Below are 42077 nucleotides of genomic sequence, written 5' to 3' on the forward strand. Positions count from 1 at the left end.
ACGGCGCGTGGTAGTACGGGTAGGCGGGATAGCCGTAGGCCGGGTAACGCCCGCCGTAGTAGTAATGCACCCCCAGCGAGACGCCCGGGGTGTAGCGGTAATAGGGGTAGCCGTAACCGTACTCGTGGTAGTGGTACTCGGTGACCGGCGCACCGCTGTAATAGTCGCCACCGTAGCCGGTGCCCACGTAGTCGTAGGTCGCGCAACCGGACAGCGCCAGGGCGCAGGCCAGTCCGCTCAGCATCCTCAGTTTCATGGGCCACCCCCTGTACGGTATGCCGGCAGCTTCGGTGCCGCGCTTTGAATCCGTGCTTAACCCTTGCCGCTCCCGCGCCCCAATGCAGCCTTGGGCAGGGGTCGGCGGCGGGGCCGTTCAGTTAACCTGTGTCGCATGATCCCCCAGTTGCCCGCCGCCGACGAGGTGTTCGCCGCCGCCGCGCGCATCGCAGGCCGGGCAGCCACCACCCCGGTGCTGCGCTCGCGCACGCTCGACGCACTGGCCGGCTGCACCCTGTTCCTGAAGGCCGAACACCTGCAGCGCAGCGGCGCGTTCAAGTTCCGCGGCGCCTGCAACGCGGTGGCGGCGCTGGATGCCGAAGCCGCCGCCCGCGGCGTGGTCACCCACTCCTCCGGCAACCACGGCGCCGCCCTGGCGCTGGCCGCGCGCGAGCGCGGCATTCCCTGCCACGTGGTCGTCCCGGAGGGCGCGGTCGGGGCCAAGCTGGCCAACATCAGCCGCCACGGCGCCGTGCTGTGGCGCTGCGCGCCCACCCAGGCCGCGCGCGAGGCCACCTGCGCGGACGTCGCCGCGCAAACCGGCGCCAGCATCGTGCATCCCTACGAGAACCGGCTGGTGATCGCCGGCCAGGGCACGGCCGCGCTGGAACTGCTGGACCAGGCCGGCGGCCTGGACGTGCTGGTGGCGCCGGTCGGCGGCGGCGGCCTGGCGGCCGGCTGCGCGCTGGCGCTGGAAGTCGCCGGGCGCGGCTGCCGCCTGCTGCTGGCCGAACCGGCCGGCGCCGCGGATGCCGCGCATGCCCTGGCGCATGGCGCGCCGCCGCAGGACTTCGTCCCGGACACCGTGTGCGACGGCCTGCGCGCGCGCATCGGCGCACCCAACCTGGCGGTGCTGCGCGCGGCCGGCGCCGAGGTCGCAGTGGTCGATGACGCGGCCACCCTGGAGGCCATGCGCCTGGCCTGGCAGGTGCTCAAGCAGACCATCGAACCGTCCTCGGCGCTGGCCCTGGCCGCGGTGCTGGCGCGTGCGCCGCAGCTGGCCGGCAAGCGCGTGGGCGTGATCCTCACCGGAGGCAACGTGGACCTGGAGGCATTGCCTTGGCGCGCCTGAGATCGCGGCGCCGGCGCGGCGGCGGATTCGGCCGCTGGATGGCACGGCTGATGCTGCTGGTCCTGGCCTGGCTGGCCGGCGTGGCCGGCTGGATCGTATGGGTCGGGCACCGCGACGATGCGCGCCCGGCCGACGCGATCATCGTGCTCGGCGCCGCCGCCTACGACGCGCGGCCTTCGCCGGTGTTCGAGGAACGCATCCGCCACGGCCTGAACCTGTACCGCGCCGGCTACGCCCCGGTGCTGCTGTTCACCGGCGGCTACGGCACCGGCGCGCGCTTCGCCGAATCCCAGGTGGCGCGGCGCTACGCCGTGCGCCAGGGCATCCCGGAAGAGGCGATCCTGATCGAGACCTCCTCGCGCACCACCCTGCAGAACCTGCTGCAGGCGCGCGAACTGATGCGGCAGCGCGACCTGCACAGCGCGATCATCGTCAGCGACCCGCTGCACATGTCCCGCGCCTTGCGCCTGTGCCGGCACCTGGGCATCGAGGCGGCCGGCTCGCCCACGCCCAGCACCCGCTTCCGCAGCTTCCAGACCCAGTGGCGCTTCCTGCTGCAGGAGGTCTACTTCTTCCACCGCGACCTGGTGGCGCGCGTGGCCTGAAGCGCGCCGTATCATGCGCGGCCTTCCCTCCACCGGAACCAAGATGAGCAACGACACCACCCCGCAGGCCCGGGCCATTGTCCTGGTCACCGCCTACTACGACGCGTTCAACCGCGGCGACCGCCAGGCCATGCTCGCGCTGCTGGCCGAGGACGTGGTCCACGACCTCAACCAGGGCCCGCGCGAGACCGGCCGCGAGGCCTTCGCCGCCTTCATGCAGCGCATGGACGCCAGCTACCGCGAGCGGCTGGAGGACATCGTGGTCCTGGCCACGGCCGACGGCACCCGCGCGGCGGCCGAGTACGTGGTCCACGGCCAGTACCTGAAGGACGACGAGGGCCTGCCGCCGGCCAAGGGCCAGGCCTACGTGCTGCCCGGCGGCGCGTTCTTCGACATCCGCGACGGCAAGATCGCGCGGGTGACGAACTACTACAACCTGCAGGACTGGATTGCCCAGGTGGGGTGAGAGCGGGAATTCGTGATTTGTGATTTGTGATTCGTAATCGCGCGTAGCCCGGATAAGCGAAGCGCATCCGGGGCTTTGCGCACGGCGGAGTGCTGGTCGCGCAGGCGTGCCGACCTTCTCCCCGGCGCCTCCCCGGTGGGGGAGGCGCGCCACGCGCCTCAGGGATTGCGGCGGCGGATGGGGATGGAGGAGACGGGGACGGCGGCGATCTCGTGGCCGCCGTGGCGGATCGGGGCGCCGGGGTCCGGGGCCCAGGCCTGGGCGTAGATCACTTCCCAGGTGCTGGGCAGGCGCCCGTCGGCGTCGCGCAGCGGTTCGTAGGCGGCTTCGGCGGCGGCGAAGCGGGCACGGCCGGTCAGGCTGCGGCGGCGGCTGGCCAGCGCATTGGTCGCACCGATCGCGCGCAGTTCGCGCATCAGCGCCGGCAGGCCGGTGTAGGTCAGGGTGAACAGGTCGCGGTCCAGCACCGGGTCGCGGAAACCGGCCTGCACCAGGGCGTCGCCAAAGCCGGCGATCGAGACGAACGGGCTCACGTGCGGCGCCTCGTCGGCCACGGAGAAGGCCTCGCGCAGTTCGACCAGGGTTTCCGGGCCGAAGCTGGAGCACAGCAGCAGGCCGCCCGGCCTGAGCACGCGGCGGAAGCCGGCGAACACCGCCGGCAGGTCCTCCACCCACTGCAGGCAGAGGTTGGAGAAGATCACGTCCACGCTGTTGTCCGCCAGCGGCAGCGCGCGCGCATCGGCGCACACGCGCGCGAACGGCTTCCACCAGCCGGCCTGGCGGCGCGCCTGGCGCAGCATCGGCAGGGCCAGGTCCACGGCGACCACCTGCGCCTTCGGCCAGCGCTTGCGCATGGCCGCGGCGGCATGGCCGGTGCCGCTGCCGAGGTCCAGCACCACCTGCGGCACCTTGTCGTCGAGGTAGACCAGCGACTCGAGCAGGCGCGTGCGCACTTCCGCCTGCAGGGCGGCGGCATCGTCGTAGCCGGCGGCGGCGCGGGAAAAGGCGCGGCGCACCTGGCGGGGGTCGAATACGGGATCCATGGCGGAGGGCGGCTCAGGGCCCGGTATTGTCGACGAAAGCCAGCAGCTGCGCTGCGACCGCATCGACATGCCCGAGGAACGGTGCGTGCCCGGCGCCGGGCAGTTCCACGAAGCGCGATCCCGGCGCGCGCCCGGCGGCGGCGGCCATGCCGCGCGGATTGACCAGGCGGTCGCGGCGCCCGGCCAGCCACAGGCTGGGCACCGCCAGCGAGGGCAGGCTGCGGCGCAGGTCGGTGGATTCCAGCAGCTGCAGGCCGGCGTGCAGTGCTTCCGGCTGCGGGCGCCCGCGCGCGTGCAGCAGGGTGCGCAGCGACTTCAGCTCGGCGCGGCCATGCTCGGAGCCGAGCGTGTCCAGGGCGATGAAGCGCTCGAGGGTGCCGTCGTAGTCCTGCTCCAGGTCGCGCGCGAACTGTTCGAACACCGCCGGTTCCACCGCGTGCGGCCAGTCCGGTGCGCGCACGAAGCGCGGCGTGGCCGCGACCATCACCAGGCCGCGCACGGTGGGCAGCGAGGCGGCGGCGCGCAGCGCGAACAGGCCGCCCAGCGACCAGCCCAGCCACAGCGCCGGCGGCACGCGCGAGGCGATCTCGCTGGCGACCGCGGCCGGCTGCAGCGGCACCTGCGAGTCGCGGCTGTGGCCATGCCCGGGCAGGTCGACCAGGTGCAGGCGGAAGCGCGGGGCAAGGCGTTCGGCCAGCGGCGCGAACACGCCGCCGTGCAGCGCCCAGCCATGGATCAGGACCAGGTCCGGTCCGCTGCCGAGGGTTTCGATGTGCATGCGTGCATTGTCGCCCATGGCGGGCGACGTACGCCGCTCAATGGTGGCGGCGCCGGGCCGAGGCGATGCGCCGGATCAGGCGGTGCCAGAGGATGATGGCGTGGCTGCGCATCACCCGCGCGCGCCACCAGCGCACCGGCCACGGCCGCCGCAGGTGGGCGCCGATCTTTGCGGCCAGCCATTCCGGGTCGAAGCCGTCCCACACCGGCGCCACGCTGCACAGGTTGGGCACCAGCACCGGGTGGACCTCGTTGCGCAGGATCTTCTGCAGCTCGTCCAGCGAGTACGGCGATTGCGCCAGCACCCCGGCGACGCGGGTCAGCACTTCGGCGTCGACGTCCGTGTCGAGGTACAACTCGGACATCGCTTCCCACACCTGCCGGCGTTCCGGCGTTGGCGCGGTGGTACTCACGCCACGGCTTCGCGTCCGTTGTCGACGCGCTCGCGCGCATCGGCGATCGCAGCCAGCAGCGCCTGCACCTGCTGCGGGGTGTGCAGGGCCGAGAGGGTCACGCGCAGGCGCGAACTGCCCTCGGGGACGGTGGGCGGCCGGATCGCGGTGACCAGGAAGCCGGCCCGCTCGATCGCCGCGGACATGGCCAGCGCGCTGGCCTCGCTACCGCACACGATCGGCTGGATCGGCGTGTTCGAGGGCATCAGTTCCAGGCCGAAGCGGCTGGCGCCCTCGCGGAACAGGCCCACCAGCTCGCGCAGGCGCTCGCGGCGCCAGTCGTCGCGGCGGGCCAGCTTCAGCGCTGCCAGCGAAGCGGCGGCCAGGGCCGGCGGCAGCGCGGTGGTGTACAGGTACGGGCGCGCGGTGCCAGCCAGGTGTTCGATCAGGTCGGCGTCGCCGGCCACCACCGCGCCGTAGCCGCCCAGGGCCTTGCCCAGGGTGACCAGCTGCAGCGGCACGTCGGCCACGCCCAGTCCGGCCTCGGCCACGCTGCCGCGGCCCTGCGGGCCGAGCACACCAGCGCCGTGGGCATCGTCCACGTACAGCAGGGCCTCGCCGGTGCGCGCCACCAGCGCCAGCGAGCGCAGCGGGGCCACGTCGCCATCCATGCTGAAGACGCCGTCGGTGGCCAGCATCGCCGCACCCTCGCCGGTGCCGCGCAGCTGGCGCATCGCGCCTTCGGCGTCCAGGTGCGGGTAGCGGCGCAGGCGCGCGCCGGCCAGGCGGGTGGCGTCGATCAGGCTGGCGTGGTTGAGGCGGTCCTGCACGCAGACGTCGCCGTCCTCCAGCAGCGCCTGCTGCACCGCCAGGTTGGCGGCGAAGCCGCTGCCGAACAGCAGCGCGCGCGGCACGCCCAGCCATTCGGCGACCTCGCGCTCCAGCTGCTGGTGCAGCGCGTGGTGGCCGCACACCAGGTGCGAGGCGGTGGCGCCCACGCCTTCGCGCGCGGCGGCGTCCTGCAGCGCGGCGCCGACCTCGAACTGCGCGGCCAGGCCCAGGTAGTCGTTGCCGCAGAAGCCGGTCAGCCACTGCCCGTCGACCTCCAGGCGCACGCCGTCGCGGCGGGTGATGGTGCGCCGCTGGCGCAGCCGGCCCTGCGCGGCGCGGAGGCGGTGGTCGGACTGGATGCGTTCGCGGATGTCGATGCGGCCCATGATTCCCTGCACTTCCCTGGGCGTAAGCCCTACCTGCGGGAGCCGCATCCCAGCTCAGGCGGATGCCGGCTCGATGATCTGCGCATGCACGGTAGCGCCTGCAACCGTGCCCGTTCCGTGATGATCATCACATACGACGAGGGGCATCGCACGTAGTCCGAGACGCGCGAACAGGGCCTGGTCGCGCCCGGTGGCCGGATTGGGGGTGGTCAGCAGCTGCTCGCCGTAGAAGATCGAGTTGGCCCCGGCCATGAAACACAGCGCCTGCAGTTCGTCGGACATGGACTCGCGCCCGGCCGACAGCCGCACCATCGAGCGCGGCATCGCGATCCGGGCCACGGCGATGGTGCGCACGAACTCGAACGGGTCCAGCTCGGCGGTTTCCGCCAGCGGCGTGCCGGGCACCCGCACCAGGCGGTTGATCGGCACCGAGTCCGGATGCGCCGGCAGGTTGGCCAGGGCCTGCAGCAGGCCGGCGCGCTGCTCGCGGCTCTCGCCCATGCCGACGATGCCGCCGCAGCAGGTCTTCAGCCCGGCCTCGCGCACGTGGGCCAGGGTGTCCAGGCGGTCCTGGTATTCGCGGGTGTGGATGATGTCGCCGTAGAACTCCGGCGCGGTGTCGAGGTTGTGGTTGTAGTAGTCCAGGCCGGCCTCGCGCAGCGCGCGCGCCTGGTCCGGCGAGAGCATCCCCAGGGTGGCGCAGGTTTCCAGGCCCAGGGCCTTCACCCCGGCGATCATCGCCGCCACCTTGGGGATGTCGCGGTCCCTGGGGCTGCGCCAGGCCGCGCCCATGCAGAAGCGCGAGGCACCGGCGGCCTTGGCCTGGCGTGCCTTCTCCAGCACCTGTTCGGTGTCCATCAGCTTCGTGGCCTGCACCCCGGTGTGGTAGCGCTGGGCCTGCGGGCAATAGGCGCAGTCCTCCGGGCAGCCGCCGGTCTTGACCGACAACAGGGTCGAGACCTGGACCTCGGCGGGGTCGAAGTGCTCGCGGTGCACGCGGGCGGCGCGGTACAGCAGTTCCGGCAGCGGCAGGTCGAACAGGGCGAGCAGTTCGTCGCGGCGCCAGTCGTGGCGGATTTCCGAGGCCATGGGAGGGAGTTTCCTGACTGCGGGGGCAAGAAGAGGCGGGCAGTCTGGAAATACCTCCGGAAGCTGTCAACCTTGACATGGACGCACTGGTTTACAAGGTCGCCGCGAACTGGCGGCAATGGCTGCGCGGACTGCCGGCCCGGATCGGCACCACCCTCCTGCCCCCGCGCTGCCTGCTGTGCGGCGAGCCCGGCGACGACGGCCGCGACATGTGCGCGGCCTGCCACTGGTGGCTGCCGCGCAACCACTGCGCTTGCCCGCGCTGCGCGATCCCGCTGGCGGTGCCCGGCACCTGCGGCCGCTGCCTGCGGCGCGAGCCGCTGCTGCACTTCGCCCACGCCGCCTTCGTCTACGCCCCGCCGGTGGATGGCCTGCTGGCGCGCTACAAGTTCCATGGCGACCTGGCCGCCGGACGCCTGCTGGCCGGCCTGCTGGCCGAGACCCTGGACGGCGTCGAGCGCCCGCAGGCGCTGGTGCCGGTGCCGCTGCACCGCAGCCGCCTGCGCCAGCGCGGCTACGACCAGGCGCTGGAACTGGCGCGGCCGCTGGCGCGGGCCACCGGGGTGCCGCTGGCGACCGGGCTGCTGCAGCGGCACCGGCGCACCGCGGCGCAGTCCGAGCTGGGCGCGATGGCGCGGCGGCGCAACCTGCGCGGCGCGTTCCGGGTGGCGGCGCGGGGGCGGCTGCCGGCGCACGTGGCCCTGGTGGACGACGTCATGACCACCGGCGCCACCCTGCAGGCCGCGGCCCTGGCGCTGCGCCGGGCCGGGGTGGAACGGGTCGACGCCTGGGTATGCGCGCGTACGCCCTGACGGGCGGTGCCGCGGCGCCGGCGCCAGCGGGTACCCTAGGCGGTCGGCCGCGCGCGGCGGCCCCGCGGACCTCCAGCATGCCCGAGCGCAAGCGCAAGACTCCCGCTACCGTGACCATCCTCGACGTGGCGCGCCACGCCGGGGTCTCGGCGATGACCGCCTCGCGCGTGATCAACGGCAACACCCGGGTCGGCGCCGAACTGCGCGAGCGGGTGCTGGCCTCGGTGCAGGCGCTGGGCTACTGCCCCAACCTGGCCGGACGCTCGCTGCGCACCCGCGGCAGCGCGCGCATCGGCGTGCTGTACAGCAATCCCTCGGCCGCCTACCTCAACGAGCTGATGCTGGGCATGCTCGAGCAGAGCAGCCTGTCCGGCACCCAGGTGCTGGTGGAGAAGTGCGCCGGCCTGCAGAGCCAGCGCGCGGCGGTGCAGCGCCTGGTCGAGGCCGGGGTGGACGGGGTGATCGTGCCGCCGCCGCTGTGCGATTCGCCGCAGACCATCGGCGAGCTGGACGCGCGCGGCATCCCGGTGGTGGCGGTGGCCACGGCCACGCCGCTGCCGCAGGTGGCCTCGGTGCGGATCGACGACTACGCCGGCGCGCGCGCCATGACCCGGCACCTGCTGGAGCTGGGGCATAGCCGGATCGGCTTCATCGAGGGCGATCCCCGGCACACCCCGGCGCAGCTGCGCAGGCAGGCCTTCCTCGACACCATGGCCGAGGCCGGGATCGAGGTGCCGGCCGAACTGCTGGCCGAGGGCATGTTCACCTACCGCTCCGGACTGGCCGCGGCGCGCCAGCTGCTGGCGCTGCGGCCGCGGCCGAGCGCGATCTTCTGCTGCAACGACGACATGGCCGCCGCGGCGATGGCCATGGCCCACGGCATGGGCCTGCGCATCCCCGGCGAGCTGAGCATCGTCGGCTTCGACGACACGCCGATGGCCACCACCCTGTGGCCGGAGCTGACCACCATCCGCCAGCCGGTGACGGCAATGGGCAAGGCGGCGGTATCGCTGGTGCTGGAACGGATCCGCGACCGCCGCGAAGGCCGCGAGCATGCGCCGCGCCACCAGGTGATGAAGTTCACCCTGGTCAAACGCCAGTCCGCGGCCGCCCTCGCGCCCTGACATCCCGGCGCTTGCGCGTTGCGGCATGCCAGGCCGCCGGCGCCGAGGTAACCTTACCTCGCCGGTGCGGGGAGGAGTCGGTCGACGCCCACTGCGCCACGCCCTTGCCCTTTCCCGGAGCACCCACGCATGACGGCAGCCCAGCCCGGGCCTGGTCCGGTACCGGACTTCCGCTCCCGCGAGTTCCTGCTCGGCCACGTGCGCGACACGATGGCCTTCTACCACCCGCGCTGCATCGACCCGGACGGCGGCTTCTTCCAGTTCTTCCGCGACGACGGCGAGGTCTACGACCGCCACACCCGGCACCTGGTCAGCAGCACCCGCTTCGTCTTCAACTACTCGATGGCCTGGCAGGCCTTCGGCGACCCTGCCTACCGCGACGCCGTGAAGCATGGCGTGGACTTCCTGCGGTCCGCGCACCGCGATCCGGCCACCGGTGGCTACGCCTGGCTGCTGCACCGCGGACGCGTAGCCGACGCGACCAACCACTGCTATGGCCTGGCCTTCGTGGTACTGGCCTACGCCAAGGCCCTGGAGGCCGGCTTCGACGAGGCGCGCGGCTGGATCGCGGAGACCTGGGACCTGATGGAGCGCCACTTCTGGGAACCGGCGCACGACCTGTACGCGGACGAGGCCGACGCGGCGTGGAACGTCTCGCCCTACCGTGGCCAGAACGCCAACATGCACGCCTGCGAAGCCTGGCTGGCGGCGTACGAGGCCACCGGCGAGGCACGCTACCTGGAACGCGCCGCCACCCTGGCGGCCAACATGACCCGGCGCCAGGCCGCGTTGGCCGGCGGCCTGGTGTGGGAGCACTACCACGCCGACTGGAGCGTGGACTGGGACTACAACCGCGGCGACCGCAGCAACATCTTCCGGCCGTGGGGCTTCCAGCCCGGGCACCAGACCGAGTGGGCCAAGCTGCTGCTGATCCTGGACCGGCACGCGCCCGCCGACTGGCGCCTGCCACGCGCCCGCGAGCTGTTCGACCGCGCGGTGGCCATGGCCTGGGATCCGGTGCACGGGGGCCTGGTCTACGGCAACGATCCGGATGGTGCGGTGTACGACGCCGACAAGTACTTCTGGGTGCAGGCCGAGTCCCTGGCTACCGCCGCCCTGTTGGCGGCGCGCACCGGGGAAGCGGGGTACTGGGACTGGTACGACCGGCTGTGGGACTACAGCTGGACCCATTTCGTCGACCACCGGCACGGGGCCTGGTACCGCATCCTCGGTCCTGACAACACCAAGCTCAGCGACGAGAAGAGCCCGGCCGGCAAGACCGACTACCACACCATGGGCGCGTGCTACGAGGTGCTGCGGGTACTGTGACCGGCCGCTGGCCCGGCTAGCCGCGCGCCAGCAGCGCCTCGACTTCCGCTTTGGCGGGCGCATGCGCGCCGGCGCGGGTGCAGGCGGCGGCGGCGGCGGCCGCGGCGAAGCGCGCATGCTCGCGCAGCGATGCGTCCGGCCGCAGCAGGCGGCTTGCGAGGAATCCGCCGATGCAGGCGTCGCCCGCCCCCACCGTATCAACCACCGCCACGGCGAATGCCGGCTGGAAGAACTGCCCGGCGGCGGAGTACACGTCCATGCCCGCACCGCCGCGGGTGTAGAGCAGCACCGCCTCCGGCGCCAGCGTGCGCACGCGCGCCAGCGCCGCCTCCGTTTCCAGATCCGGGTAGATGTGGCGCAGATCCTCGTCCGAGACCTTCAGCACCGCGGCGCGCGCGGCGAGGCGCTCGAACAGTTCCGGATAGTCCCCGCCCATCAGGTTGCGGCAGTTGGGATCGAAGCTGACCGGTACGCCCGCATCGGCGAGGCGCAGGGCCAGCGACACCAGGCGCCCGCCGAGCGGCTGCCGCACCAGGCTGATGCAGCCGAAGTGGGCGAAGCCGCAGGCCGTGTCCCAGCCTGGCGGCAACGCAGCCTCGTCGAACGCGAGATCGGCGGCGTTCTCGCCCAGGAAGAAGTAGCGGGGCGGATCGAGCTGGTGGACGACGGCCAGCAGCGGCGGCCGCGACACCACCTGCAGGAAGCGCGGATCCAGTCCGGCCTCGCGCGACAGCTCGACGATGCGCGCGCCGAACAGGTCGTCGCTGACCGCGCCGCCCCAGCCCGTCGGCACGCCGAGCGTCGCCGCCACCCGGGCCACGTTCCAGCAGGCGCCGCCGGCAATGCTGCGCCAGCCGTCCTCGCCGGTGCGGACCAGGTCGGTGAGGGCTTCGCCGAACACGGCGAGGCGGGGCATGTCGGGCACGGTCATCGGGTTTCCGTAGGGTGCTGGTCAAAAAAAGGGACCGGCGGGCGTGCAGCATGCCCGGCCGGCCGAGAGAGGGCCACCACCGTGGCGGTGGCCGCGGGAGATCCTCAGAAGCGGAAGCGCACGCCGGCGTAGTAGCGGCGCTCGAATATGTTCTGGTCGTAGTAGTGGTTGCTCCACTGCGCGTAGCGGCGCTCGCTCTCGCCGGTAAGGTTGGTGCCCTGCACGTAGACCGTGAAGCGTGGAGTGATGTCGTAGCTGAGCGAGGCATCGAGGTAGCCCACCGACTCGTTCCAGATCGCCAGCGCGTCGCCCCAGGCGGCAGTGTTGAGCTCGCTGTAGCGACGGCTGCGCCAGTTGTAGGCCAGCCGCGCCTGCAGGCGGTCCTTCTGGTACCAGAGCACCGCGTTGTACTGGTGCTTGGAGTTGTCGCCCACCGGCAGGGTGTTGCCGTCGATGTCCTGGCCGTTGGTGTCGGCGTCGGAGTAGGTGTAGTTGAGGTTCACGCCGAAGCCGGACAGCCAGCCCGGCAGGAAGTCGAAGGCCTGCTGGTAGCCGGCCTCGAAGCCCTTGATGGTGCCGCTGCCGCCATTGACCACGCGCTGCACCGGCCCGCCGTCGCGGACCACGCCGTCGGCGTCGGGCATCGGCTCGACCCGGGTCACGCTGGCCGGCGAGTTGGCCACGTCGATCAGGAACACGCCGATGTTCAGCAGCGAGGCATCGGCGAAGTACCACTCCCACGAAGTGTTGTAGTAGTCCGCCTCGAACGGCTCCAGGTCGGGGTTGCCGGCGCGGCCATTGAGGAACAGCGCCGCGTCCGGCGGCAGGTCCGGGTTGCGCGGCGGCGTGCCATTGGCGGCGTAGAACACCACCAGGCCGCGGCCGAGGTCCGGCAGGCTCTGGCGGGCGATCGCCTTGTTGTAGCCGAAGCGCAGCTTCTGCTCGTCGGACAGGTCGAAGGCCAGGTTCAGCGCCGGCAGTACGTCGGTGCGGGTCTTGTCGATCCGGTTCACGCCGCTGGCGGGATTGACGCCGTTCCAGTCGTGGCTGCCGATGTAGTCGCCGCCGTCGACCTGGTACTGGTCGATGCCGGTCTCGGTCCGCAGCACGCGCACGCCGACGTTGGCCTGCCAGGGGATGCCGTTGGCGCCGGTGGTGCCCTCGAGGTTGGCCATGACGTAGCCGGAGAGCGTCCTCTCCTCGACCCGGAACGAATCCGGTGCATGCATGTAGGCCACGTTGCCCGGGTACAGGCTGTCGAGGTAGGCGACCGGATCCTTCATCGCCTGGGGATCGACCGCGGGCAGGCCGGCGCCTATACCGGTGATCCGGATCGGATCGAAGTCGTTGAACCGGGCCCAGTACCCCGGGATCGACTCGAACGGCAGCAGCCGCGCTTCGGCGAAGCCGGTGCAGGCGTCGACGATCAGCGGGTCCTTGAAGTAGTACAGCGCGCGGTCGGCCGGATCGCAGGGCCCGGGCGAGACCGGCGACAGGTAGCGGTAGGCGGTGTAGTCGTAGTCACGCTCGCCATGGCGCAGGCCGAACTGCAGCGAGCGCACCACGCCGTCCTCGAACTCGAACACGCCGTCGCCGCGGAACGCATCCAGGGTGGCCTTGATCCGGTTGCCCTGGGCCCAGGTCGACATCAGCTGCCAGTTGGCCGGGTCGGAGACGTCGGTGAGCATCTCCAGCTGCGGATGGCGGCCGCGGAAGTCGATCGCCGCGCTTACCGACTCCAGGCCGTTGGCGTTGGCCCACACCGTGCTGCCGTCGGGCAAAGTGATCTCGCTGCCGCGGGTCACCAGCGAGTCTGCGCGGGCCTCGGTGTAGCGACGCTCCGAGTCGCCATGGACCCAGCGCAGGGTGCCGCGGAACGGCCCGCCGTTGTCGAAGCGCAGCTCCAGGTTGGTGTTGAGCGACTCCGACTCGCTGGGCGCGGCCAGCGAATGGGCCTGGAAACGGCTGTAGTCGAACACGCCGTACTCCAGCACGCCATTGGGATCGACGATGGAACCGGGCTGCAGCTGGTTGGTGGCCCATCCGGTGTGCAGCTGCGCCGCGACCGAGGTGTTGAGGTCCTCGAGCTTCGTGTACGCGGCATCGGCTACCAGGGTCAGCGCGTCGTTGACCAGGAACTGGAAGGAGCCGTTGACGCCGGTGCGCTGGCGCTCGGTGCGGCGGTTCTCCAGCTCGGTGGCCACCCAGTTGTAGAAGTAGTCCCGCGGCAACCCTTCCGGATCGAAGTCGCCGCCGATGGCTCCGTCGCCGTTGAAGTCGAAGCCCACGTCGGCCTCGCTGGCCTTCTGCGCTCCGTTGCTCCAGACGCTGGGGCGCTTGTTCTCCAGCGTGGCATCGGAATACGACACCGACAGCAGCGCGCCCCAGCGCTGGTTGCGGTAGCTGAAAAGCCCGGAGTACAGCTCGTTGACCTCCTCCACCGCGTCGCCGTATGAGGCCTCGACCTGGCCGGACGCGGTCACGCCCTCGGGCAGGTCGAACGGGCGCCGCGTGCGCAGCGAGATGGTGCCGCTGATGCCGCCCTCCAGGTCGGCGGCGGTCTGCGACTTGATCACGTCGACGCCGTCGAACAAAGTCGGCGGAATGTCGACGAAGTCGGCCTGTGCGGTGCCAAGGTTGGGCTGGCCGTACTGGTCGCCGCCGCCGGCACCGAGGAACAGCTCGCCATTGAGCGTGGTCTGCACCTGAGGCATGCCACGGATGTTGACCTGCGCACCCTCGCCTGCCGAGCGGCGGATCTGCACGCCGGTCACGCGCTGCAGCGAGTCGGTGATGGTCACGTCCGGCAGCTTGCCGATGTCCTCGGCCGAGACCGAGTCCATCACCTGCACGGCATCGCGCTTGATGTTGATCGCGCTGGCCTGGGCACCGCGCACGCCGCGCACGACGACGCCATCCAGTTCGACCGCATCCTGCGAAGGCGCGGATTCCTGCGCGGCGACTGGCGCCGCGGCGGCCAGCCAGACCATGCCGGCCGCGATCGCGGCGGCCAGCGCATTGTGACGGTGCTTCGGGGTATCCATCGTGTCCTCCGGAGGTTGGAACGCTGGGACCCTGCGGCAGGGGAACCGCAAGGTAACGATATCTCGGGCGCGCAGCACGGAGCCGGGGGCTCCAGGATCCTCCTGGGTTTCAGGTTTTGGCGGGGACGGCCGCGTCCATGGGGCGCGCGGCAAGGACACCGGCGCGCACCAGCAGGCCGTAGGCGGCGATGCACGCGTAGCAGGCCACCGGCACCAGCAGCGCCGGCGCCAGGCCGAAGCGGTCGGCGGCCAGGCCCATCAGCAGCGGCACGATGGCGCCGCCGACGATGGCCAGGCACAGCAGGCCCGAACCGCCGGCGGTGTCCTCGCCCAGTCCGTCGATCGACAGGGTGAAGATGGTCGGGAACATCACCGAGTTGAACAGGCCGATCGACAGGATCGCCACCGCTGCCGGGGTACCTTCCAGCACCGTGGCCGCCAGCAGGCCCAGGGTGGCCGCGCCCAGCGCGCAGGCCGCCAGCACCAGTCCCGCCGGGACGAAGCGCAGCACCCACGAGCCGATGAAGCGGCCGACCATGGCCAGGCCCCAGTACACCGCGATCAGGTTGCCGGCGGCGTGCTCGCTGGTGGTGGCGCCGACCATGATCAGGTAATTGACCAGGGCGCTGCCGACCGCGACCTCGGCGCCGACATAGAGGAAGATCGACAGCGCGCCCAGGCTCAGGCGCGGGATCCCCAGCAGGCGCAGGTAATCGCCCTGGCGCATGGCATGCACGGCCGGCACCGGCGAGCGGCGCAGCAACCAGCACAGCCCGGCCAGCGCCACCAGCACCGCGGCGATGATCATGTACGGCAGGCGCACGTGGCTGGCCTGCTCGACCCGGAACGCGGCCAGCGCCGCCTCGTCCATGCCGGGGGTCGGCTCGGCCACGCCGGCGGCCAGGATCAGGGCCGAGCCGAACAGCGGGCCAAGCATGGTGCCGAAGGAGTTGAAGGCCTGGGCCAGGGTCAGGCGGCTGTGCGCGCGCGCCGGATCGCCCAGGCCCGCGGCCAGCGGGTTGGCCGCGACCTGGACCACGGTGATGCCCGCAGCCAGCACGAACAGCGCGCCCAGGAACGCCGGGTACCAGCCCAGCGAGGCGGCCGGCGAGAACATCAGGCAGCCGCCGGCCATCACCACCAGGCCCAGCACGATGCCGCGCATGTAGCCGATGCGGCTGACCAGCAGCGCCGCGGGGATGGAGACGATGAAGTAGGCCAGGAAGAAGCAGAACTGGGTCAGCATCGCCTCGGCATAGCCGAGCGCGAAGGTGGCTTTGAGCTTGGGGATCAGCACGTCCACCAGGACGGTGCAGAAACCCCAGGCGAAGAACAGCGCGATCACCAGCGGCAGCAGCCGCCGGCCATGGATCGCGCCGCCGGCGCCTGTGGGATTCGGGGCGGGTGCGTGCATCAGGGTCGGTCTCCTTGGATGGCGGTGCTGGTATGAGCGGATGCGGGAACGGGGACCTGCCCCGCGGCGACGTTCCAGCCGCGCACGCGCACGGAAGCGCCGTCGAGCGGTGCGTCCGCCGGCAGCTCGATCCGGATCCCGCGTGCCTGGCCCGGCGCCAGGTTGAGGTAGTTGTCGCTGTAGTAGGCCGGAAGGATGCGTGCGCCGCCCGCATCGACCAGGGTCAGCTTCGCGCCCAGAACCGGCGTCGACGAGGGGTTGCGTACCTGCAGCGTGAGCTGGCCGTCGCCGCGCTTCGCCTCCACCTGCAGCGCCACCTGCGGCATGCCGTCGAGGCGCCGCAGCTCATCCGCCGTGGCCGCGCTCCAGTAGACGTTGTCGGTCAGCAGGCCGCCGTCGCTGCCCAGCAGCTGCAGCACGATGATCGCCACCTGCTCGCGCCACAGCAGCGCGGCCAGGTCCAGCGCGGTGGAAGCGGGCACGACCTGTCCCGCCGGTGCGTCGACGATGGCCTCGCCCTGTCCCAGCGGGCGGCCATCCAGGGCCCACGCCTGTACCTGCACGCGCAGGCCGCGATGGTCCTCGCGGCTGGCATTGACCACGGCCAGGCCACGGTCCGGCAGGTTCATCTGCACGTGCAGCGGCTCGGCGGCCTTGCGCGCGCCGTAGTAGGCAGCGTGGGTGTCGTAGTCGTGGCTGTAGATCTGCCACATCAGGCTCGGCCACGCCGGGTGGCTCATCCACAGCAGGCGGCCGCTGTTGGCTGTCCACAGGTGGGCGTTGAAGCCTTCGAAGATCGCGCGGTGGGTCTCGTAGTTGAGCAGCTGCGCCTTGCGCTCGAAGTCGGCGAGGTCGCGGGCCGGTCCCAGCTTGCGCTCCAGCGCGCGCATGAAACTGCCGGTGTCGCCGTTACCGGACTGGTGCCAGTCGTGGTACGCCCAGGCGTCGCTGATGGGCCAGCGGTCGGCTTCCGGCAGCATCGCCTCCAGCGCCTCCAGCGTGGCGAAGGACGGCGTGCCCACCTCCACCGAGAATCCTCGTGCCAGCGAGGTGAAGTACGCCTCCGGCTCGCGGTAGTCGTAGGGGCCGCTGCCGGCCAGGTTCACCTCGTTGGAGCTGCCCATGTACAGGCGGCTGCCGTCGAGGGAATGCACCAGCTCGTCCAGCCCCTGGTTGAGCAACGGCTGCGGCACGCCCTCGTTGCGGCCGAACCACAGCACGATCGAGGGATGGTGGCGGTAGCGGCGGATGACGTCGGCGGCATTGCGCAGGAACAGCGCCTCGTCCTCCGGCTGCTGGTTGTAGTCCTGGGTCGATGCCCAGAAGTCGTTGAACACCAGCATGCCGTACTCGTCGGCCAGCTCGTACAGGCTCTCCTGGGTGCTCTGCCCGACCCAGTTGCGGACCACGTTCATGTGCGCATCGCGCTGCAGCCGGAAGTACGGCTCGAGGCGCTGCCGCGAACTGCGCTTGCGCCAGTCGTCCATGCCCCAGTTGCCGCCCTTTACCGCGATCCGCACGCCGTTGACGCGCAATACCAGGTGCGGGGACAGGCGCGCGTCCTCCAGCGGCGCCACCGCCGGCGATTCCAGGGCGCCCGGCAACAGCGACTGCGCCCAGCCACCGGGCACCTTGCGGATCGCCTCGTGGCGCACGTCGACCACGCGCTGGCCCGGCGCGCGCGCCGGACGGTACTCGACGCGCCGGAGGTTGCCGTCGCCGTCCAGCAGCGACAGCTCGTAGCTGACCTCACGTATCCCGAAGCGCAGGCTGCGCTCGTGCGGCGGGGCATCGCCGGCGCGCAGGCGCAGGTGCAGGGTATGCAGCGCCGGCTCGCCGTAGCCGTTGGGCCACCACAGCCGCGGCTGGCGGATGCGCAGCTGCGGGTAGCGCGCCGGATCCAGGCGCAGGCGGGTGCCGCCCGGCGGGATTGCGACCGTCGTCTGCAGCCGCACCTCGGCGAGCTCCAACTCCAGCTCGGCCTGTACCGGCGTGCCGCCGTCGTTGTGCAGCGGTACCTCGACCGCGAGATCGGCCGCTGCGTGGCCGGCTTCCACCGTGCTGGAAACCCAGGCGTCGCCGATCCAGGCCGGGCCGGTCGCGAGCAGGCGCACGTCCTGCCACAGGCCGGTGTTGCGGTCGCGCACGGCCGGTATCCAGTCCCAGCCCTCGCTGGCAACGAAGGTCGGGCCGTCCAGTACCAGCATGCCGCCGTTCTCGCCCACGCCAGCCGACAGCGACTGCTCGTGCGGCAGTCCCGGATGCGGCGGCGGCGAGACCCGGACCGCGACCACGTTGCGCTGGCCCGGACGCAGATGCGCGGTGACATCGAACTCGCCGCGGATGAAGGCGCCGCGCGTGTCGCCGATGCGCTCGCCGTTGAGCCAGACCTCGCCGGCGTAGTTGATGCCGTTGAAGCGCAGGCGCAGATGGCGTCCTTCCAGCTCCGCCGGGACCTCGAACGCGCTGCGGTACCACCAGTCCTGGCGGTTGAGCGCCTCCGGGATGCCGATGTTGTCCAGGCCATGGTCAGGGTCCGGATAGACGCCGCGGTCGACCAGGGTCGTCAGCACCGTGCCCGGCACGGTGGCCGGCAGCCATCCGCGGGCATTGATAGGGTCGCGCGAGAGCACGGCGCCGCTGCCGCCAGCGCCCAGGTCCCGCGCGGCCGCCAGGCTCCAGTCATCCAGTATCCAGACGCCCTCGCCCGCCGCGCGCAGGCCCTGCCTTTCGGCCGGTACGACCGGCCGCGGCTTGCCTGCGGGCGCCCGGCTGCGGGGCAAGGTGGCGGGCGGCTGCGGGGTGGCCTGGCCGATCTGCTGCCGGGTCTGGGTGGGCCATGAGGGCGAGGCCGGCTCATACCGTGCGAGCCCGTCGTCCGGCGCGGCGCCGAAGGCCGCGGCGAGGGCTTCGGGCTGCAACACACGCGGTTCGAAGACGAGCCCGGCGACCCGGCCGGCGTAGCGGCCCTGGCCCGCACCTGCCAAAGCGACCGACAGCCGGGGCTCGAGCGGTTCGACGGGTCCGGGCAAAGCGGCCGATGAGACCAGGCGACCGTCCACGTAGAGGGCCGCACGTCCTTCGCCGATGACCGCCGCCATCGCGTGCCAGCGCCCAGGCTCAAGCGCCCGTCGCCCACGCGCCAGTACGCCGCTGTCCGTACACAGCGCGGGAGCGCGACCGTCGATGCAAAGGTGGTACGCCGCTCCCGTCGGCCCGCCCACGCCGGCCACATGCGCACGTCCCTCCGGCAACGCGGATGGCCGCACCCAGGCACGCAGGGTCCAGCCGGGTGCCGCCACCTCGGCCGGGTCGGCAAACTGCCTTTCCCAGCCCGTGCCGCCCGCGATGGCCTCGACGTTCCACGGGCCTTCGGCCGCGGCCTCGGATCCAAGGCAGGCACCCAGCGCCAACGCCAGCCGGATACCCGCCGCACGCAACCTGCCAGATCGCATCCAGTAGCTCCCGGGGCGCCTGCCCCTCATGCACCCGGCCTGCAAACGCAGGCCCCTCCGCCGACGCGGTCAGGTAACGTTATCTCACGTGCGTTGGCGCATCATCTTGCGTTGCAGCACGGAGGTTTGGCGCGCATGGGGTCTGTAACCCGGCAAGCTTTGAAGGGCGAGCGGAAAGGGGTGACGGGTATCCACGAGACGCCGGAGGCAGGAACCGCGGGCCTGCGTTCCGCGATCCGGTGACGGCTGGCCGGCACGCACCGGGAAACTGGAAACAAGCGCTGGTGCCGCCCGCGGCCATGGGGACGGCGGCCATGCCCGCTTTGAACCCGGGCCCTGCGAGATCACTCGCGCGGGGGAGAATCGGTTTGAGAGACGTATCCGGCGATCCGCCCAGGGCGCCGCCCGGGAGCGACCGGGCCCCGCCCAGGCCAGCCCCGCGCAGATGGTTCAACCGAGCCCGTAATGCAGGGCGATGCCCGCGAACACCACGGCGCCGATCCAGTTGTTGTGCAGGAAGGCGCGGAAGCAGGCCGCGCGCTCGCGGTGGCGGGCCATCACGAACTCCTGCACCACCAGCACCGCGGCCACGCCCAGGGCCACCCAGTAGGCCAGGCCAAGCCCGGCCTGGCGGCCGACCAGGGCCAGGGCGACCAGCACCAGCGCGTACAGCACGCCCTGGGCCACCAGGTCGAGGTCGCCAAACAGGATGGCGGTGGACTTCGATCCGGCGCGGATGTCGTCCTCGCGATCGACCATCGCGTACCAGGTGTCGTAGGCGGTGGACCAGAGGATGTTGGCGCAGTACAGCAGCCAGCCCAGCGCCGGCACCTCGCCCTGCACCGCGGCGAAGGCCATCGGGATGCCCCAGCCGAAGGCCATGCCCAGGTAGACCTGCGGCAGGTAGGTGTAGCGCTTCAGGTAGGGATAGGTGGCCGCCAGGAACAGGCCAACGAAGCTGAGCAGGATGGTCAGCAGGTTGAGCGTCAGCACCAGGGCGAAGGCCACCAGCATCAGTGCCGCGAACACCGCCAGCGCCTCGCGGCCGGAGACGGCGCCGGTGGCCAGGGGGCGGTCGCGGGTGCGCTCGACCCTGGGATCGAGCCAGCGGTCGGCGTAGTCGTTGATCACGCAGCCGGCCGAGCGGGTCAGCCACACGCCGGCGGTGAACACGAACAAGGTCCAGGGATCCGGCACGCCGCCGGCGGCCAGCCACAGCGCCCACCAGGTCGGCCACAGCAGCAGGAGCACGCCGATCGGGCGGTCGCCGCGGACCAGCTTCCAGTACTGCCCCAGGCGTTCGCGCCAGCCGGGCCCCGGCGCGGTGGCCGGCTCGTAACGTTCGTAACCCATGGCGCAAAGGTTAGCAGGCCGGCAACGGGTGCCGGCCTGCTTCCGCTACATCAGGCGTCGGCCGCCTTGTACTCGTAGTAGCCGTAGCTGTAGTAGCCGGTGGCGCGCTTCTCCACCGCGTTGAAGATCGTGCCCTTGACCTGCACGCCGTTCTGCTCGAACCGCTTGAGCGCCAGCACGATCTCCTTGGCCTGGTTGAGGCCGAAACGGGTCACCAGCAGGGTCGAACCGGCGTGGGCGCCGACGATGGCCGCATCGGTCACCGCCAGGATCGGCGGGGTATCGATGATCACCAGGTCGTAGCGCGGCGCCAGCGTCTCGACGATCTGCTTGAAGCGCGGGTGCATCAGCAGTTCGGACGGGTTTGGCGGGATGTCGCCGCGCACGATGTAGTGCATGTTCGGCAGGTCCGGCACCGCGTGGATGGCCGCGTCCAGGTCCAGCTTGCCGACCAGCACGTCGGACAGGCCGTTCTTGTGGCTGATGCCCAGCAGCTTGTGCAGGGTCCCCTTGCGCATGTCGGCATCGACGACCAGCACCCGCTGCCCGGCCTGGGCGATCACCGCGGCGAGGTTGGAGGAGACGAAGGTCTTGCCCACGCCCGGGCGCGGACCGGAGATGGTGAGGATGTTGTTCTTGGCCTCCAGCATGGCGAAGTGCAGGCTGGTGCGCAGGCTGCGCAGCGCCTCCACGGCCAGGTCCGCCGGCTCGTCGACGGCCAGCAGGTGCTGGCGGCCATCGGCGCGGATATGGTGCATACCCATGCGGTCGCGCTTGGCGGTCGGCAACGCCTTCGAGTTGCTCAGCGGAATGGCGGCGTAGACCGGCAGGCCCAGCTCCTCGATCACGGCCGGGTCCTCGATGCCCGGGTTGAGCATGCGCTGCACGAATACGAAGGCAATGGCGAGAAATGCACCCAACAGGGTGGCCACGAGCACGACGAGGGGCTTGCGCGGCTTGACCGGGTTTGAGGTGTCAGCCACCGCCGGGTCGACGATGCGCACATTACCCACGGTACCAGCGCGCGCCACATCCAGCTGCTGGGCCTGGTTCAGCAGGGCGGTGTAGAGCTCGTTGCTGACCTGCAGGTCGCGGGTCAGGCGCAGCAGCTCCTGCTGGGTATCCGGCAGCTCGCTGACCTGGCGGCGGAAACCGGCCTTGCGCGCCTCCAGCTCGCCAATCTGGCTCAGCAGGGCACGGTAGGCAGGGTGATCGCGGGTAAAGCTGCGATCCATCTCCGCCTGCTTCAGGCGCAGCTGCTGGATGCTGGTTTCAACCGCGACCTCCTGCTCCAGCAGGCCCTTGGTCTGCATGGTGATGTCCACGGAGTTGGCCGAGGACTGGTAACGGGCCATGGCCTCCTGCGCTTCCTCCACCTGCTTGCGCACGGTGGGCAGCTGGTCCTTGACGAACTGCAGCTGGGCAGCCGCCTCGGCCGAGCTGCGCTCGACGTTCTGGCGGACATAGGCCTCAACGATCTTCTGCACTACAGCTTCAGCGCGCGCCGGATCGGTATCTTCGTAGGTGACAAGGAGAATGCCGGATTCCTTGCCCTGCTCCGCAACATTGATGTCTTGCTGCAGAGCGGCCACGACGTCCAGGCGACGAGCCTTGACGACCTTGAACCTCATGCCCGGATTGGCATGGAGGGTCGAGACTTCGGCCAGCACGGAGCCACGCTCTGCGGGCTCGCCCGCCCGGCCCCTCACCAGTTCATCGCCGTCTTCATCACGCAGTACGTAAGCGCCCTGATCGTCGAGCACCTCAAGGGTCAGCTCGCTATCGACAAGAGCCTGAGGCACCTCCAGACGCTGGAACTCAAGGGCTTCCCCTCCCCAGCCAAAGCTATCCAAGCCCAGGAATGGCTCAGCAACCTCCCCCCCTTCGAGCGGAGTAAACCAGCGGGCCAATGCACCGCCAATCAGAGGGAATCTATACGGCTCAATGAAGATGTCGAGTTTCAACTGATCAACTGCCGAGCCAACGACGGTGCGCGAGCGAAGCAGAGCCACCTCGGTGGTAGACGCGACACTGCCGCCACCGGCCAACGAAGTCAGGTCAGACAAGCCCGGAATGCTGGGCATCTTCGATTCGACCTGCACCATCGCCTGGGCGCGGTACACCGGCGCGGCCAACAGTACATAGGCCACGCTCAGCACGAAAAAGATTGCCGTGGTAGCGATGATCCACCACTTGCGGTCAATCAGTACGCCGACCAGTTCCCGCAGGTCGATCTCGTCTTCAGTGGCGGGCGTTACCGCTGCCTTTTCCTTGCCCATAGTTCTCTTCCAGAGTTGTAAGACCGGGGGAACGTGACGCCGGCAACATCACTTGATGTAGGGGAGCCAGCTGTCGACGCAATCATCAATCAGTTGGTACACGTGCTCGAAGGCTTCGCGATGCTGGCGGTACGGGTCGGGGATCTCGCGCTGCCCCCGCCACTTGCCGAGTAGGAAGGTCTTGCCGCTGACCTGGGGCACTTCGCGCGCAATCCTGGTCTGGTGGGCGTGCTCCATGACCAGAACCAGGTCCGCTGCGGCCAGTATGGAGGGCGTCGCCTGCCGCGCCTGGTGCCCGTCGGGGTCGATGCCCGCCTCGCGCAGCAGGGCGGCCGCTTCCGGATCGACCGGCCGCCCGACCAGGGCCTGCAGGCCCGCGGACGACACTTCCACGCCCGGGCGCCCCTGCAGCCGGTGGCGCATCAGCAGCTCCGCCGTGGGACTGCGGCAGATGTTGCCCACACAGACGAACAGGATCTTTCTGAACACTAACGCCGGTCCCCGCGCTGACTGGTTCCAATGGTCCCGGAGCGCAGTACGTCCCGGCCGCGCGCAAGCTTACCCGATGAAGCCCGATGCTGCAGCGCGACAGCGTGAAGGTTTCGTGCATAAACCACTGATTGACAAGCCCCCCGGGCCCGCTTATGGTCTGGCCTGTGAAGTAGCCCGTCCATCTTGAAACGGAGTTTCCCCCATGAAGACCAAACTGATCGGTCTGGCCATCGCACTGGGTCTGGTCGCGCAGCCGTACGCGTTTGCGCAGGATTCCGGTAGCGCCCAGCAGGAAGAGAGCGGCGATGCGGCGGGCAGCGACACCGCTGCTGGTGGCGGCGTCGATGGCGAAGCGGTTGCCTGGACTGCGGCTGGCACCGCGCTGGCCATCGGCGTGCTGTCGGTGATCAATGACGATAACGACAACCGTGCCCAGCCGGGCCCTGGTCCGGGCCCCGGCCCGGGTCCGGGTCCTGATCCGGGCACGGGTGGCACCGGCGGTACCGGTGGCACTGGCGGCACGGGTGGTACCGGCGGCACGGGTGGCACCGGCGGCTGATAGCCCGCCCTGGATGTCTTGACACAAGGCCCGCCGGCCTTCGATGCCCGGCGGGCTTTTTTGTGTACGGGGCCCCCTCCCCCGTGAACTCGAATGGAAGCGACATGAATCGAGCCTACCGGTCCGGCGCGCTCGCGCTGATGGCGGCCTTTTTCTTTTCCGGTTGTGTCTGGGCCCCCGGCCAGCATCTGGCCCGTACCAAGCCAGGACCAGGCCAGATCCGGACATCCGGCAATGACCAGCTGGATCTCGTGGCGATTACCCCGCGCCTCATTGCGCAGGAACATGCCGGCCGCGCCAGTTCGGAGCAGATCCCGCGCGCCCTGCTGGATTACCACCCCGATCCTTACCGCATTGGAGCGGGTGATGTGCTCTACATCACCGTCTGGGACCATCCGGAGCTGACGGTCCCTGCGGGTCCACAGCAGCAGGTCAATCTCGCGGGTCGCCTGGTCCAGGGCGACGGAACGCTGTTCTACCCATATATAGGGAAGATCCAAGCAGCTGGGCTCACTCCGACCGAGCTGCGAGACAAGCTTGCCGGCCAGCTGGCAGCTGTGATCCATGAGCCGCAGGTGGACGTGTCGATCCTGACCTATGCCAGTCAGAGGGTCTGGGTGTCGGGCGCTGCACGCCAGGCTTCCGTGGTGCCGCTGACCGTGGTCCCGCTGACGCTGCAAGACGCCATCAGCACCGCCGGTTTCGATCCCTCCCAAGCCGATCTATCCGGCGTGCGCCTGACCCGCGACGGCACCACATACGTGCTCGACATGAGCCGGATCGGAGGCACCCCCATCTATCTGAAGGCCGAGGACCAGATCTACATCCCTTACCTGGATGCCAAGGAAGTCTTTGTGGTGGGCGAGGTCAACCAGCCAGGCGCGCAGAACTTCAAGACCGGCAGCATCAGCCTCAGCCAGGCGCTGGGTCGGGCGCGCGGCCTGGCCCAGGCCACGGCGGATGGCAATGCGGTTTACGTGATCCGCGGCGCCAAGCCCGATGCCCTCGAGCAGCAACCGTCGGTGGTCTACCAGCTGGAGGCCAAGTCCCCCGCGGCTTTCGCGGTGGCCAGCCAGTTCGAGCTGCTGCCCGGCGACGTGGTGTTCGTGGGCGCCGCCGGCATTACCCGCTGGAGCCGCTTCGTGAACCAGTTGCTGCCGTTCACCGGGATCATCAGCAACGCCGCAAGCGCCAGCAACGATCTTTCCAACAACTGACGGCCGCCGTGCAAGCGTCTACCGTCCACCGGGCCCAAGGCTCCCGCCGCCGCCCCGGCTCCAGCCTGTTTCCGGCAAGCACCAGCGCCCTGGTTTCCCTGGCGCTGGTGCTGGTGCTGGCCGGCTGCGGCACGGTGATGCAAACCAGCGTGGACTTCGTCCGTACCGCCGTGGCCGGCAAGGACGACCTCTCCGAGGCCGCAACCAAGGTAGCCTCCCTGCCCTACGCCAGCCTGCTCATGGACGATGGCCAGTACCGCGCGGTGATGGTGCTGGGCAACGATGACGAGGGGCGGCTTTCCTGGCATAGCCGGCAGGCCGTCGTGTTCCTGTGCGAGGGCGGCGTGCTCTGTGGCACCCATGGCCTGCGCGCAGGCCTGGATGGGGCCCGGATCGAAGGCGACAACCCGTTCACCGACCTGCGCACGGTGGGCGAGGCGGGCATCACCGTCAGCCGCCGCTACGACTGGCGCAGCGGCTACCGCTATGGCGTGCCGGTCACCGGCCAGCTGCGCCGGGTGGGCCAGGAAACCGTGGCGGATCCGCTGGGACGCAGCCGCACCCTGGCCAGGTACGAGGAACGCCTGGAAGGCCCCGGCGTGGAAGGCACCAATACCTACTGGGTCGATCCGGCCACCGGCGTGCTGTGGAAGAGCCGGCAGCTGGCTGCCCCGGATGTCTACCTCGAGATCAGCCTGATCAAGCCTTACCGGCGGAGGTCGCAATGATGCGATCGCGGGTAATGGCCATGGCCGGCCTGCTGGCCTGCATTTCCTTCGCTTCCGCCGCCCAGCCCCGCACGCTGCAGGTTTCGGCCGAGGGCGCGGTGCAGCGCGCCGGCACCTTGCAGCTGCCCGATGGCAGCCGGTTCGACGACGCCGTCGTGGCCGCGATGCCGCGCCGTGATGCCTATGCCCTGGGCGCCTCGGTCTTCCGCAGGGATGAACTTGCCCGGCAGGTCAGGCTGCGCGCCGGCCTGCTCCATGACCTGGAATCCCTGGCCACGGCCACCGAAGCGCCGCCCGCCGTGGCCGCACGCGCCCGTGCCCTGCATGCCTGGGTCTCCGCCTTGCCGGCCACCGGCCGGCTGCCGCTGGAAGGCAACCCGCGGCGGCTGGAGGCGAGCAAGGGCGACCGCAACCGCCTGCTTGCCGATGGCGACCGCTTCCACTTTCCGAAGCGCCCGGCAACGGTGACCATCGTCGGCGCCGTGCTCCAACCCTGCGCGGTGGCGCATGTGCCGTTGCGCGACGCGGCCGATTACCTGCGCGATTGCACGGTGGATGGTGAGGCGGCCAACCGCGACGTGATCCACGTGGTGCAGCCCGACGGCAGCATCCACGAACTCGGTATTGCCCTGTGGAACCGCAGCGAGCCGCTGGCCCTCGCGCCGGGTGCCATCGTCTATGTGCCGCTGCGCGCACGCGCCACGGAGAAGTTCGCGCCCGAGCTGGATGGCGCGATGACCGCCTTCCTCGCCACCCTGCCCCTGCCCCACGACGGGTTGGTGACGCCATGAGCCGCAACAACCTCCGCCGCCGCGCCCTGCCCGCCCTGAGCCTGCTCAACCTGGCGGTATGCGGCGGGCTGCATGCCGAGGTACCGGCCACGCAGAACGACTGGGGCGGCATCGGCTTGCTGCAGACGCCTACAGCGCGCATGGCTGAGGAGGGCGAGTTTGCTTTTACCGCAAGCCATACCTCGCCCTATAGCCGCTACAGCGTAGCGATGCAGCCGTTCCCCTGGTTCGAGGGCATTTACCGCTATGCCAATGTCCAGGGCGTCAGGTACGGCCCGGAGTGGTTCAGCGGCGACCAGAACTACAAAGACAAGTCCATCGACTTCAAGATCCGCCTGTGGGAGGAAGGGCGCTGGCTGCCAGAGGTCGCGGTAGGCGCGCGCGATATCGGTGGTACCGGGCTGTTCTCCAGCGAGTACGTGGTTGCCAACAAGCGCTTCGGCTCCATCGATGCCAGCCTCGGCCTGGCGACAGGTTACCTGGGCAGCAATGGCGGCATCGCCAACCCGATCGGCTGGATCGACGAGGACTTCAAGACCCGTCCGCGTGCCAGCAGCGATATCACCCAGGCGGGCAAATTCGGCTTGCGCTACCTGCTGCACGGCCCGGTTGGCGTGTTTGGTGGCGTTTCATGGCAGACCCCCTGGGAGCCGCTACTGGTTAAGTTGGAATACGACGGTCATGACTACAGCGACGAAGTCCGCGTCGGCCGGCTGGAGCAGGATTCGCGCATCAACGTGGGCCTGCTTTACGCCCCCAAGCCAGGCGTGCGGATCACGGTGGGCTGGGAGCGCGGCAACGAGCTGCTCGCCACGCTTACCTTGCGCGGCAACCTGAAGAACACGCCGCGCCCGACCCGCTGGCTGGACCCGCCGAAGCCCCCGCTTCGCAGCGAAGTCGCCAGGAACGCGGGCGCGTCCGCAAGCTCCAACATTCCGGCCGATGCAACCGGCAGCGCGCCACAAGGCGCTGATGCCGAGGCAATCGCAGCATCAAACAACCACCCTCTCCTGCCAGGCCATACCTGGGAGAGCGTGGATGTGGAGCTGCGCCGCAGCGCTGGCTTCTACGTGCAGAAGGTCGAGGTCAACGACCACGAGGTGATCCTGCACGGCCCCCAGCTGAAGTTTTTCTCCCCGACCGAGGGCCTCGGGCGGGCGGCGCGCGCGCTGGATACGGCGATCGATCCCAGCGTCGACTGGGTCACGCTGGAATACACGCGGCAAAACATGCCGATCGCGCAGAGCAGCGTCTCTCGTAATGCGCTCAACGCCTATGCGCAGGGCGATATCGACCTGACGGAGATGGCGCGCCATGTGGAGGTCAATCCGCCCGGCAGCTCACGCGAGGGCGAGGTGGTCTACGAGGGGCCGAAGGGACGGCTCTTTGACTACCACGTCTCCCCCGGGCTGAACGAGATCATTGGCGGCCCCGACGGTTTCTTCCTGTACCAGCTGACCGCGAACCTGCACACGAGCCTGCGGGTCAATGACAGCACTTGGCTTACCGCCACCACGGCGGTGGACGTGCACAACAACTTCCGCAAGTTCAAGTACGACGCCCCGAGCAACCTGCCGCGCGTCCGCACCGACATCCGCCACTACGTCACCACCTCCGACGTCACCATCCCGAACTTCCAGGTCACCACGGTGCATGCACTGGGCCGTGACCTGTATGGCATGGCCTATGCGGGCCTGCTGGAGATGATGTACGGCGGCGTGGGCGGCGAGTTGCTGTACCGTCCCGTCGGCCAGCGCTGGGCACTGGGCGTGGAGGCCAACTGGGTCAAGCAGCGCGACTTCGACCAGAAGTTCTCGTTCCGCGACTACGAGGTCGCGACCGGACACGCGACGCTTTACACCCACTTCGGCGACGACGGCCGCGTCCAGGTGGCCACCTCGGCTGGACGCTACCTGGCCGGCGACTGGGGCGTGACCCTGGATGTTTCGCGCATGTTCCGCAATGGCGTGGTAATGGGCGCGTTCGCCACCAAGACCGATGTCTCGTCGGCGGAGTTTGGCGAAGGCAGCTTTGACAAGGGCATTTACCTGTCCGTGCCGATGGACTTGCTGCTCCCCCGGTCCAGCCAAGTGCGTTCGCGCCTGATGTGGCATCCGCTGGTACGCGATGGTGGCGCACGCCTGCAGCGCAAGTACAGCCTCTATTCGCTCACCGGCGAACGCAACAGCCACTTTTACTTTGACAATATTGAATACATAGATCCATAACACGTTGACATAGCCTCCCAGACTGGATGAGCGGGAGGCACAAACTAAGGACTTGCAAGACTTGATGCTGCAATGCAACATCAAGTCTCCCCAACCGGCGCCTGCCGGAAACGCACAAGGATGAAGGGGAAATACCATGCTGCTCATGCCAATCAGGTCGGAAACCAGTGCCCCACCTCGGACGGCGAGCAAGTTCACGGCCGCCATCGGTGCGCTGATACGAATCGCGGACCCGCTGATCCTCGTTGGCGGTGCGCTGCTGGCGTACCGCATCCGCTTCGGTACCTGGCACTTGCAGAAGGACTACGTCAGCCTGGTGGTGATCACCACGCTGTTCGGCCTGCTGATCTTCGGGTCCTCCTCCCTCTACCGCAGCTGGCGTGGCCGCGGCCTTGGCGCCGAGCTGATGCATCTGGGCCTGTGCTGGTTGCTGATCTGCACCGGGGTTCTGTTCTACACGACCCTGATCCAGATGATCGGCGAACTGTCGCGGCTGTGGCTGGGCGCCTGGTTCGGCCTGAGCCTGGCCGGCGCCGCCTCCATCCGCATCGTGTTGCGCGGCTGCGCCTCGTGGGCCCGTGCACGCGGTATGGACCTGCGTACCGCCGTGATCGTGGGTGGCAACCCGGATGCACAGCGCATCGTCGACACGCTGCATCGCAATCCCTGGATGGGCATCAAGGTTGTCGGCTGGTTTGCCACCAGCTCCGACCGCTGCGCATTGCACGGCATCCGCCCCATGGGCCGGGTGGACCGGCTGGCCACCTTCGTGGAGGCCCGGCACATCGACCAGGTCTGGATTGCCCTGCCCATGCGCGAGCAGGGCCAGATCGCCTACGTGTTGCGGCAGCTGGATTTCTCCACCGCGGACATCAAGCTGCTGCCCGACCTGTTCGGCCTGCAGCTGCTGAACCATTCGGTGGAGCAGATTGGCGGCCTTCCGGTGCTGAACCTGCGCTCCAGCCCACTGGATGGCCCGGCCCATCTGGTCAAGGCCACCATGGACAAGGTGCTGGCCTCGCTGATCCTGCTAATGATCTCGCCGCTGATGATCGCGATCGCCATCGGCGTGAAGCTCAGTTCGCCCGGACCGGTGTTCTTCCGCCAGCTGCGCCACGGCCTGGGCGGCAAGCCCATCGAGGTGTGGAAGTTCCGCAGCATGCGGGTGCACCAGGAGGAAGACGGCAAGGTCACCCAGGCGCGCAAGAATGATTCCCGCGTGACGCCGTTCGGCGCCTTCCTGCGCCGCACCAGCCTGGACGAGCTGCCGCAGTTCATCAACGTCCTGCAGGGCTCGATGTCCATCGTCGGCCCGCGGCCACACGCGATCGCGCACAACGAGCAGTACAAGACCCTGGTGGACCGCTACATGCAGCGCCACCGGGTCAAGCCCGGCATCACCGGCTGGGCCCAGGTGAACGGCCTCCGCGGTGAAACCGATACGGTCGAGAAAATGGCCCGCCGCGTGGAGTACGACCTGTACTACATGCAGAACTGGTCGCCCTGGTTCGACCTGCGGATCGTGTTGCTGACCGTCTTCAAGGGCTTCATCAACAAGAACGCGTACTGAGGCCTTCCCCGGGCCTTTCAAAGCAACAGGAGCAATCGATGAAGATCGCAGTCGCCGGCACCGGTTATGTCGGCCTCTCCAACGCTGTGCTGCTTGCGCAGAACCACACCGTCGTGGCGCTGGACATCAATGCCAGCCGGGTGGACCTGATCAACGCGCGCAAGTCGCCGATCGAGGACCGCGAGATCGAGGACTTCCTGGCCAACCGCGAGCTGGACCTCACTGCCACGCTGGACAAGCAGCAGGCGTACGAGGGCGCGGACTTCGTGATCATCGCCACGCCGACCGATTACGACCCGCAGACCAACTACTTCAACACCGCCTCGGTCGAGTCGGTGATCCGTGACGTGATAGCGATCAACCCGGCCGCGGTGATGGTGATCAAGTCGACCATCCCGGTGGGCTTCACCCGCCGGATCAGTGAGGAACTGGGCACGACCAACGTGATCTTCTCGCCGGAGTTCCTGCGCGAGGGCCGCGCCCTGCACGACAACCTGCACCCCAGCCGCATCGTGGTGGGCGAACGCTCCGAACGCGGCGAACGCTTCGCAGCCCTGCTGCAGGAAGGTGCGGTGACCAAGGACGTGCCGGTGCTGTACACCGACGCTACCGAGGCCGAGGCCATCAAGCTGTTCGCCAACACCTACCTGGCAATGCGGGTGGCCTACTTCAATGAGCTGGACACCTATGCCTGCACCCACGGGCTGGATACGCGCCAGATCATCGAGGGCGTGTGCCTGGATCCACGCATCGGCGACCACTACAACAACCCCAGCTTCGGCTACGGCGGCTATTGCCTGCCGAAGGACACCAAGCAGCTGCTGGCCAACTACAGCCAGGTGCCGCAGCACCTGATCCGCGCGATCGTGGATTCAAACCGCACGCGCAAGGACTACATTGCAGAGCAGATCATCGCCCGCAATCCCCGCATCGTCGGCATCTACCGACTGGTGATGAAGGCGGGCTCAGACAATTTCCGTGCTTCAGCCATCCAAGGAGTCATGAAGCGCATCAAGGCGAAGGGAATTGAAGTGATCGTGTACGAGCCGGTCCTCGACGAGCCGGAGTTCTACCGGTCCGAGGTTGTCAGCGACCTTCAAGAGTTCAAGCAGCGTGCGGATTTGATAGTCGCCAACCGGCTTACCGAAGATCTACGGGATGTCGCGGACAGGATTTATACCCGTGATCTTTTCGGCGCTGACTAAAGGATGTGGAAAACACAATGAATGCCAAAGTCCGGTTTGGGGACTTCACCATTGACTGCTTGTCACGCAACGAGCTCGTGGAGCTTGCCCTGCGCGACTGTGAGGACGGCAGCGCGACACGCCTCGTATTCGATGCCAATGGCCACGGAATGTCACTGGCCAGAACCAACGATGCCTACCGGGAAGCGGTCCAAAAGGCCGACATCGTTCATGCAGACGGCGGATTTCTGGTCACGCTGTCCAAAAAACTTGGCCTTCCGGCGATCCCGGAGCGCAGCGCAACCACTGACATGATCCACGACTTCGCGCGCGCCTTCAGCGGGACCAGGCACGGGTTCTATCTCCTCGGCGGGGAAGAAGACGTCAACGCCCGTTGCGCCAGTATTCTGGGAGCGCAATATCCCGACCTGAAGATATCCGGACGCCGCAACGGGTTTTTCTCGGAGGATGAAGAGCTCCAGGTAATCGATCGGATAAACGCCAGCGGCGCATCCGTCCTCTGGGTCGGCCTCGGGAAGCCCAAGGAGCAGGAGTTCTGTGTGCGCTGGCGCGACAGGCTCGACGCCAGGTGGGTCATCACTTGTGGCGGCTGCTACAACTACATAACGGGCGACTACGGACGCGCGCCGATGTGGATGCAGCAGGCTAACCTGGAGTGGCTCCATCGCATGGCGTCAAACCCGAGGAAGCTGTTCTGGCGATATGCCGTCACGACTCCCCATGCCATGTGGATCGCCCTTCGAGAGCATGGCTCTCACTAATTCGTAGACCCTAGGACCGAGCATGTACGCAATCATCAACGGCGGAACGCCCCCGCGCGGGCGCGTTCGCGTCAGTGGCGCGAAGAACTCCGCAACCCGCTTGCTTTCGGCTGCGCTTCTTAGCGACGACGTTGTCGAACTGTCCAACTTCCCCACACAGCTTGTGGACGTTGGCCACAAGATCCGCTTCTGCCAGCGGCTAGGCGCAAATATCAGCATCGATCACCGCGCTGAGCAGCTGAGCATTGATGCTTCCGCACTTCGTGCACAGCTCCTCTCCCGCGAAGAGTTCGACATTCCCATTCGCACAACGTACCTGCTTGCCGCTGGCCAGGTGATCCGGTCCGGACTTGCGCGGGTTCCCTATCCCGGAGGCTGTCCAATTGGCGGCGGAAGTGGCGGCGGACGGGGCTACGACCTGCACATGATGGTTTGGAAGGATCTGGGCGCGCAGGTGATCGAGCGCGACGACCACATCGAGGTCAGTGCCCCCAACGGCTTCGCCGCCGGTACGATCAACTTCCCGATCAGCACTGTAGGCGGCACCGAGAACGCCCTCCTGTGCGCCAGTGTCGCGACGGGCCAAACACAGATCTTCAACGCCTACATTACGCCGGAAGTCGAGGATCTCATCGCCCTGCTTCGCCGCATGGGCGCCGAGATTTCGGTGTTCGGCACCAGTCACATCGTCGTGGATGGCCGGGGGGGGAAGCTGTCGGGAGCGCGGATGCCGGTCATGACCGACGTATCGAGGCACTCACTTGGGTCGTGTACGCGATCTTGGCCGGGGGGGAGATCACCATCGACCAGGTGCCGTTCTCGTCCATGGAAGTTCCGCTCCTCCATGTAGAGCACGCGGGTGTCGATCTCTTCAAGAACTCCCAGTCCATCCACGTCACCCCGGAATGCCTCAAGTCCGGCGCAGTGCAGCCTTTCGAGCTCGCATGCGGCGCCCACCCCGGTGTGATCTCGGACATGCAGGCGTTCTATGTGATGCTCGGCCTCGCCGCCTCCGGAACATCGCGAATTTTCGATTACCGATATCCCGAGCGGATTGCGTTCGTCCAGGAACTGGCAAAGCTGGTGGACGGCGATCATCTGCACGCCGAGCGCGGCAAGATCACCGTCCGCGGGCCAGCCCACTTCAAGGCGGGTGTTGCGGACTCAACCGATCTTCGCGGAAGCATGGCCGTCGTAATCGCCGCACTTTGCGCCAACGGTGAATCGAAGATCCTCAACGTGCAGATGGCGCTGCGCGGCTACAACGACTTGGATGGCAAGCTACAACAGCTTGGCGCGCGCATTTCGATCTTCGACGAGACCGAATAATGAATTCCGCAGGCCAGCTTGCAGCATTATTGTCCAGAGAATTGCCTGGGCAGGTCCATGAGCATGTGCGCTTGGCTGACGTGTCGCGCTGGAGAATCGGCGGGCCCGCCGCTGTGTTTGTGGAGCCAACTTCGTCCAAGGCCGCTGCTCGAGTCATGGCGATCATGGCTGAGCGCCCCGAGCCGCTGTTCCTCATGGGTGACGCTTCCAATACCCTTTTCGACGACGCCGGATTTTCAGGCGTAATCATGCGGATTGGGCGGAATCTGTCGTCGTATCGGATCACCTCAAACAGCATCTGGGCGCAGGCTGGCATCTGGGTTCCACGCCTTGCATCAGCGGCGGGTGATGCTGGCCTGAGTGGTATCGAGCACACGATTGGAATACCTGGCACGCTTGGTGGCCTCATCGTGATGAACGGGGGCAGCCAACGGAAGGGTATTGGCCTGAACGTCAAGGAGGTTCTTTGCGCAGATGAAGCTGGGCACATGTTTCGACTTGACCGGGAAGCTTGTGGATTCGCGTATAGAACTTCATCACTGCAATCGCGACGGGTTGCCATTCTAGAGGCTACCCTCGAACTTGAGCATGGTCAGCGCAGGTCGATTCGGAGAGAGCTGCTTGGGATCTTGCGTGAGCGCCGTGGAAAGTTCCCCCAGAAGCTGCCCAACTGCGGCTCAACTTTTCTCTCAGACCCAGAGATGTACAAGCATATCGGGCCTCCAGGACGCGCCATCGAGGAAGCCGGGCTAAAGGGCCTCAGAAAAGGCGGGGCCTGCATCTCGGCTCTACATGCAAACTTCATCATCAACGAAGGAGGCGCAACCTCGGACGACGTACTCGGCCTTATTGCCTTGATCAGAAACGAGGTCTTTCAGCGAACCGGGTACCTAATGAATTGCGAGGTTCGGCACCTAAGTCCGGAGGGTCGCCTGCGGCCGGCGCACGAAGCGGCAATCGAGAGGTGGCCTGAGCCGCCGCTCAGGATTGCAGATTCATGAGTAGCTTGCTCAACGACGCCTTCAGCATCCTCTTTGCGCGTGGGTTTATAAGAGTCGCGCAGCTGCTGTCATTCCTTCTCCTTGCACGCTTTCTCACCCCACAGGAGTTCGGGTGGTTTGGGCTAGTAACCACCACTATCGGGTTAGCAGCGACCTTAGGCAGTCTCGGCTTTCGCCAGTCTATTGCTTACCAAGTCGGCCGGAACGAGATGACTGCAGGCGAGGGTGCGGCAACGCTGCTGGTTACTTGGCCACCGCTAGCCCTTGCCGCTTCACTTATTGCCATTACATTTTCCCCGGCAGACGGAGCCTTCTTAAGCCCGTTATCGTCCGCAACAGCTATTGCTGTCGGCGTTGGTTGCACGATGCTCGTAATGATGCTTCAGGGCCTGCTTCTCGCAGGCGGTCAGATTAAGCAATTCAGCACAACAGAAACATTACCGCGGGCCCTACTTGCCGCATTTTCTGTTGGGCTTGCAGCGCTCGGCCTCGCAACTGCTGAAACCGCGGTATGGGCCCATTCGCTTAGCTTCGCACTTACCATTCCGGTAGCCCTCTCCCTTGGGGGAATAACACTTCCTCAACTTCGCGTAAGGATAGACAGACTGCCTAGCCTGATAGGCTACGGGGTGGGATTTGCACTCAACCTCTTCCTAATCACACTATGCGCTCGCGTGAGCATGTTCATCATCGAACCAACCCATGGAGCCGCATCCGCCGGTAACTTTTTCGCAGCAGCACGAATAAATGACATCGTTCTGGAGGCAGCGACGGCGTTGGGACTCGCAGTTTTCTCCCGCTCCGTCAGGAACTCGGATACGTCCTCAGTCGCACAGAAGACAGCGAAGATCGCGTGCGGGGTTTTTTGGACCTTCACCATTTTTGCCGCCATCCCTGCAGTGCTTTTTCCCCTCCTCGTGCCGCTGGTAATAGGGTCAGGATACGAAGAATCAGGACGTTTGCTTCAGGTTCTTGCCATTGGCCTTGGCGCGGCGGCGGCGAATAAAATCATCTATCCAGCCTTGGCCGGCCAAGGGAAGCCCTGGTTCGGCACAGCCGTTATCTTAATAAGCTTAGCAGTAAACGTGATCCTATCCCTAGTCCTTATCCCAAAATTTGGCGCCCTGGGCGGCGCGGCAGCCCTCGTGATCGGCCAGTACACCATGTTTGCCGGCTATATTGCGACCTGCGTAGCCTTATTCAGTATTCGCGCCAAAAATTTTCTTGCTCCTTCACGACAAGATATACGCACTGTCGTGCGTTTTATCGTTGATAGATTTCCCGGTTCGAGCAAATGACCGTGGCCATAAACACTTACACCACTCTATCAAACCGGACGCGCTGGTCTATTCGGTTCGCAATTTTGGTGATGATGCTATATGAGTTCCAGTCTCCCCGAATCTTCGGAGAAATAAGGCTCGCCAGCGCTGCGTCCACCTGTCTTGCGGCCATGATGCTACTGGGTCGCTTGCCACTAATCCCCAAATACCTGCGAACCCTGCTGGCCCCCCCACTTGTCTTTCTGTTTATCTATTATGCGATAAATATATCCTCAGTCGCTTGGTCATATGCTCCAACCAATTCAATTACACACAGCCTAACTCTGTTCATCTTCCTCCTCCTCGCCCTTACGTATGCGGGAGTAGACCCTGACCAGTTCGCAGGTGAGGTCGTTAAAGTGACCTTCGTTTTGGCAGTCGTTTCCTGGTTAATGGTGCTACTCGTGCCTAACATCGGCGCGCTGCCGGACATTGTCTGGCGCATCAATGGACCAATGATCCACCCTCAGCGCCTATCGTTGCTTCTATCTCTTGCACTCATTTGCCTCACCCTTATTTTCTTGAGGGGACAGCGAGTGCTTTCCAAGCGCTTCGGAATAATCGCGCTCGTTGTACTTTCAGTCACCCTATTAGCTACCCAAACTCGAGCATTCACGTTTTTTTGCATCGCATCAATCGGATACATCTTCTTCTGGAAGATGAACTATTCCATACGCGCGCTCATGCTCATTGGTGCGGGTGTAATTGTATTTCTGGTGGTCTCCAATTGGGATTATGTCCTTAATGCGATATCGCGCGACGGCTCCAATACGATGACCTTATCTGGTCGGACCGTCGCGTGGTCAAATGCGATCGAAATGATCCGCCAGCGTCCCATGTTGGGATATGGATTCGCATCATTCAACACTAGCTTGACCCAGCACTTCTTCGCGTCCGGTTACATCATTCCTCATGCGCACAATACCTGGGTGAATGCGATGTTTGAGACGGGCTTTGTCGGCGCGACTGCAATGACACTCTTCGTATTGACAGCGCTCTTCACAAGGAGGTTTGCCGATCCTTCGTATGGCGAATCTCTTATGTTTTGGGTCATCCTTTCAGGGCTTACTGGATTAATATTCGGGGGGAAGGTTAATCCATCTGCCGCGATAGTTACAGTTATCGTCGCGCAAAGCAGTTTCCAGGCTCGCCGACGCAAGCTCCAATGGGTTCTTAAGCAATCATGATCGCCAACATCATTCACGACCTGAAACACTCTCCCGAAACTAGGGTTCGGGTGGCGTATGTGATATCCGTTGTATCGTCTGACGGCACCGGTGTTGGCGGTAGCTATCGCAGCCTTCTTGCATTGGCTCAAGGAATGAGATCCGCCGGTCAAGATGCGAAGATCTTTGTGCTTGGCGATGTCTTCCCGAGTGCCTATCAGAATCTTGACCTGCCGGTTGAATTTGTCGAGTTCAGAAATCCCCTCGATTACTTTCCCGCAATTTGCTCACGAATCTGCGCATACGCGCCGACTCACATCCATGCATTCGACAACAAATCATACTTCTTTTCGCGCCTTGTAGCGCGGAAATTGGATGTGCCTTCGATTTTAACCCGTGCCGGGGGACCCAACCCTACTCGTTACTTTCCGTATGCACGAGATGTGGTCGCGTTCAGCGAGGAGAACGCCTCCTATTTCCGAAATCTGCCTAAACTTCGCGCATCGAGCATTCATCTTATTCCCAATCGGATTCTCGATTTTGATCTATGTGCGGCGAAGGAGTCCGAGCTACGCGAGCGTCTTGCCATTGATGGGAGCGAACTAGTCGTATTACGTGTCTGCCGCATCGGGTTGGCTTACGAGGAATCCGTGCGACAAGCGGCAAACCTGGTCCGCAAACTCAATGCAGCGTCAATTCCATCCCGGCTGGTGGTGCTTGGCACGATTCAGGACGCCGAGAGCTACGCGCGCCTGCAGCGGATTCAAGATATAAGGATCGACTTCGTCCTTGACCGCAAATTTACGTTCAATGCGAACGAGCTGATTGGGTTAGGTGATATCGTGGTGGGCGTGGGTCGAGGGTTCATGGAAGCTGCGCTGCATGGGATGATTGTTTTAGCCCCCGTGTCCGGATGTGATGTTCCCGCTCTGGTTCTGCCCGAAAACTTCGATCATCTTTCAAGGACGAACTTTTCTCCCCGAGGTTTCATTCCCGAATTTGACGAATCGAAGAATTTTTCGGAGCTCCTCCTCATTCTTCGCAACAAGGACAGGGAAACTTCTCATCGCAATTTCGTGCGATCGATCGCAAAAGCGCGTTTTTCGGTGATGGAGGGCGTGCGGCGACATCTTCAGCTTTACCTGGCGCGAAATAATCATGGCGACACAAGAGTCTTAGACGTGGCGTTGAACTTCATCGTCGTTCTTCGCTTTTATGTGCCTATCGTAATACGTCGAGGTTTTTCCATGATGCGACGCACGTCGGCCCCCACCACTAGCAATTGACGAACCAGGAATCCGAGAAGAATGTACAGCGTTGGCATCTTGTCCATGCATCGAATCTTCAACTATGGCTCCTTCCTGCAGGGCTATGGCTTAAGACAGCTCATCGGTGATCTTGCGCCCCGCTCCTCTATTGAGTTTCTCGATTATCGCCCCGGTGCGCCCCTTGTAGCATCCGACGACGGCAATGCTCGCGGGCTTGTGCGGATCAGAAAGAAGCTTGCGGGGTATGGAAAGGTTGAAGCTCGGCTGGCCGACAAGATTCGCTTCTTCAATCACAAAAGAACCTACGCCAAGCGCTACTTTCCGCTTCTCGGCCTGTCGCCCACGCCTAATCTCAATTATAAAGTTGACTTGCAGATCATAGGGAGCGACGAAGTCTTTAATTGCGTTCAAGCAAACGCCAATGTTGGCTACAGCCGCGACTTGTTTGGTCACGATTCACCTGCAAAGCGGCTTATTTCGTATGCAGGCTCTTTTGGCAACACGACGCTCGAGAAGCTTCGCAAATACGGGCTTACCAAAGAGCTGAGCGAAGATTTTGCTCGCTTTGCGGACATTTCGGTGCGGGACGAGAACTCACGCCACATTATCCATGAGTTGACCGGCCGGGAGCCTTCGGTGAATGTTGACCCCGTATTGGCTTATGACTACATAAATGAATGTAGCCATATTCCTTTGGCGCGAATCCACAGCCGGCCGTACATGATCGTATACGGCTACGCCGGGCGCTTCACCTCTGAGGAGAACGCTGCGATTCGGTCCTACGCCAAAGACAAAGGCTACGAGATCCTTTGTATCGGGGGGATACAAGAGTGCTGTGACCGGTTTGTTGATTGCACTCCTTTTGAGGTGCTTGCCTTGTTCCGCGACGCTGAGGCCATCGTCACTGATACATTCCATGGCTCAATCTTCTCCATCATCAATGAGAAGAAGTTCCTGACGGTTATTCGTCGCAGTCATGGCGAAGGCTACGGCAATGAGGAGAAGCTTCAGTATCTTCTGAATTCGTTGGCCTTGGGCGATCGCGGAAGTTATTCGGCAAGCACGGCCAGTTTACACGAAGTGCTGTCATCTAGTATCGATTATGGGCCAACTCGCGATCGCCTTTCGGAAGCGAGGCGGCAGGCTCGCGCTTATTTGTCGCGCAATCTTGAGGGCACACAGGGCCATGCATAAGGAATCAGGCGCGCAGGCGATTATCCGTGAACTGGAGGGAGGGTATTCCATCCAAAGTGGCGTGTTCTCAGCCGTCAACTCGAAGGTTACGGTAGCGCTCAACCCACTTGGCCAGTTCGAAGCCAAGGTTGATCCTGCGGCCTTGTCGGCTTCAGAGCTTGAAGCGCTCGCGCGCGTGAGCGCGATGTCCAATCCGGACTTGGACGAAGATGTCTTGGGCAAGATACTTTTTGGGGCCGTGCCAGGTATTAGGCATGAGCGCCTGCTGGGCTACTACTCCCAGATTTACGCCGGGTACGTCAAGACAGGCGACTTTCGGGCGACTTCCAGCTCCGGTGGGCTAGCCACCTGGCTCCTAGTGCAACTTGTTGAAAAGGGGCTAGTCGACGGCGTCATCCATGTTCAACCCTCAGGGGGCGAGGATGGATTGCTGTTCAGGTACGCGATTTCGACGACAGTGGCGCAGGTACGTGCGGGCGCCAAGTCCCGCTACTATCCTATGGATCTGTCACAGGTACTGCGCGCGGCCAAGGAAGCTGGCGGGCGGTATGCCGTTACCGGTATTCCGAGCTTCATCATGGAGCTCAGGCTTCTGGCTGAGCACGATCCGGACTTCAAACACGCCATTGCGTACACGGTGGGCCTCATTTGCGGTCACCAAAAGAGCACCAAGTACGCGGAGGCGATTGCGTGGGAGCACGGGATAAAGCCGGGATCTCTTCGCTCCGTCGACTTCCGGAAAAAGATCGAAGGTAAGTCCGCAGATGAGTACATAACGGAGTTGAAGGGTTTGGTCGGGGGCACCGAGACGACCCTAGCCAAGGAGGCGACCGAAGTATTTGTCAGTAGCTGGAGCCACGGGTTTTTCAAGGCGAAGTTTTCAGACTTCACCGATGACCTGTTCAACGAGACCGCAGACGTGGCGCTTGGCGATGCATGGCTGCCGCAGTATGCAGGCGACTACAGGGGCACCAACCTGGTCATCGTGCGCAATCCGGTCATCGCTAAAATAATCGACGACGGCCTTGCAGCGGGCGACCTGCACCTGGATGTTCTTAGCCCGGAGTTGGCAGTCCGTTCCCAGCCGGGACTAGTCCGGCATGCGTATGACGAGCTTCCATACCGCCTCGCAAGGGCAGATAGAAGGGGCGCGTGGCGCCCTGCCAAACGGGTTGGCGCAAGCGAGGACATTCCGTTCCTCCGCAAAAAGATCCAAGACGTCCGGGAGCAGATCGCGGAGCAAAGCCACATCCATTACCAGCGTGCCGTCGAACTGGACGACTGGTCGTATTTTGTCAGGAAGATGAAGCCGCTCGTTGACAGGCACAGCTTGCTTTATGCCATAACTGACGCCCGGCGCATCCTTGGGAAAGGCCTCCCTTACTTGGCAAAGCGCGCGTTCAGAGGAATCAGGCGGCGATTTGGCCTTACTGATTCCCCCCGCTGAACCTGAGATCCCGCCATGCATTTTCTCGTCTGCGGCGGCGCTGGCTACATCGGCAGCCACATGGCGCAGTGGCTGGCCGCACAGGGCCACCAGGTCACGGTGCTGGACAACCTTTCCACCGGCCACCGCGAAGCGGTGCGGTGGGGTGAGCTGGTGGAGGCCGACCTGCTGGACCCCGCCTCCCTGGAGAGGGCATTTGCCGGCGGCAGGATCGATGCGGTGATGCACTTCTGCGCCTCCTCCCTGGTCGGGGAGTCGGTGCGCGAGCCCTACGCCTACTACCGCAACAACGTCGCCGGCACCCTCAACCTGCTGGAGGCCATGCGTCGCCATGGCGTGGAGCGGCTGGTGTTCTCCTCGACCGCGGCGGTGTTTGGAAACCCGGTCAGTGAACTGATCGACGAGGACCACCCCAAGTCACCGATCAATCCCTACGGTGCCAGCAAGCTGATGGTCGAGCGCATCCTGGCCGACGCCGCCAGTGCCTACGGCCTGCGCTCCATCGCCCTGCGCTACTTCAACGCCGCCGGCGCGCTGCCGCAGCACGGCATCGGCGAGGCGCACGCCTGCGAGACCCACCTGATCCCCAACGTGCTCAAGGCCGCGCTGGGCCACGGCCCGGCACTGAAGGTGTTCGGCGAGGACTACCCGACCCCGGACGGCACCTGCGTGCGCGACTATGTGCACGTGCAGGACCTGGCACAGGCCCACGCCCTGGCGCTGGACTACATGGACACGCATCCCGGTGCGCATGCCTTCAACCTGGGCAATGGCCGCGGGTTCTCGGTGCGCGAGGTGATCGCCGCGGCCGCCGAGGTGGCAGGTCGCGATATCCCCTGCGAGGCGGCGCCCCGCCGGGCGGGTGACCCGGCGGTGCTGGTCGCCTCCAGCGTCCGCGCCCGGCGTGAACTGGGCTGGTCACCCGAATGGACGGACCTGCACGCGATCATCGAAAGCGCCTGGGGCTGGCACCGCGACCAGGCATTCTGAGGGTCCAAGCCCGGGAACAGTTTCACCTGTCGCTTTTTTATCCAATCTTCACGCGCTAAGAGTGGCGCACCCGCCGTCGGCGGGTGCTCCCGTAAGCTTCCCCGTCAAGCAGGCATTTCAAAAGTAGAACTTCC

The 42077-nt window shown here is 66.4% G+C and carries 33 protein-coding genes and 2 pseudogenes; 22 read left to right on the forward strand and 13 right to left on the reverse strand.

Features of this window, described 5'->3' with window-relative positions; genetic code table 11:
* Positions 1 to 256, reverse strand: a pseudogene (locus tag B351_RS0105790) (hypothetical protein); the annotation flags it as partial.
* A 135-nt stretch (positions 257 to 391) separates the two neighbouring features.
* On the opposite strand from B351_RS0105790, the gene B351_RS0105795 reads away from it, so the two are divergent.
* Genes B351_RS0105795 through B351_RS0105805 form a run of 3 tightly spaced genes read left to right on the forward strand, consistent with a single transcriptional unit; the run spans position 392 to position 2419 of the window.
* Positions 392 to 1348 carry a pyridoxal-phosphate dependent enzyme gene (locus tag B351_RS0105795; RefSeq protein WP_019398100.1) on the forward strand — a complete coding sequence of 319 codons (957 nt, stop codon included), beginning with the start codon at positions 392 to 394 and terminating at the stop codon, positions 1346 to 1348.
* Between the two features lie 38 nt (positions 1349 to 1386).
* A complete protein-coding gene (locus tag B351_RS0105800; RefSeq protein ID WP_125109259.1) occupies positions 1387 to 1953 on the forward strand; it encodes a YdcF family protein in 567 nt (188 codons plus the stop codon).
* Between the two features lie 43 nt (positions 1954 to 1996).
* Complete coding sequence (locus tag B351_RS0105805; protein WP_019398102.1) at positions 1997 to 2419, forward strand: ketosteroid isomerase-related protein; 423 nt, start codon at positions 1997 to 1999, stop codon at positions 2417 to 2419.
* A 158-nt stretch (positions 2420 to 2577) separates the two neighbouring features.
* Here the strand turns inward: B351_RS0105805 and bioC are convergent, their stop codons facing one another.
* The 5 genes from bioC to bioB are packed head-to-tail and all read right to left on the reverse strand — an operon-like array spanning position 2578 to position 6937.
* The gene (gene bioC / locus B351_RS0105810) at positions 2578 to 3462 is read right to left on the reverse strand and encodes a malonyl-ACP O-methyltransferase BioC (protein WP_019398103.1); all 885 of its coding nucleotides are present in this window, start codon (positions 3460 to 3462) and stop codon (positions 2578 to 2580) included.
* A gap of 13 nt (positions 3463 to 3475) precedes the next feature.
* Positions 3476 to 4240 (reverse strand): pimeloyl-ACP methyl ester esterase BioH, encoded by a 765-nt coding sequence (bioH, locus tag B351_RS0105815; protein WP_026010411.1) that lies wholly within the window; start codon positions 4238 to 4240, stop codon positions 3476 to 3478.
* Positions 4241 to 4277: 37 nt separating this feature from the next.
* Entirely contained in the window at positions 4278 to 4604 is a 327-nt protein-coding gene (locus tag B351_RS0105820; RefSeq protein ID WP_156810426.1) for a hypothetical protein, read from the reverse strand.
* A gap of 44 nt (positions 4605 to 4648) precedes the next feature.
* On the reverse strand, positions 4649 to 5848 hold the full coding sequence (gene bioF / locus B351_RS0105825; RefSeq protein WP_019398106.1) for an 8-amino-7-oxononanoate synthase: 1200 nt from the start codon (positions 5846 to 5848) through the stop codon (positions 4649 to 4651).
* A 54-nt stretch (positions 5849 to 5902) separates the two neighbouring features.
* A complete protein-coding gene (gene bioB / locus B351_RS0105830) occupies positions 5903 to 6937 on the reverse strand; it encodes a biotin synthase BioB (RefSeq protein WP_019398107.1) in 1035 nt (344 codons plus the stop codon).
* Between the two features lie 77 nt (positions 6938 to 7014).
* On the opposite strand from bioB, the gene B351_RS0105835 reads away from it, so the two are divergent.
* From B351_RS0105835 to B351_RS0105845, 3 genes are all read left to right on the forward strand, one after another.
* Positions 7015 to 7749 (forward strand): ComF family protein, encoded by a 735-nt coding sequence (locus B351_RS0105835; protein ID WP_019398108.1) that lies wholly within the window; start codon positions 7015 to 7017, stop codon positions 7747 to 7749.
* 77 nt (positions 7750 to 7826) lie between these two features.
* Positions 7827 to 8873 (forward strand): LacI family DNA-binding transcriptional regulator, encoded by a 1047-nt coding sequence (locus B351_RS0105840; RefSeq protein ID WP_026010412.1) that lies wholly within the window; start codon positions 7827 to 7829, stop codon positions 8871 to 8873.
* 129 nt (positions 8874 to 9002) lie between these two features.
* Positions 9003 to 10202 carry an AGE family epimerase/isomerase gene (locus B351_RS0105845; protein ID WP_019398110.1) on the forward strand — a complete coding sequence of 400 codons (1200 nt, stop codon included), beginning with the start codon at positions 9003 to 9005 and terminating at the stop codon, positions 10200 to 10202.
* 16 nt (positions 10203 to 10218) lie between these two features.
* On the opposite strand, the gene B351_RS0105850 is transcribed toward B351_RS0105845, so the two are convergent.
* The 7 genes from B351_RS0105850 to B351_RS0105880 form a co-directional block, all read right to left on the reverse strand.
* Positions 10219 to 11133: a carbohydrate kinase gene (locus B351_RS0105850; RefSeq protein ID WP_019398111.1), complete on the reverse strand. Its 915-nt coding sequence runs from the start codon at positions 11131 to 11133 to the stop codon at positions 10219 to 10221.
* Between the two features lie 104 nt (positions 11134 to 11237).
* Positions 11238 to 14177: a TonB-dependent receptor gene (locus tag B351_RS0105855; RefSeq protein WP_019398112.1), complete on the reverse strand. Its 2940-nt coding sequence runs from the start codon at positions 14175 to 14177 to the stop codon at positions 11238 to 11240.
* A gap of 109 nt (positions 14178 to 14286) precedes the next feature.
* Positions 14287 to 15591 carry a sugar MFS transporter gene (locus B351_RS0105860; protein WP_019398113.1) on the reverse strand — a complete coding sequence of 435 codons (1305 nt, stop codon included), beginning with the start codon at positions 15589 to 15591 and terminating at the stop codon, positions 14287 to 14289.
* Positions 15591 to 19046, reverse strand: a complete 3456-nt coding sequence (locus B351_RS0105865; RefSeq protein ID WP_083852398.1) for a glycosyl hydrolase 2 galactose-binding domain-containing protein — start codon at positions 19044 to 19046, stop codon at positions 15591 to 15593. The genes B351_RS0105860 and B351_RS0105865 overlap by 1 nt, the downstream gene beginning before the upstream one ends.
* Before the next feature lie 450 nt (positions 19047 to 19496).
* A complete protein-coding gene (ubiA, locus tag B351_RS0105870; RefSeq protein ID WP_019398115.1) occupies positions 19497 to 20399 on the reverse strand; it encodes a 4-hydroxybenzoate octaprenyltransferase in 903 nt (300 codons plus the stop codon).
* A gap of 50 nt (positions 20400 to 20449) precedes the next feature.
* Entirely contained in the window at positions 20450 to 22678 is a 2229-nt protein-coding gene (locus B351_RS0105875; RefSeq protein WP_026010413.1) for a polysaccharide biosynthesis tyrosine autokinase, read from the reverse strand.
* A gap of 48 nt (positions 22679 to 22726) precedes the next feature.
* Positions 22727 to 23167 carry a low molecular weight protein-tyrosine-phosphatase gene (locus tag B351_RS0105880; RefSeq protein ID WP_019398118.1) on the reverse strand — a complete coding sequence of 147 codons (441 nt, stop codon included), beginning with the start codon at positions 23165 to 23167 and terminating at the stop codon, positions 22727 to 22729.
* Between the two features lie 205 nt (positions 23168 to 23372).
* Between B351_RS0105880 and B351_RS17765 the strand changes: the two genes are divergently transcribed.
* The 16 genes and pseudogenes from B351_RS17765 to galE all read left to right on the forward strand — a co-directional run bounded on the left by B351_RS17765 (position 23373) and on the right by galE (position 41943).
* Positions 23373 to 23729 carry a hypothetical protein gene (locus B351_RS17765; protein WP_019398119.1) on the forward strand — a complete coding sequence of 119 codons (357 nt, stop codon included), beginning with the start codon at positions 23373 to 23375 and terminating at the stop codon, positions 23727 to 23729.
* 104 nt (positions 23730 to 23833) lie between these two features.
* Positions 23834 to 24946, forward strand: a complete 1113-nt coding sequence (locus tag B351_RS0105890) for a polysaccharide biosynthesis/export family protein (protein ID WP_083852399.1) — start codon at positions 23834 to 23836, stop codon at positions 24944 to 24946.
* Positions 24947 to 24954: 8 nt separating this feature from the next.
* Positions 24955 to 25674, forward strand: a complete 720-nt coding sequence (locus B351_RS0105895; RefSeq protein WP_232207895.1) for a YjbF family lipoprotein — start codon at positions 24955 to 24957, stop codon at positions 25672 to 25674.
* 20 nt (positions 25675 to 25694) lie between these two features.
* Positions 25695 to 26465, forward strand: a complete 771-nt coding sequence (locus B351_RS0105900) for a capsule biosynthesis GfcC family protein (RefSeq protein ID WP_198006203.1) — start codon at positions 25695 to 25697, stop codon at positions 26463 to 26465.
* Positions 26462 to 28693, forward strand: coding sequence for a YjbH domain-containing protein (locus tag B351_RS0105905; protein ID WP_019398123.1), 2232 nt, complete (start codon positions 26462 to 26464; stop codon positions 28691 to 28693). Before B351_RS0105900 ends, B351_RS0105905 begins: the two co-directional genes overlap by 4 nt.
* A 145-nt stretch (positions 28694 to 28838) precedes the next feature.
* Entirely contained in the window at positions 28839 to 30263 is a 1425-nt protein-coding gene (locus B351_RS0105910; RefSeq protein ID WP_232207896.1) for an undecaprenyl-phosphate glucose phosphotransferase, read from the forward strand.
* 38 nt (positions 30264 to 30301) lie between these two features.
* The gene (locus B351_RS0105915; RefSeq protein WP_019398125.1) at positions 30302 to 31468 is read left to right on the forward strand and encodes a nucleotide sugar dehydrogenase; all 1167 of its coding nucleotides are present in this window, start codon (positions 30302 to 30304) and stop codon (positions 31466 to 31468) included.
* A gap of 17 nt (positions 31469 to 31485) precedes the next feature.
* Entirely contained in the window at positions 31486 to 32229 is a 744-nt protein-coding gene (locus B351_RS0105920) for a WecB/TagA/CpsF family glycosyltransferase (protein ID WP_019398126.1), read from the forward strand.
* Positions 32230 to 32251: 22 nt separating this feature from the next.
* A pseudogene (locus tag B351_RS17960) lies at positions 32252 to 33558 on the forward strand (UDP-N-acetylglucosamine 1-carboxyvinyltransferase).
* Positions 33558 to 34559, forward strand: coding sequence for a UDP-N-acetylmuramate dehydrogenase (gene murB / locus B351_RS17070; protein ID WP_050992148.1), 1002 nt, complete (start codon positions 33558 to 33560; stop codon positions 34557 to 34559). The pseudogene B351_RS17960 and the gene murB overlap by 1 nt, the downstream one beginning before the upstream one ends.
* Positions 34556 to 35857, forward strand: coding sequence for an oligosaccharide flippase family protein (locus B351_RS17255; RefSeq protein ID WP_083852400.1), 1302 nt, complete (start codon positions 34556 to 34558; stop codon positions 35855 to 35857). The genes murB and B351_RS17255 overlap by 4 nt, the downstream gene beginning before the upstream one ends.
* Entirely contained in the window at positions 35854 to 37065 is a 1212-nt protein-coding gene (locus B351_RS17260; RefSeq protein WP_083852401.1) for an O-antigen ligase, read from the forward strand. The genes B351_RS17255 and B351_RS17260 overlap by 4 nt, the downstream gene beginning before the upstream one ends.
* The gene (locus B351_RS17590; RefSeq protein ID WP_156810429.1) at positions 37062 to 38330 is read left to right on the forward strand and encodes a hypothetical protein; all 1269 of its coding nucleotides are present in this window, start codon (positions 37062 to 37064) and stop codon (positions 38328 to 38330) included. Before B351_RS17260 ends, B351_RS17590 begins: the two co-directional genes overlap by 4 nt.
* Before the next feature lie 21 nt (positions 38331 to 38351).
* Positions 38352 to 39506, forward strand: coding sequence for a polysaccharide pyruvyl transferase family protein (locus tag B351_RS17265; RefSeq protein WP_039731015.1), 1155 nt, complete (start codon positions 38352 to 38354; stop codon positions 39504 to 39506).
* Positions 39499 to 40953, forward strand: a complete 1455-nt coding sequence (locus B351_RS16305; protein WP_198006205.1) for a Coenzyme F420 hydrogenase/dehydrogenase, beta subunit C-terminal domain — start codon at positions 39499 to 39501, stop codon at positions 40951 to 40953. The genes B351_RS17265 and B351_RS16305 overlap by 8 nt, the downstream gene beginning before the upstream one ends.
* A gap of 15 nt (positions 40954 to 40968) precedes the next feature.
* Entirely contained in the window at positions 40969 to 41943 is a 975-nt protein-coding gene (galE, locus tag B351_RS0105935; protein ID WP_019398129.1) for a UDP-glucose 4-epimerase GalE, read from the forward strand.
* Positions 41944 to 42077 lie beyond the last annotated feature (134 nt).

The organism is Pseudoxanthomonas sp. GW2 (assembly GCF_000283075.1).
Lineage (GTDB): Bacteria > Pseudomonadota > Gammaproteobacteria > Xanthomonadales > Xanthomonadaceae > Pseudoxanthomonas.

What these genes read in the sequence shown, in the direction of transcription:
- B351_RS0105795 (WP_019398100.1), top strand. Translation starts at nt 392, where the DNA reads ATGATCCCCCAGTTGCCCGCCGCCGACGAGGTGTTCGCCGCCGCCGCG.
- B351_RS0105800 (WP_125109259.1), top strand. Translation starts at nt 1,387, where the DNA reads ATGGCACGGCTGATGCTGCTGGTCCTGGCCTGGCTGGCCGGCGTGGCC.
- B351_RS0105805 (WP_019398102.1), top strand. Translation starts at nt 1,997, where the DNA reads ATGAGCAACGACACCACCCCGCAGGCCCGGGCCATTGTCCTGGTCACC.
- bioC (WP_019398103.1), bottom strand. Translation starts at nt 3,462, where the DNA reads ATGGATCCCGTATTCGACCCCCGCCAGGTGCGCCGCGCCTTTTCCCGC.
- bioH (WP_026010411.1), bottom strand. Translation starts at nt 4,240, where the DNA reads ATGCACATCGAAACCCTCGGCAGCGGACCGGACCTGGTCCTGATCCAT.
- B351_RS0105820 (WP_156810426.1), bottom strand. Translation starts at nt 4,604, where the DNA reads ATGTCCGAGTTGTACCTCGACACGGACGTCGACGCCGAAGTGCTGACC.
- bioF (WP_019398106.1), bottom strand. Translation starts at nt 5,848, where the DNA reads ATGGGCCGCATCGACATCCGCGAACGCATCCAGTCCGACCACCGCCTC.
- bioB (WP_019398107.1), bottom strand. Translation starts at nt 6,937, where the DNA reads ATGGCCTCGGAAATCCGCCACGACTGGCGCCGCGACGAACTGCTCGCC.
- B351_RS0105835 (WP_019398108.1), top strand. Translation starts at nt 7,015, where the DNA reads ATGGACGCACTGGTTTACAAGGTCGCCGCGAACTGGCGGCAATGGCTG.
- B351_RS0105840 (WP_026010412.1), top strand. Translation starts at nt 7,827, where the DNA reads ATGCCCGAGCGCAAGCGCAAGACTCCCGCTACCGTGACCATCCTCGAC.
- B351_RS0105845 (WP_019398110.1), top strand. Translation starts at nt 9,003, where the DNA reads ATGACGGCAGCCCAGCCCGGGCCTGGTCCGGTACCGGACTTCCGCTCC.
- B351_RS0105850 (WP_019398111.1), bottom strand. Translation starts at nt 11,133, where the DNA reads ATGACCGTGCCCGACATGCCCCGCCTCGCCGTGTTCGGCGAAGCCCTC.
- B351_RS0105855 (WP_019398112.1), bottom strand. Translation starts at nt 14,177, where the DNA reads ATGGATACCCCGAAGCACCGTCACAATGCGCTGGCCGCCGCGATCGCG.
- B351_RS0105860 (WP_019398113.1), bottom strand. Translation starts at nt 15,591, where the DNA reads ATGCACGCACCCGCCCCGAATCCCACAGGCGCCGGCGGCGCGATCCAT.
- B351_RS0105865 (WP_083852398.1), bottom strand. Translation starts at nt 19,046, where the DNA reads ATGCGATCTGGCAGGTTGCGTGCGGCGGGTATCCGGCTGGCGTTGGCG.
- ubiA (WP_019398115.1), bottom strand. Translation starts at nt 20,399, where the DNA reads ATGGGTTACGAACGTTACGAGCCGGCCACCGCGCCGGGGCCCGGCTGG.
- B351_RS0105875 (WP_026010413.1), bottom strand. Translation starts at nt 22,678, where the DNA reads ATGGGCAAGGAAAAGGCAGCGGTAACGCCCGCCACTGAAGACGAGATC.
- B351_RS17765 (WP_019398119.1), top strand. Translation starts at nt 23,373, where the DNA reads ATGAAGACCAAACTGATCGGTCTGGCCATCGCACTGGGTCTGGTCGCG.
- B351_RS0105890 (WP_083852399.1), top strand. Translation starts at nt 23,834, where the DNA reads ATGAATCGAGCCTACCGGTCCGGCGCGCTCGCGCTGATGGCGGCCTTT.
- B351_RS0105900 (WP_198006203.1), top strand. Translation starts at nt 25,695, where the DNA reads ATGGCCGGCCTGCTGGCCTGCATTTCCTTCGCTTCCGCCGCCCAGCCC.
- B351_RS0105905 (WP_019398123.1), top strand. Translation starts at nt 26,462, where the DNA reads ATGAGCCGCAACAACCTCCGCCGCCGCGCCCTGCCCGCCCTGAGCCTG.
- B351_RS0105910 (WP_232207896.1), top strand. Translation starts at nt 28,839, where the DNA reads ATGCCAATCAGGTCGGAAACCAGTGCCCCACCTCGGACGGCGAGCAAG.
- B351_RS0105915 (WP_019398125.1), top strand. Translation starts at nt 30,302, where the DNA reads ATGAAGATCGCAGTCGCCGGCACCGGTTATGTCGGCCTCTCCAACGCT.
- B351_RS0105920 (WP_019398126.1), top strand. Translation starts at nt 31,486, where the DNA reads ATGAATGCCAAAGTCCGGTTTGGGGACTTCACCATTGACTGCTTGTCA.
- murB (WP_050992148.1), top strand. Translation starts at nt 33,558, where the DNA reads ATGAATTCCGCAGGCCAGCTTGCAGCATTATTGTCCAGAGAATTGCCT.
- B351_RS17255 (WP_083852400.1), top strand. Translation starts at nt 34,556, where the DNA reads ATGAGTAGCTTGCTCAACGACGCCTTCAGCATCCTCTTTGCGCGTGGG.
- B351_RS17260 (WP_083852401.1), top strand. Translation starts at nt 35,854, where the DNA reads ATGACCGTGGCCATAAACACTTACACCACTCTATCAAACCGGACGCGC.
- B351_RS17590 (WP_156810429.1), top strand. Translation starts at nt 37,062, where the DNA reads ATGATCGCCAACATCATTCACGACCTGAAACACTCTCCCGAAACTAGG.
- B351_RS17265 (WP_039731015.1), top strand. Translation starts at nt 38,352, where the DNA reads ATGTACAGCGTTGGCATCTTGTCCATGCATCGAATCTTCAACTATGGC.
- B351_RS16305 (WP_198006205.1), top strand. Translation starts at nt 39,499, where the DNA reads ATGCATAAGGAATCAGGCGCGCAGGCGATTATCCGTGAACTGGAGGGA.
- galE (WP_019398129.1), top strand. Translation starts at nt 40,969, where the DNA reads ATGCATTTTCTCGTCTGCGGCGGCGCTGGCTACATCGGCAGCCACATG.